This is a genomic window from Streptomyces sp. URMC 127 (genome assembly GCF_051386535.1).
In the GTDB taxonomy this organism is placed as follows: domain Bacteria; phylum Actinomycetota; class Actinomycetes; order Streptomycetales; family Streptomycetaceae; genus Streptomyces.
In genome coordinates, this window is the sequence record NZ_JBPQTW010000020.1 from 1 (window position 1) to 57,296 (window position 57,296).

The following is a 57,296-nucleotide window of genomic DNA, read 5'->3' on the forward strand; positions in this document are numbered from 1 at the left end:
CTCGTCCTCCGCCCGTCCCGCCCCGGTACGGCGAGCCGTCGGGGGCCGCGGCCGGCGTGGTGCCGTACGTCGCGGGGCTTCGGCCCGGGCGGAGGACGAGAGTGGCCACGGGCGCCGCGGCGCCGCGCTGACGCGGCGTGCGGTGCGCGAAGGCGGCGGCCCCGGCGCGTGCCCTGGCGTCGCGCAGGCCGGAGGCGGCGTACGCGGCGGAGGTGGCGAGCGGCACCGCGATGGGCGCGGTCAGCAGCAGTGCGGTGGTGGCGTGCGTCATCAGTCGCGTAGCTCCCGCAGGTCGTCGATGCCGGTGCCGCCGAACGCGGCCCGCATCCGGGTGGTGAGGATCTGCAGGACGAGAACGGCGAGGAGCAGGTCGAAGGACACGCCGAGTTCGACGATCAGGGGGACTCCGGAGGCGGCGAGGAAGGCGGTGACGGTGATGCCGTTGTCCAGCAGCAGGAAGCCGACCGTCTGGGCCGGGGCCCGGCGCCGGGTGACCAGGGTGAAGAAGCCGATGAGGACGACGGCGAGCCCGACGGGCAGGGCGTGCGTCGCCGGGGTGGGGTGCAGGTCGGCCAGCGGCCGGGAGACGGCGTAGGCGAGGAGGGTCAGCAGGGCCGCGCTCAGCAGCGACGCGGCGACGGTGACGAGGGGCCGCGTCTCGCGGGTCTCGCTGACGTCCGCCTGGTAGTGGGGGCGGTGGGGCGCGCCGGCGGTCAGGGCGCGCAGCACGAGGCGGGGCACGGCCCAGGCCCGCAGCAGGCCGACGCCGGCGGCGACGGCGAGCAGGCCGGGGCGGTCCTCGTGCAGGCCGAGGAGGGCGGCGACGGCGGCCAGGGCGACGCCCTGGAGGGCGAAGACGCGGACGATCGAGGACAGTTGCCGCAGCCACAGGACGCCGACGGCGGCGAGCAGGAAGGCGCCGCACGCCAGGTCGAGCAGCTGGGTGTAGACGCTGTCGGTCATGTGTCCCTCACTCACTCTCCCGTGAGGAAGTACGAGGCGGTCACCGCGAGGAGTGCCAGCAGGAAGGAGCCGGCCAGCAGCTCGGGCACGCGGAAGAGCCGCAGCTTGGCCCAGAACACCTCGGCCGCGGCGAGGGCCGCGCCGAGCAGGGCGACCTTCAGGGCGAGCAGGACGAGGGCGAGGACGAGGGCCGCCGGGGAGGCGGTCGTGGCGATGCCCCAGGGGGCGGACAGCGAGGCGAGCAGGCCCAGCAGCACGGCCAGCCGCATCTGGGAGCCGAGTTCGACCAGGGCGAGGTCGGGTCCGGCGTACTCCAGCACCATCGCCTCGTGGACCATCGTCAGCTCCAGGTGGGTGGCCGGGTTGTCCACCGGCAGCCGGCCCGTCTCGGCCAGGACCGCGACGGACAGGGCGGCGGTGGACAGCAGCCCCGCCGGCGAGACGAGCCGGACGGGGTCGTGGATGCCGCCGGAGACGATGGCCGGCAGGTTCGTCGAGCCCGCCGGTATCGACAGGGCGAACACCGCGAGCAGGATCGTCGGTTCGACGAGAGCGGCCACCGTCATCTCGCGGGAGGCGCCCATGCCGCCGAAGGCCGTGCCGGTGTCCAGGCCGGCCAGGGCGAGGGCGGCGGTGCCGAGCCCGAGGAGGGCCACGACGAGGATGAGGTCCGCGCCGCCGCTGACGGGGGTGGCGGTCGAGGCCAGCGGGACGAGCGCCGCGACGACGGCCGTGGTGGCGACCAGCACCAGGGGCCCGAGCCGGAAGGCCGGGCCGGTGCCGGCCGGGGTGACGGCCTCCTTGCGCAGCAGCTTGCGCAGGTCGCGCCAGGGCTGGGTGACGCCCGGCCCGGCCCGCCCCTCCATCAGCGCCCGTACCTGCCGCATCAGTCCGGCGAGCAGGGGTGCGCCGGCGGCGACCAGGGCGACCTGGGCGGTCACCGCGGCCGTGCCGGTGGCGGTCATGGTGCCGTTCACGGCGTCTCCTCGTGCGAGGTGGCGCTCACCAGCCGACCGCCAGGGCCAGCAGGAGAGCGACGAGACCGAAGAACCCGTAGCCGAGGTAGCGGTGCACGCTGCCGGGGGCCAGCCGGCGCGCGGCCCGGCCGATGGACCCGACGGCGGCCAGGACGGGCCGGTAGAGGCGGTGTTCGATCCGGTCGGGGACGCTGCGCCGGAAGCGCACGCGCTCCACGAGGTAGGCGGAATCGCGCACCGGGGTGACGTCGACGTCCTGTTCGGGCTCCAGGACGTCGTCGAAGACGCGCTGCAGGGGCTCGGCGAAGGAGGTCGCGGTGTACGCCATGCGGGGCGTGGGGGCGCCTCCCCCGCAGTCCCACAGCCGGGCGTTCGTGCGGCGCCCGCGGCGGGTGGTCAGACGGATCAGGCCCGAGGCGGCGACGACGCCCGCGACCAGGGCCGCCGTCACCCACAGCGGGGACAGCGAGGCCGCGACCCGGTCCAGGCGCAGTTCCAGGCCGCCGCCCGCCAGGGGGCGGCCGCCGTGGAGCCCGGCCGCGGCGACGGCCCGGGACAGGCTGCTGCCCAGGGTGCCGGGGACGAGGGCGAGGGCCGTGCAGCCGATGGCCAGCAGGCCCATGCCGAGGTGCATCAGGGGCGGGCTCTCCTCCGCGGACGCGGCCCGTCCGCTGCGGGGCCGGGCGAAGAAGCCGACGCCGAGGGCCTTGACGAACACGGCCGCCGCGAGCCCCGCCGACAGGGCGATGACGGCGACCGCGAGCGGCAGCACGATCGCCGTGAACACCCCGGGGACGGCCATGCCGTGGATCAGGGACTGCAGCAGCAGCCACTCGCTCAGGAAGCCGTTGCCCGGCGGGAGGGCGACCGCGGCCAGCGACGACACCGCGAAGAAGCTGGCGGTGGCCGGCATCCGTGCGCGCAGCCCGCCCAGGCGGTCGAGGTCGCGCACGCCCGTGGCGCGCACCACGGAGCCGGCCGCGCAGAACAGCAGGGCCTTGAAGATCGCGTGGTTGGTGACGTGCAGCAGGGCCGCGGCCAGGGCGAGGGCGGCGGGCACGGGGTAGCCGGAGGAGGCGAACAGGCCGGCCGCGCCGACGCCGATGAGGACCAGGCCGAGGTTCTCCGACGTCGAGTACGCGAGGAGGCGCTTGAGGTCGGACGCCATCGCCGCCTGCAGGATGCCGTAGACCGCGGACAGGGCGCCCGTCGCCAGGACGAGCAGCCACCCCCAGCGGGGGCCGCCGCCGAGCAGTTCGAAGTTCACGCGGATGATCCCGTACGCCCCCAGGTTCACCATCGCGGCGCTCATCAGCGCCGAGACGTTGCTGGGCGCCTCCGGGTGGGCCCGTGGCAGCCACGGGTGCAGCGGCACCATGCCGGCCTTCGACGCGAACGCGGCCGCGACCAGGACGAAGACCGCGCCGCGGGCACCCGGGGACATGCCGCCCGCCCCGGCGCGCAGCTGCGCGAACGTCTCGCCGCCCGCGCCGGCCGCGAACAGCGCGAGGCCCGCCAGCAGCAGGACCAGCCCGAAGTGGGTCATCACCGCGTACCAGACGCCCGCCTCGCGGACGCTCGCACGCTCCCGCTGGTCGGCCAGGACCAGGACGAGCGACGTGACCGCCATCGCCTCCCACAGCAGCAGGAACGACGACACGGAGGCCGCCGCCGGGACCAGGACCAGCGTCAGGGCGAAGACCGGCAGGGACGACTGGACGGCCCGCGAGGCGAGGCCGCGCGGGCCGCGGCCCGACGCGTAGCCGATGCCGTAGACGGCGACCGCGAGGACCACGGCCCCGGCGACGGCCATGAACAGCCCCGACAGGGCGTCGACGGCCAGGCGCAGGCCCGCCAGCGGCAGCAGGCCGGGCAGGTACGCGGACCAGCGGGCGCCGCCCAGGGCCGCGACGCCGCCGGCGAGGCCCGCCCCGCCCAGACCCGCCGTGCACAGGCCCACCACGACGATCCTTGTCCGGCCCGGCAGGAGCATGCCCGCCAGCACTCCGGCGCCGGCGAGGCCCGTGGCCACGACGGTCGCCGACTCGGCCGAGCTCATGCGGCCTGCCCCGCGGTGCGGACGGCTATCGGCCCGCTCCCGGGCACGCGTCCTGCGGCCCCTGCCGGCGGCTCCAGGAGGGGCGGTCCGTGCGGCCTCACCGGCCGGTCACGACGCGCAGCGCCGCCACGATCCGCTCCGGCTCCGGCGGGCAGCCCGGCACCTGCAGGTCGACGGGGACGACGTCGCCCACCGCGCCCTCCACGCCGTGGCCCCCGGCGAACTCACCGCAGCCGATCGCGCAGTCGCCGACCGCGACCACCAGGCGGGGGCGGGGCATGGCGGCGACGGTACGGCGCAGCGGCCCGGCCATGTTGCGGGTGACGGGGCCGGTCACGAGGGCCACGTCGGCGTGGCGGGGCGAGGCCACCAGGCGGGCGCCGTAGCGCTCGGCGTCGTACACCGGGCCGAAGGCCGCCGTGATCTCGATCTCGCAGCCGTTGCAGGAGCCGGCGTCGATGCAGCGCACGTGGGCCGAGCCCGCCAGTTCCGCGGCCCCGGGCGGCGGGTCTCCGACCGGGCGGGGCGGGGCGTCCTCGGCCACCCGGCCGGTCTCACGGATCTTGCGGAGCAGGCTCATGCGGGTTCCCTCAGCTCGGCGTCGGCGTCCCTCACGAAGGTGTGGCGGCCGTCTCCCGCCGTCACAGCGCGGATTCGCGCCGAGAGACGGCCGCCGGTCGGAAGGGCCGCGACGGCCCGCGCGGACGGCGGTCGGTAGCCCGGCCCGGCGCCGCGCGGGATTCCGCGGGCGCGGGGTCCGGGCCCGCCGGCGCTCCGGGTGGGATCGTCGTACGGCCTTCGGCAGCCCCGTTTGCATGAGGACTGATCTGGCCGGGTCAACGCCCGCGGGCCCCGGGGGTCACGGGGTGGGCGGCGGCCCTTCGCAGTCTGTGACGTGACGGACAACTGGGACGGATGAGTCGAATCCCCTTGTCCCGCACGGGCGAAGGTTCGCGGTGAGGGCGCGCCGACGCTGGCGCTGGTGCACACCCCAGGCCGTCCGGCACCGCGGGACGCCTCGGGGGTGGTTGCGCGCGGCGGCGGCGGAAGAAGGGGCAGCCGACCGCCCCTTGGAAACCGCCGCCGCGGCGCCAAGCCCCCACGGACGTGACCGGCGGTGCCGCGCACACCTCAAGCCGTACGGCACCGCCGGACACCTTGACAGTGGTTGCGCACCGCCGCGGCGGAAGAAGGGGCAGCCGGCCGCCCCTTCGAAACCGCCGCAGCGGCGCCCAGCCCCCACGGACGTGACCGGCGGTGCCGCGCACACCTCAAGCCGTACGGCACCGCCGGACACCTTGACAGGGGTCGCGCACCGCCGCGGCGGCGGAACAGGGCGCCGTACGGCACCGCCACAACGAGTCGCGCCGTCAGGCCACCCGTTCCGCCGGGGCGAGGGCGCGGGGGCGGTGCGTGCCCCGGGCTGTGCTGAGGGTCAGGGACGCCAGCGCCTCCGGCGCGCCGGACTGGCCGCGGATGCCCGGGAAGGCGTTGACGTCCACGATGAGGGGCGTTCCGCCCACGTCGAGGAGGTCGACGCCGTACACGTCCAGCGCGAAGACCTCGCCGACGCGCCGGACGACGTCGAGCCAGCCGGCCGGCAGCGAGTCGGTGGGCAGGGATTCGGTGCCCGTCCCGGCGGGGGGCGCGAGTTCGGAGCGGCGGAGGCCGGCGAAGACGTGCTCGCCGACGACCCACAGCTTGTGGTCCCAGCCGTCGTTGGGGGTGAAGCGCTGCACCACGACGGGTTCGTCGCCCCACTCGGCCGCGAGCACGGCGAGCCGTAGGGGGTCGTCGACGCGGGCGACGAGGTCGTCGCGGCGGCTGTGCCGGCTCTTGACCACCACCGGGTACGACAGGTCGCCGCGGGCGGCCAGCCGCGCGAGGGAGGGCTCGGTGGCGGTGGCGACGAAGGGCAGGCCGGCCTCCAGGGCGACCGCGGCCATGGCGGTGCGGTCCTGGCACTGCCCGGTTGAGCCCGCCGAGTTCAGCACGGGCGCGCCGCGCTCTTCGAGGCGGCGGGCGAAGGCGAGGGCGCGCGGGGTGCGGGTCTTGAGCAGGTAGACGTCGGCGAGCTCGCCCGCGGCGGGATCGGGCGCGGTCGCGGGGTCCAGGGCGAACACCTGGTGGCGGGGCGTCAGCAGCGCGGTGGCGGCGGCGAGCAGCGGGTGGCCGGGCGACGGGGTGAGCAGGCCGATCCTCATGCGTCGCCGCCGGAGGCAACGGCGCCGCCGAGGGGCAGCGCGGCGGAGGCGCCCGCCGCGGGCAGGGGGCGCCCGCCGCCCGCGTCGGCGAGCCGCAGGATCGCCCAGGCCACGCGGGCGACCGCGTCGGGGACCTGACGGAAGCTGGGGAAGTCGTTGACGTCGACGACGACGGGCCCGTCGGGGCCGAGGACGATGTCGACGCCGTACAGGTCGAGGCCGAAGACCTCGCCGACGCGCGCGGCGATGGCGGCCACCTCCGCGCCGAGCGGCACCTGCCGTTCGACGGCGGGCTGGTCGGGGTGGAGCGGGGAGCAGCGCTCGGTGGCGTAGAGCCGGCCGTCGACGCAGTACACCTTGAGGTCGGTGCCGGAGTTGGGGACGTAGGGCTGGGCGATGAGCATGCCGCCGTGGGGCGTCTCGTCGCGGGACGCGGGGTCCGCGAGCCGGTCGGGGGAGGGCACGAGGCGCACGGCGCGGCCGGAGCTGCCGTCGGCGGGCTTGACGACGAGGGGGTAGGCGGCCGCGGGGACCTCCGCGAACTCCTCGATGCGCAGGGCGGCGTAGGTGACGGGGACGGGCAGGCCGTGGCGCTCGGCGGTGACGGCGGCCAGCACCTTGTCCCGCACGCCGCGGATGGCGCGGGCGTCGTTGACGGTGGTGAGGCCGGCGCCGGCGGCGGCCTCCAGGAGGGTGAGACCGGGGCCGCCGGAGACGGTCTTGAGGACCCAGGCGTCGTGGCGGCCCGCGGCCACCGTCTCGGAGAGCCTGAGGAGCGAGCCGCCGGGCCGCAGGACGTCCACGTGGTGGCCCCAGGTCCGCAGTTGGCGGATGACGTCCACCGGCATGCCGTCGTGCCGGTACTGCTCCTCCACCAGGAAGCAGAGTCTCATTGGTGCATCCTCGTAATCCCCGGACATCCGCCGATCCCGTCCGGCAGAACTCATGACGGCCCAGGATGTCATGCGCGCGGGGCGGGGCATGACCGGGCCTGTCTCAATTCGGTAGTTGCCCAGCCGTTCCGCCACCGGTTTTTTCCGGATACGACCGACTGATGCCCCATCGGATACGGGACGGCCCCCCGCAGAACGGTGGACCGCGGAGGCTGCAGCAGAGCTACGCCGCCCGATACTTCATTGGCCGATACACCGGCTTCGCCGCGGCCGGGAGCGGCCCGCGAGCAAGTGGCAGTTCGGGCAGAGATGGATGCTTCAGTGCCGGTTCGGGCGGGAAAGATAGCTACAGCCTGAATTATGCGAGCGGCGGGCGGACCGGCCGCGCGCCGCCCGCCGAACGGGATGACCGCCGATGCACGCGTACGCCGACCCCCACTCCCCCACCGAGACGGTCCCGATGGCCGCCGTGGACGCGGCAGGGACCGTCACCCTGTGGAGCCCCGCGGCCCGGCACCTGCTCGGCCACGCGCCCGGCGAGGTCATCGGCCGCCCCGCCGCCGCCCTCCTCGCCGCGCCCCTGCCCGCCCCGGCCCTGCGGGCGCTCCTGCGCTCGCTGCCCTGGAGCGGCGTGCTCACCGCCCGCCACCGCGACGGCGGGGCCGTGCGCGTGACCGTACGGGCACATCCCTGCCCGGAGGGCGACGGCCGCGTGCAGTGGGTGCTCCTCGGGGCGGCGCCGCAGGAGGCCGGCGCCGCCGGGCCGGAGGCCGCCCCCGACGCCGTGCTCGCGGACGCGGCCCGCAAGGACGCGGCCCTCAAGGAGTGGGCGTACGTCCAGTCCCCCGTCGCCACCGCCGTCTACGACCGCGACCTGCGGCTGACCGGCGCCAACGGCGAGATGCTGCGCCTGTCCGGCCGGCCCGAGGAGGCCATGCTGGGCCTGCAGCTGACCGAGATCTTCCCGGGCGCGCCCTTCGACGAGTTCGGGCGGCTCATGGCCGAGGTGCTGCGCACCGGGAAGGCACTGCGCACGGAAACGTTCTTCCGGGCGCCGGGGCAGCCGCGGGAGCGGGCCTGGGCGACGTTCTTCACCCCGCTCAAGGACGGCGACGGCCGCGTGCAGGGCGTGTCGATAGCGGCCATCGACCGCACCGAGCCGCACCGCGCCCGCGAGCGGCTGGCCATGGTCAACGACGCGGGCGCCCGCATCGGGACCACTCTGGACGCCGGGCGCACCGCGCAGGAGCTCGCCGGCGTCACCGCGGGCGGCTTCGCCGACCTCGTCACCGTCGACCTGCTCGGCACCGTCCTGCACAGCGGCGACCCGGGCGGCGCGGCCCCCGGCGCCGGGCAGGAGGACGGGGGCGTCCTGCGCCGTGCGGCCGCCCGCTCCGGCCGCGGGGGCGTGCCCGCGGGCCCGGAGGGCGCCTTCTCCTACGCGCCGCACTCCCCGCCCGCCGAGGCCCTCGCCACCGGCCGCGCCTCGCTGCACCGGGCAGACGCGGCGGCGCTCGCGGCGTGGGCGGACGGCGCCGGCGGAACCGTTTCGCCCGGCAGCCCGGAGCTCCCCGCGGCCCCCGCCCGCGACGCCCCGCACTCGGTGCTCGTCGTCCCGCTCTGCGCGCGCGGCACGACGCTCGGCGTCGCCCAGTTCGTCCGGCACCCGGGCACGGAGCCGTTCGACGCCGACGACCTGCTGCTCGCCGAGGAGATCGCGGCGCGGGCGGGCGTGTGCGTCGACAACGCCCGCCGGTACGCCGCGGAGCGCTCCGTCGCCCTGACGCTGCAGCGCAGCCTGCTGCCGGGGCGGCTGCCCGAGCAGACGGCGGTCGAGGTCACCTCCCGCTACCTGCCCGCCGGGGCCCAGGCCGGCGTCGGCGGGGACTGGTTCGACGTCATCCCGCTGTCCGGCGCGCGGGTGGCGCTCGTCGTCGGCGACGTCGTCGGGCACGGGCTGCAGGCGTCGGCGGTGATGGGCCGGCTGCGCGCGGCGGTCCGCACCCTCGCCGACCTCGACCTGCCGCCCGACGAGCTGCTCACCCACCTCGACGACCTGGTGGTCCAGCTGGCCCAGGACGAGGCGGCCGACCGGGTGCCGGGCACCGTCCGGGAGACGGGCGCGACCTGCCTGTACGTGGTCTACGACCCGGTGTCGCGCTCCTGCGTCCTGGCCCGGGCGGGCCACCCGGCGCCGGTGCTCGTGACGCCGGGCGGCACGGCCCGCTTCCTCGACATCCCGGGCGGGCCGCCGCTGGGCCTGGGCGGGCTGCCCTTCGAGTCCGCCGAGCTGCGGCTGCCGGAGGGCAGCCTCCTCGCGCTGTACACCGACGGGCTGGTCGAGGGGCACGACCACGACATCGGCGCGGGCCTGGACGGGCTGCGCGCGGCGCTGTCGGGGCCTGCCGCGCCCCTGGAGGAGACCTGCGACGCCGTCCTCGACGCGCTCCTGCCGCGCAGGCCCGAACGGCCCGCGGACGACATCGCGCTGCTCCTGGCCCGCACGCGGGCGCTGGACGCCTCCCGGGTGCGCAGCTGGGACCTGCCGGCCGAGCGGTCGGTGGTCGCCGACGCGCGGAAGTTCGCGTCGGAGCAGCTGACGGCCTGGGGGCTGGAGGAGCTGGGGTTCACCACCGAACTGGTCGTCAGCGAGCTCGTCACCAACGCCGTCCGGCACGCCCGCGCGCCCATCCGGCTGCGGCTCATCCGCGAGCGGTCCTCGCTGATCTGCGAGGTGTCGGACGCGAGCAGCACCTCGCCGCGGATGCGCCGGGCCCGGGTGACGGACGAGGGCGGCCGGGGCCTGCTGCTGGTGGCGCAGCTGACGGAGCGGTGGGGGACGCGGTTCACCGCGGACGGCAAGACGATCTGGGCCGAGCAGCCGCTGGCCGCGGCCGGCTGAGCGCCGGCGCGGCCCGCGGCCTGTGGTGCGCGGCGCGCGTCAGCGTTCCTTCTGGCAGGCCTGCACCTTCGCGAGGTGGCCGGCGATGACGGGCCTCGCCATCCGGGCCGCCTCGCGCACCTCGCCGTTCTTGCCGTTGGCGATCTCGTCGTCGAGGAGTTCGAGGGCCTGGATGTGCCCGGCTTCCGCCATCTTGAGCCAGAGCGTGTCGTACTCCCGTTTGTGCGCCTTCTTCCGCAGGTCCCGCAGCGTCTTGCGCTGCTCGGACGTCTCCTTGCCCGGCAGGGTGACCTTCAGGCGGCGGGCCATGTCCCGGATCTCCTTGTCCATCCGGGTGTGGTCCTTCACGAGGGTGTCGGCGGTCTTCTTGACGCAGGGCATGACGGCGTTCTTCCCGGCGTCCTTGCTCATGGCGATCTCCGCGAGGCCGGCCCGGTGGGCCGCCTTGAGGAAGGCGCCGTCGTTCTCCGCCTTCTGGTCGGTCTTCTTCCCGTGCTGCTTCTCGGTCTTCTTCCCGGCGCCGTGCCCCGTGGTCTTCTCCGCTTCCTGTCTCTTGTCCCCCCTGTCCCCCCTTTCTTCCTTGTCGCAGGCGAAGGCGGCGCCTGCCGGTGCCGCCGCCAGGACGAGGGCTGCCGCTGCGGCCGTGATCCGGTGTCCCATACGCATCCTGCACACTCCGTTCGTTCGGTGACGCCCCCACGGGCTGATGCAGATGCCTGCCCGGGGGCCGGGCACGGCGCATCAGCCCGGCCGTCACTCCCCTCCAATGGAGCACCGGGGACGCACCGGGGTGCTGCCGGTGCGTCAGGTGCAGCGGGTCCGGTCGGCCGGCAGCTTCCCGTCCAGGAGGAACGCGTCGACCTTCTCGTTCACGCAGTCGGCGTCCGAGGAGCCGTAGACGCTGTGCCCGCCGCCCGCGTCCGTCATGGTCACCGCCGACGGGCCGAGCGCCCGCGCCATGCGGCGCAGCCATGCCACGGGTGTCGCGGGGTCGAACTCGGGCGTGTGCAGGAGGATCTTCGGGGCGCTCGGGGCGGCGACGTCGTGGGCGCCGTCGTCGCCTGCGTGCGGCCATCCGGTGCACGCGGCCATCCCGGCGGCCAGGGCGGGGCCGAAGACCGGGGAGGCCTCGACGAAGTCGTCGTAGGCGGCCGCGACCTGGTCGGCGGTGTAACGGCTCCTGGTGTCGGCACAGTTGACGGCCGGGGCGGCGTCGGTGCCGGAGCGGCCCGCGGCGTCCTTGCCGCCGGCGCGGGCGACGGCTTCCTGGGCCATGTGGGCGGCCTCGCCGGGCCGCAGGCGGTGGACGACGGCCGCGAGGAGGTTGGGGGCCTCGGGGAGTCCCACGCGGGAGCGGAGCAGGCCCATGGTCTGGGCGACGGCGGCCTCGCGGTCGAGGGTGCCGCCGTTCACCCAGGGCAGCGGGTGCTCGTCGAGGCGGTCGAAGGCCGCGGTGACCGCCTCCATGGCCCGGTCGGTGTCGGAGCCGAGGATGCAGTCCTCCGCCCCGCGCCGGGTGCAGATCTCCACCGCGTGGCGCAGGGCCTTGTGGTAGGCGGCGGTCCGGGCGAGGGCGTTCCTGCGCAGGTCGGGCGCCGGGTCGTCGACGCTGTCCATGACCATGCGGCCGACCTTGTGCGGGTAGCGGTGGGCGTAGGCGGCGCCGAGCCGGGTGCCCTGCGCGTAGCCGAGGTAGTTCAGCCTGTCCTCGCCGAGGGCCGCGCGCAGCACGTCCAGGTCGCGGGCGGCGTGGGCGGAGCCGAGGTACGGCAGGACGGGCCCGGTGCGCCCGGCGCAGTCGCGCAGGGCTTTTGCCCGGTCGTCGACGCGGTCGGCGAGCGCGTCCGCGGCGTCCGTGTCGTCGTCCCGGTCGCGCCCGGCGTCCGGTCCGCCGGGGGCGCCGCAGCGCACCGGCGAGCTGGCGCCGGCACCGCGCTGGTCGAAGGCGACGAGGTCGTAGCGGTCCGCCGCCTTGCCGAAGCCGTCCGCGCCGCGGGCGCCGAGCTGTTCGAGCCCGGAGGCGCCCGGGCCGCCGAAGCCGACGACGAGGGAGCCGAGGCGGCGGTCCCGGTCCTGGGCGCGGTAGCGCATGAGGGCGAGCCTCAGCTCGCCCTTGGCGGGGTCGTCGTAGGTGTAGGGGACGGTGAGGCGGGCGCACTCGGCCGTGCGGCCGGCGTGGCGCGTCTCGTCCCTGATCGTCCTGTCCTGTTCCCGGGAGCAGGGCTCCCAGGAGATCTCCTGGTCGTAATAGGGGGTCAGATCCGGCCGTCCTGCCGCCTCGTCACGGCTCGCGCAGCCGGTGAGACTGCAGGCCAGCAGGGTGGCGGCGAGGGGGAGGGAGAGGGAGGGTGCGAGTACGGACCTCATGCCGCGGACGGTACTTGTCCCGCTAGCGTGCGGCGCCTCGTGCGGGTCGTCCGGGTGATTCCGGGCGCCCCGCCCGGCGTGTCGGCGGGCCGAGGGCGGCCGCGGCGCCCACGAGGAGCGCGACGCCCAGCAGGACGGCGACGGCGCGGTGGGGACCGGCCGCGCCGGAGAGGTGCAGGGCGAGGGTGACCAGGGCGATGCCGAGGGCGGTCCCGAGGCCGCGGACCATGTTGACGAGCCCGCCGCCGGTGCCGGAGGCGGAGGGCGGCACCGCGCCCATGACCAGGGCGTTGTTGGCGGGCGTGAAGGTGCCGAGGCCCAGGCCGAGGAGCGCGAGGAGCGGCACCAGCGGCAGCGCGGTCAGCGGCAGGGCGAGCATCGCGGCCAGGGCGGCCGCCGCGCCGGCCGCGCCCAGCAGGCACCGGGAGCGGTCGCCCAGGCCTGCGGGCAGGACGCGGTCGGCGCAGGTCGCCGCCAGGGCGAAGCCCGCCGGAAGGGCCGTCAGGACCAGTCCGGCGTGCAGCTCCGAGGAACCGGCGCCGGTCAGCACGACGGGCACGAGGACGAGCGGGCCGAAGAGGACCAGGTAGGCGCCGAGCGCCCCGGCGAGCCCCGTGGCCACGGCCCGTTGCCGCAGCAGGGCCGGGTCGACCAGCGGGACGGCGGCGCGCCGCTCGCGCAGCACGAAGCCCCACGCGGCCGCCGCGGCGGCGGCGAACAGCAGGGCGACGGCCCACAGGGGCACCGACAGGCCGGACAGCATGGACAGGCCCAGGAGCAGTGCGGTGGTCGCGACCGCCAGCAGCACCGGGCCGAGCCGGTCGGCGCCGGCGGCGGGGCTGCGCGTACGGGTGCGGGGCAGCAGGTACTGGCCGGCGACGAGGGCGGCCGCGCCGACGGGCACGTTGACCGCGAAGACCCAGCGCCAGCCGAGCCCGGCCACCAGCGCGCCGCCGACGGTCGGCCCGAGCGCGAGCCCCAGGGCCTGCGCCGCGGCCTGCACGCCCAGGGCGGCGCGCATCTTCCCGCGCGGGGCGCTGGTGGTCACCAGGGCCACGCTGTTGGCCTGCATCATCGCGGCCCCGGCCGCCTGCAGGACGCGGAAGCCGACGAGGACCACGAGGGACGGGGCGAGGGCGCACGCGGCGGAGGCGAGCGTGAAGACCAGGAACCCGTAGAGGTAGAACAGCTTGCGGCCGTGGGCGTCCGCGAGCCGGCCCACCGGCACCAGCAGGGCGACGAGGGTGAGGAGGTAGGCCAGCGAGACCCACTCGACGGCCGCCAGCGAGGCGTGGAACTCGCTGCGCAGCCCGGCGTAGGCGAGGGTGACGATGCTCGCGTCGAGCTGGCCCATGAAGGCCCCGAAGCACACCGTGACCACGGCGAGCCGCCAGCCCCCTTCGCGGGTCCGTATGCGTTCGGGGCGGGGCCGCTCCTCGACGAGGGCCGCGGTCCACGGCCGGCGGCGGGCAGGCGGACGCATGCGGCAGAGGCTACACCGGCGCCCTGAGGACCGCCCGGGCGCGCGGGCCTGGTCCGGCGGCCGGGCCGCGGTCACCGCCGGGCCGCGGGCGGCTTGGGCCCGCGCCGCTACTCCGGCTCGTCCTCCCGCGCCGCGTAGCCGTCGTACTCGTCGTACTCCGGCAGCGTCAGGGTCGTCAGCGCGCCGCCGCCGGGGGCGTTGGCGAACGTGAGCTCCGCGTGGATGGTGCGCGCCTGGCCGACGGCGATGGTCAGGCCCAGGCCGTGGCCCTTGGCGCCGGAGCTCCCCGGCTCGGTGCGGAAGCGCTGCGGGCCGTGTTCCAGGAGGTAGTCCGGGTAGCCCTCGCCGTGGTCGCGGATGGAGATAACGGGGCCGTCCACGGTGACGACGACGGGCGGGCGGCCGTGCCGGTGTGCGTTGGCGAGCAGGTTGCTCAGCACCCGCTCCAGGCGGCGCCGGTCGGTCTCCACGCACACGTCCCGCACGACGTGCACCTCGGCCTCCAGCCCGGAGGCGCGGACGGCCCGCTCGGCGAGCTGCCCCAGCAGGTGCGCGTCCAGGTCGGCCTTCTCCGTCAGCGAGTCGAGCCGGGAGATCTCCAGCAGGTCCTCGGTGAGGCGGCGCAGGGTCTGCACCCGGTCGCGCACGAGCTCGGTGGGGCGGCCCGGCGGCAGCAGGTCCGCGGCGGCCTGCAGGCCGGCGAGCGGGGTGCGCAGCTCGTGGGCGACATCGGCGGTGAAGCGCTGCTCGCTCTGCAGCCGGGCCTGCAGGGTGCCCGCCATGGCGTCGAGCGCCGCGGCGACGGCGGCGACCTCGTCCTGCTCGCGGGCGGGCCGGGTGGTGCGCGGGTCGGCGACGCGGGCGTCGAGGTCGCCCGCGCTGATGCGGCGGGCGACGTCGGCCGTGCGGTGCAGCCGGCGGGTGACCCGCGAGACGGCGAAGACGCCGATGAGCAGGGTGCCGCCGATGGCCAGCGTGGCGGAGCCGGCGATGGCCCGGTCGAGGCCGTCGATGGTGTCCTTGCTGTGCCGGTAGTCGAAGCGGGCGGTGATGACGCCGGCGTCGGCGGGCCCCGCGGCCCACATGGTGGGCGTGCCGTCGTGGTCGCCGAGGGCCGTGCCGCGCTCGCCGCGCAGCGCCATCTCCCGCAGCCGCCGCGGGAGGTCGGGCGGGTTCAGGGCCGCGGGGTGGTGCATCGGGTCGCCGGAGGCGTAGGCCCTGGTGGCGGAGTCGAGCCGGGCGAGGGCTTCGGACCGGGCCTGGTGGACGGTCTGCCGGGTGACGATGACGTGCACGAGGACGCCGAGCACGGTGGCGACGACGCAGCACACCACGGCGAGGAAGAGGGTGAACTTCCCGTAGAGCGAGCCGAGGCGGGAGAGTCTGCGGAGCCGGACCCGCAGGCCCCGCGGCCGGGCGGCGGTCACGAGCGCCCCTTGCCGTCGCGCTGCGTGCCGGAGGAGGCGGGGTTCTCGGCGCGGCGGATCTCGTAGCGCCGGAAGTCCATGTAGCGGGTCTGGGCGTTCCAGGTGTAGACCGAGCGCAGGGCGTAGTGCGGGGTCGTCCAGGGCTCCCAGACGATGAGGTCGCGCCCGGCCACCTCGATGGACGAGGGCTGGGCGACGGTCGACAGGACGCGGGTGGGCTCGCCGTTGACGAGGGTGTAGGCCCGCAGCGACAGGAAGTGGTCCTCCATCTCGATGCCGACGATCAGGTCGTCGCGGCCGTCGCCGGTGAGGTCGCTGTAGACGGGCTTGCGCATGGGGCAGCTCTTCGGCTGCCGCGCGGCGGAGCACGACGAGGCGAGCTTGGCCGCGGTGGCGTCGTCGAGGGCGTCCGCGCCGGTGGCTCTGCGGTTGGCCGCGACCTCGGCCTTGACCAGGGCGTACGCGTCGAGCTTGTGGATGTCCCCGGAGGGGACGGGGGCGACGCCGGGGACCTTCTCGGCCGTCTCGCCGTCGTGCTGCGGCCCGCTGGGCGAGGGCGCGGGCGTCGCCTGCGGCCAGAGCCTGGAGGGCGCGGAGGCCGGAGCCGTGCGCCCGGCGCCGACCGGCTCGCCCGCGCTCGCGCACCCCGTCACCGCGGCCGCCGCCGCGGCGAGCGCGGCCAGCGCCCCGAGCGCCCGCAAGGGGCGCCTGCGGGGCGCGGTGCGCGGGAGCGGCTCGGCTCTCCCGGCGGGGTGGCGGGCGGATCGGGGCACTCGGGGGTTTCCATCGTCGGCTGGCGGCGGCCCCTGTCCGGGGCCGGGATACAGCACGATGTTATGCGAGCCTTCCGGTGCGCCCGCCGGGCCGCGGCCGGGCGGCTGCCGGCGCCGTCGGGCGGGGAGGCCACGGAGGCGCGGCGGCCGCCCCGCGGGCCGGGCTGCCTAGCGCTTCCTCCCCCGGCGCTTGGCGATGGCGGTCATGACGACGGGCAGGAGCAGTTCGAGCGCCCGGGCGACCTGGGCGGCCGGCAGGCCCGTGCGCCGGGCGACGGTCTCGGCGACGGGTTTGGTGATCCTGCCGAGGACGCCGGACATCAGCCCGCCGCCCGGGCCGCCGCCGAGCCCCTGCCCGAGGCCGCCGAACCCGCCGAAGCCGGCTGCTCCGGCCGGGGCCGCTCCGTTCTCACGGGTGAGGTCCTCGGGGAGGGCCGCGACGGTCTCCCGGACCATCCGCCGCGCCCCGTCGGCGTCCGTGCCCAGCTCCCCCGCGAGCTCCTGGACGCGGTCCTCGCCCAGCTCGTCCAGTACGTCCTTCTGCAGCGCTTCATCGCCCATGGATCCGACATTACGCGGGCCGAACAGATCTCGGTACGCAAGGTAGTGCGGCGGTCACTGTGCGGGACGGCGCGCGCCCGCGCGCCCGGGGCAGGCGGAAGCGGCCGCACCGGTTTGAAGATCCTTAAGCGGGGTGACTCCGGGTTTCACCTCATTGAGGGGAAATATGACCTTCCGATCTACCGGCCCGCGCGTGCGAACTAGCGTGGGCGGCCATGTCACACCCTTTCTCACTCCCCTCCTTCTACATGCCGTATCCCGCGCGCCTGAACCCCCATCTGGAAGGCGCCCGGCGGCACTCGAAGGCCTGGGCCCGGGAGATGAACATGCTGGAGGGCTCCGGCATCTGGGACGAGGCCGACCTGGACGCGCACGACTACGCCCTCCTGTGCGCGTACACCCATCCCGAGGCCTCCGGCCCGGTCCTCGACCTCGTCACCGACTGGTACGTCTGGGTGTTCTTCTTCGACGACCACTTCCTCGACGTCTTCAAGCGCACCGGCGACATGGCCGGCGCGAAGGCCTACCTGGACCGGCTGCCGGCCTTCATGCCCCTGGACTGCGGCGCCACCCCCGAGCCCACGAACCAGGTGGAGGCGGGCCTGGCGGACCTGTGGGCCCGCACGGCCCCGGCGATGTCGGCCGACTGGCGCCTGCGCTTCACCGAGAGCACCCGGCACCTGCTCAACGAGTCGGTCTGGGAGTTGTCCAACATCAACGAGGGCCGGGTCGCCAATCCGGTCGAGTACATCGAGATGCGCCGCAAGGTGGGCGGCGCTCCCTGGTCGGCGGGGCTCGTCGAGTTCGCCGCGGGGGCCGAGGTGCCGCCGGCCATCGCCGCCACCCGGCCGATGCGGGTCATCAAGGACACGTTCGCCGACAGCGTGCACCTGCGCAACGACCTCTTCTCGTACGAGCGGGAGACACAGAACGAGGGCGAGCTCGCCAATGCGGTCCTCGTCCTGGAGCGGTTCCTGGGCTGCGGCACCCAGCAGGCGGCCGACACCGTGGGCGACTGGCTCACCTCCCGCCTCCAGCAGTTCGAGCACACCGCCCTCACCGAGCTGCCGCCGCTCTTCGAGCTGCACGGCCTGGACCCGCAGGCCCGCCGCGACGTCTTCGCGTACGTCAAGGGGCTCCAGGACTGGCAGTCCGGCGGCCACGAGTGGCACATGCGCTCCAGCCGCTATATGAACGACGCCCCGCAGGACGCGGTCAACGCCCCCGGGGCGCTGCTCGGCGGCCCGCTCGGGCTGGGCACGTCCGCGGCGCGGCAGTTCGCCTCGGTCGTGGCGTCGGTGCCGGCGCGGATGCGCAGCCACCTGCACGTGCCGTTCCAGCCCGTGGGCCACCTGCCGCTGCCGGACTTCCCCATGCCGTACCCGCTGCGGCTCAACCCCCACCTGGACGGCTCCCGGCGGCACAACATCGCGTGGGGACACCGCATGGGGATGCTCGCCCCCGACCCGGCCGTCCCCGGCTCCGGGCTGTGGACCGAGGAGAAGCTCGCCGACTACGACTTCGCGCTCTGCTCCGCGGGTCTCCACCCCGAAGGGACCGCCGAGGAGCTCGACGTGGCGACCGACTGGCTGACCTGGGGCACGTACGGCGACGACTACTACCCCGCCGTCTTCGGCGGGCAGACGGGCGCGGCCGGCCTGGCCGCGGCACAGGCCTGCACGGAGCGGCTCCTGCAGTTCATGCCGGTGGACTCCGCCGTCACCCCGCCCCCGGAGCACGTCCTCGAGTACGGGCTGGCCGACCTGTGGGCGCGCACCACCGGGGCCATGACCGCGCAGGAGCGCGCCGGGCTGCGCACGGCCGTCAGGACGATGCTCGACGCGTGGGTGTGGGAGCTGTGGAACCAGAAGCAGCACCGCATCCCCGAGCCCGTCGACTACATCGAGATGCGCCGCCACACCTTCGGCTCCGAGATGACCCTGACGCTCTGCCGCAACGGCCTCGGCGCGGCCGTGCCGCCGGAGATCTACGGCACCCAGCCGGTCCAGGCCATGGAGAACGCGGCCATGGACTACGCCATCCTGATGAACGACATCTTCTCGTACCAGAAGGAGGTGCAGTTCGAGGGCGAGATCCACAACTGCGTGCTGGTCGTCGAGAACTTCTTCGACTGCGGGCGCGAGGAGGCGCTGGGCATCGTGAGCGACCTCCTGGCCTCGCGGATGCGGGAGTTCCAGCACGTGGTCGACCACCAGCTGCCGGTCCTCTTCGAGGACTTCGAGCTGGACGAGGAGGCCCGCGCGGGTCTCCGGCAGTACGCGCAGGAACTGCAGGACTGGATGGCCGGGATCCTCAACTGGCACCACGGCTGCCGCCGCTACCGCGAGGAGGACCTCCTCCGCCACAAGGCCGCGCCTCCCGCGGTCTCCGCCCCACCGGTGGGCACCCCGACCGGCCTGGGCACGTCGGGCACGCGGCTGGCGACGCTGCTGCGCACGCCGGTGCAGGCCGCCGGCGGGCGGCCGGTGGCCTGACGGGACACCGGGGTCGCGGGCTCGTCCCCTCCCTCGTCGCACGAACGTCCCATCCGGCCGGTGCCGGATGGGACGTTCACCGGGCAAGGGAGGTCACAGCGCGGCGGTCATTCCCCCGTCGCAGCGGAAGGCGGAACCCGTGAGGTAACGGGCCCGGTCCGAGCACAAGAAGGCGGCCAGCTCCCCTATTTCCTCCGGCGTGCCGTACCTGCCGACCGGGATGAGGCTCTCCGCTCCCTCCCGGATCCGCTCGGCGGTCACGCCCCGGGCCCGTGCCCGCACCGCGTCGACCGCCTGCACCCGCGGGGTGTCGATACGGCCGGGAATGACCGAGTTCACCGTGATCCCGTCCGGGGCGAGTGCGTTCGCGAGCAGCTTCATGTACGAATTCACCGCTGCGCGCACCACGGAGGACACGGCAAGCTCGTGGATGGGCACGATCACCGAGCTGGAAGAGACGTAGAGCAGCCTGCCCCACTGCTTCTTCTTCATGCTGCCGACAACCGAGTCGACCACCTGCTGCAGCGACAGGAACATCGAGTTGTACGCCTGCGAAAAGTCGTCCGCCGTCACGGCGTCGACCTTCCCGGGCCGGTATCCCGGGCCGTTGAGCACGACGACGTCGAAATCCTTCCCGTGCCGCCGCAGGGTGTCCGCTATGCCTTCCGGGCGGGAAAGGTCGAGACCGATCCCGGACACGCTCGCCGTGCCGGCCGGCACCGCGATGGTCTCCGCCGTCCGGTCGGCCTTCCCCTGGTCGTGGCTCGCGATGGTCACGGCCGCGCCGTGCGCGGCGAGACTCCGCGCGATGCCCAGGCCGATGCCTGATGTCCCGCCCAGCACCAGGGCCTTCGTGTTACGCACTGACTTTTTCCTTTCGGTTGGCGGCGGCTGTGAAGAGGTGCAGCGCCAGGAGCGCCACCGCGAACCCGATGAAAATGAGATCGATGGCGGTGAAACCGGTGATGACCACACTGTCGAACACCAGCAGCAGCACACCGGTGAAGAACATCTTGATGGCGCCCTGTACCGCGCTGGCCGCGCCGCGTGACGTTTCGACCGTGGTCATGCTGAGGGTCAGGGTGAGCGGGGCGATGAGGCCGGAGATGAAGCCCAGCGCCACCGAGAACACACCGATCTTCACCAGGCTGCTGTCCAGGTCCGAGAACGCCGAGACCACGAATATCACCAGGTATGCCGCAAGTCCCCTGATGTAGGTGTCCGTCGGCGACCAGCTGATCCAGCTGTTGCAGAACGAGCCGCAGATGATGGACGCGGCGTAGAGGATGTAGAACAGGCTGTTGCCCACCGGGCTGACACCCAGGGCGTCGAACGCGAAGGGCGCCGTCGCGTAGAACGCGATGGTGAAGGAGAAGATCAGCGCCGAGGCGATGCTGTACGACGTGAAGTTGACGTTCTTGAGGACGGTTGTATAGGCCTGCACCCGGCCCGTCGGGCCCTGGCCGCGCGCCGCCGCCGGATGGGTCTCCGGCATGAGCACGGCGATCATGACCAGCCCGGCGACGACCGCCGCGGCGAAGAGCAGGAACTGCACGTGCCAGCCGAAGTGGACACCGATGAAGCTGCCGATCAGGGGAGCCAGGGCCGGCGACAGCTGACTTGCCATCGAGAAGTAGGAGAACGCCTTACGCAGCTTTCCGGGCTCTTGCAGGGTGTCGACGATCAGCGCCCGGGAGATCACGGTGCACGAGGCGGTGCCCAGCGCGGTGAGCACGCGGGAGATGTCCAGCGCGACGATGCTGTGGGCGGTGTATCCCACGAACAGACCCACCGCCGCGACCCCGAGTCCCGTCGCCAGGGCCGTCTTGCGGCCCTTGGCGTCGGAGAAACTGCCGTAGAAGAACTGCGCCAGTCCGAGGACCATCATGTAGAACACGATGAGGTTCTTCATGGTGCCCTGACCGACCGCCAGGTCCTTCTGGATGGCCGGGAGAGACGGGTTGAAAAAATCGACTGCCATCAAGCCGATGACAACACTGAAAAAAGCGAAGAAGAGTACGCGCACTTCGTTGCTCGTAAACTTCGCCTTCGCACCAGACATCTCCGCCGCCTACCTCGTTGTGTGTGCCGTGCGCATCTCAGATCCGTGCCGGACGGGCCGTACTATGCATTGCTCGCCTTTCTCGACCGGGCGAAGGACTTCAGGTTCTCCCGGTACGACTGCGCCGGGGTGCCGGAGTCGCGGTCGACGATGATGTGCAGGACGTGGACACCGTCGCTGTCCTTGATCTTCTCGGCGACGGCGTCCAGCTCGTCGGCCGATGTCACCCGGAAGCCCTCCGCCCCGACGGACTCGGCGAACTTCACCCAGTCGTGATCCGGCAGCAGGCTCAGCTCCGGGAGGTTCTGCCTGTTGTTCATGTGCGTCGCGCCGTAACCGGCGTTGTCGAAGATCGCGAAGATGATGTTCCGGCGGTACCGGACGGCGGTCTGGATCTCGATGCCGTTCATCAGCGCGCAGCCGTCGCCCGACATGACGAGACCGGGCTCTTCGCGGGCGAACGACACCCCGATGCCGGCGCCGAAGGCCCAGCCCATCACCCCCATGTTGGTGCTGGAGTAGAAGCCGGCGTCGATGTGCGTCGTCCAGTAGTGCGTGGCGAAGGACCGGTGGTTGCCCATGTCCGCGACGCACCAGCGGTCCTTCAGCCACGTGTTCAAGGACAGCACCGCACGCGCGGGGTGCATCGCCTCGGTGTCCTCGGGGATGGGCTCCCACAGCGGCGTGCGCTCGGCGCGCTCGCGCAGCGCCGCGTTCCCGGGGAACGCCTCGCCGGCCGGATTGCCGGCCAAGGAGGCCTCCCACCGCTCCAGGAACAGCGCTTCGTCGCACAGCAGCGTCCGGGAGCCCGGGGCGAAGTTGCCGATGTCCTCGACCGAGGACGTCACTTCGATGACGTTGCGCGCGCTGGACAGCCGGGCGTCGTAGGCGCTGGTGTTGAACTGCGTGGGGCGGCAGCCCAGGAACAGCACTGTTTCGGGGGTCTGCCGGGTGAAGAGTTCGGTCGCCCGCAGGTTGGCCGAGTACCCGAACACGCCGACACTGTTCGGGTGGCTCTCGGTGAAGGCTCCCTTGGCGTCCACGGTGGAGCCGACGAGGATGTCGTGGGTCCCCGACAGCCGAGTCAGCATGTTCCGGACGTCCCGCTTGTTGGCGTGCGAACCGATCAGCACGGAGACGCTCTCCGACGCGTTGATCGTGGCGAGCACGCCGTCGAGCTCTTGCTGGTCGCACGTCGTGCGCGAAGCCGACAACGCGCTGGTGCTGATGGCGGATTCGGTGCTGTCCGCTGCCAGCACGTCCGCGGCGTAGGACAGGTACACCGGGCGCGTCGGGTGCTCGACGAGCTTCTTCAGCGTGCGGTTCCAGTACCGGATGGGGTGCTCGTCGCTGCGCACCTGCAGTGACGAGCTGGTGACCGGCTCCAGCACTGCCGCCATGTCGATGCCCGTCGGCGTCACGTCCTGCAGCGCGTCGTGGGCGTCGAAGCCCCGGGGAATGTGTCCCGACAGCAGGATGACGGGCGAGCGGTCCGCACTCGCATTGATCAATATGCCGACGCTGTTGGCCACGCCCGGGCCGTCCAGCGCCATCACCACGCCGGGCCGCTCCGCGGCTCTCGCGTATCCGTCGGCCATCGCCGTCGCACCGCCTTCGTTGGCGGCGATCACGGGGGCGATCCGGGGATTTCCCTCGCGGTCGGCGTCGCGGTAGTTCGACATGAACGCATTGATCATCTTCCCCGGGACCATAAAGAATGCCGAAACACCCTCGTCCCACAGGGAATCCAGGATCACCCGCGCTACGTTCGGCATCAGCGAGGGTCCCCTTCCACGATGTCGGACAGGCCGCGGTATCCGAGACCTTCGGAGAAGACGGGCCTGCCGCAGGACTTCTCGATCAGTTCCCGGGTGATGTTGGGCAGGTCGGCGAAGAAGTTGCTCGCCTTGTGGTTGGTGTAGTCGGAGATGTGCAGCTTCTTCGTCAGCCGGGCGCGCAGGTACTTGAGGTAGTCCTGGGTGACCGCGTCACCGACCGACAGCGTCCACTGCAGAGCGAGGCGGGCCACGTCGGACTCGGTCTGCGGGTGGGTTCCGCGGTGCACGGCGCGGTAGTCGAAGATGACCAGGTCGCCCGCCTTGCTCACGACCGTGTTCTCCTGCGTGTACTCGTGAGTGCTCACGATTTCCTCGCGCTCTTCCCGGGTGCGCAGGGGGCTCCCCTGGACGATGTCCATGCCGCCGCCGTGGACGGCGTCGTTGTCCTGCAGGAAGATGTTGAACATCAGGATCGCGGGGAAGTCACCGGGCTTGTTGACCGGCTTCGACAGCATGCGGTCATCGATGTGCCAGCCGATGAGCAGCGCCTTCCGGACGGTGAAGTTCGGGTAGAGCAGCAGCGAACCGGCCTTGTTGTTGAGATCGGCCACCATCTCGTCGAACTTCGCGGAGAAGAGAGCGTTCTTCAGCTCGTCGCTCTCCAGGAAGAGGCTCGGCGGCATGGTGCCGTCACCGCGCGAGAGGATGTCCTCCGAGACGGTGCGCAGCCGCTGCACGGTCTCCTGGTCGAGGTAGTTCTCGATCACGCAGTAGCCCTGTTCGGCAAGGCTGTCGAAGTGCTCGGCCGTGAATACCATTCTCAGTCCTTAACTCGTGGTTCTGTGCTCAGGCCGCTTCGACGGGGTGCTCCAGTACGCCGATGCCGGAGACCTCCGCGCGAACGGTGTCGCCCGGGTTGATCACCGCGGCGCCGGGAGTTCCGGTCGAGATCACGGTGCCGGCCGGGAGCGTGCGGCCGGCCGAGAAGTACTCGATGAGCTGACCGATGCTGTACTTCATGTTGCTGACGGTGTTGCTCGCGACGACCTCGTCGTTCCGGTAGGTGGTGATGCGGATGTCCTTGAGGTCCTCGAACTGCTCCCGGTCCCGCAGGACCAGGGACGGTCCGATGCTCGCGAAGGTGTCGAAGCCCTTGCTCCACGCGATGTACCGGAGGTTCTGCCGGAGGGCGCCCTCGTCCGTCATGTCGAGGCTGGTGGTGAACCCGAGGACGTAGTCGAACGCGTCCTCGGCGGAGACGTTCTTGCAGGTCCTGCCCAGCACGACGCCCAGCTCCGCCTCGGCGGTGACGCGGGAGGACTGCCGCGGGATCCTGATGGCGTCGCCGTTGGCGATCACACAGGTGTAGGGGCGGTTGTACGAGCCCGGGAAGTCGTCCTGGGTCGCTTCCAGGTCCTTGGCATGAGCGAGGAAGTTGAGCCCCGCGCCCCAGATCTGGGGGATGGACGAGAGCATCAGGGAGTTCTTGAGGGAGACCTGTCCGAGGTCGATGCCGTCATGGCCCGCGGCGCGGTGCGCGCGGAACGCCTCGACCAGGAGGGGGAGCTTCTCCGTCGCGATGAGCTGGGCGAGGTCGGTCGGCAACGGCTCGTTCAGCGTGCTCGCCAGCCGGCGGGCGGAGGCCTTGTAGCCGTCGTGATCCTCGAGGATGACGTCCTGCTGCTGATCGACCGGGTACGGGTAGACCTTCACGTTCACTTTCTCACTCCGTCTCGGAGAAGGACTGCGCAATGGCTTCGATGTCGCTGCTCGACAGGTCCCTCTGATAGGCCGTCGGCTTCACCGCTTCCATCAGCTGCTTGGGGCTGAGCGAGTACTTTTCGGCCGCTGCCGTGATGGCGGGGAAGTTCTTGGAGTGCAGCCCGTACATGGCGCCGAGGACCTGCAGCTCGCGGTCGGCCTTGAGCGTCTCCAGCCGGGAGACGCAGTGCTCGCTGGTGTGGGCGAGCGCATCGGTGTTGTAGATGCGCTTGCCTTCCTGCAGCTCCAGCGCCCCGGCCATGTGCTCCAGGACGGCGTTGCCGGCGTCCCGGCCGAGCCCCGCCAGCGTGCAGTCCACGATCGCGGCGCCGTTGTTGGTCGCGGCCAGGGAGTTGGCGTTGGCCAGGCCCAGGTTGTTGTGCCCGTGGAAGCCCAGCGGCGTCTTCAGCCGGCGCGATGCCTCGCTGAAGAGCTGCGCCGTGCGCTCGGGGAGGAACTGTCCCACGGAATCGACGAAGTACAGACCGTCGGGTTCGCAGGAGTCCTCGATCCGGGCGGCGATCTCCACGGCCTTTTCGGTGTCGTAGACATGGGACTTCATCAGGTTGACGAAGACCGTCAGACCGAGCTCTTTGGCGCGGGCGACGTGCTTGTAGACGTTCTCGTACGACGTCATGTCGGACCCGATGCGGGTGTACTTCATTCCGGCGTCGGCCAGCGGTTCCAGATCCGCGGGATAGGTGTAGTCCGCCACCGCGAACATGCCCCAGTTGCAGTCCTCGGGCAGCAGCCGGGAAGCGATCCCGCACCATTCCAGGTCGGTGATGTTGGATTCGGCGATCGTGTTGCCCCTGATGCCCAGGCCGTGGCCGACTTCGATCCATTCCACGCCCGCCGCGCTGATCTCGGTGAGCAGGGTTTCAATGGTCTTCATGTCGAACTGGAAATTAACGGAGTAAGCCCCGTCACGTACCGTGCAGTCCATGATCGTGTGCTGGCCGGACTGCGGGAGGGGTGTGCGCCTCTGGTTCATTGCATGACTCTCTGCTTGTTGGTCACCTGAGGACGGCGCGATGCGCGCCTCAAGTGGGTCCGGAACATGGGAGAGGCCGTTATGGCGGATCTTCGGAATCAGCCTCGGCGGCTATGAGGATGCCCGGAGGACGGGCAGCCCGAATGAGACCGTGCCGATGAAGGACGGTCCTCGGTGAGGGAGATCAAAGGGCGGCGGCATACGACATCGTTGCGCCGCACTATTCAGTTCGGTGTCGAAGCCGGGAAGAAGACAGGCGGGCGCAGTGGCCGCGTCGACGTGGGCCGGGACGGATACCGGTTCAGCGAGGACAGAGCCCTGCCGGAACTCCGATCTGAAACTTCGGACATGCTCACGGCAGTCTTCCCCCGACCGTCACGGCTGTTGACGTACGCGGATCGCATGGGGCCCGCCCGTGCGGCCCGCCTCGTGATCACTAAACCAAGATGCCCGTGTAGCCCGCAACTACCTTTGGTCTTCTTGAAACGTTCTTTACGCGCTTTACGATCCGGGGCCGTTGGCGCCCACCGGGCTCGATGCGCCGTCTGTCCGCCGCCGTCTGATTTCGTCGAGAGCATCCCGGTGGCGGGGGTTTCAGCCCGGCAGTACCGACAAAAATGCACTCCGGGCGCCACGGGCGATTTACTCGCCGCGGCCTTTACGCGCCTTCGCCGGCCGTGCGGCGGCGTTCACGGTGGGCCCGGACGCGGCCCCGGGTCGCGCAGGACGGGGAAGGGCACCAGCGGCGGCGGCCGGTGGGGTTGGCGAAGACGCCGCGGCAGTCGGATTCGGGGCAGACGGCCAGGGTGTGCCGCTCCGGGCCGGTGAGGTGGTCGGCGGCCTGCCGGGCGATGCGGGCGAGGGCCGCCCCGGCGGTGGCCGGCGGTTCGCGCAGCAGCCGCTCGGCCGCGACGAGCCGTACGGGATCGGCCGACTCGCCGAGGAAGCGGGTGAGTTCGGCCACGGCCCCGGCGGGCGGGGGCTGCTGCTCCGCGACGGCCAGGGCGAGGGGCCGCAAGGTCTCCCGCAGGGCGTGGGCCTGTGCGAGGTCCGCGGCGCCCGGCGGCCGGGCGGGCTGCAGTTCGCTGCGGCCGAGCCACTCCGCCAGCCGCCCGGGGGTGGCCAGGCGCTCGACCGGGTGCGCGCTGAAGTGCCGGCCGCGGGTGGCGAGCAGGTTGAGCCAGGTGGCACCGCAGTCGAAGCGGAAGGCCAGGCGATCTTCGTCGGTCATACGGACATCGTAACGGTTCACCCGTTACAGTGATCGCGTTGATCATGTAACGGGTGAGGCGTTACGCGCCTGGGTGAGGAGACATCATGGGGCCTGTCGTACGGACCGTTCTGGGGGACGTCCCCGCGTCGGAGCTGGGCGTCTGCGACGCGCACGACCACCTCTTCCTGCGCAGCCCCCGGCTGCCCGGCCAGGAACTGGACGACGCGGACGCGGCGGGCGAGGAGCTGCGGGCCTTCCGCCGGCTCGGCGGGCGGGCGGTGGTGCAGTGGACGCCCCGCGGGATGGGGCGGCGCCGGGCGGACCTCGCGGCGCTGGCCTCGGCGACGGGGGTGCACGTGGTCGCCGCGACGGGGCTGCACCAGGCGGTGCACTACGCACCGGAGTACCTGGAGCGCGACCGGGACCGGCTCGCTGAGCTGTTCGTCCGGGATCTGACGGAGGGGCCGGTCCGGGCCGGGCTGGTGAAGGTCGCCGGGGGATTCCACGGCCTCGACGCGCACGCGCGGCACGTCATGGCCGCGGCCGCGCAGGCGCACCACGCGACGGGTGCGGCCGTCGCCGTGCACCTCGAACTCGGCACGGGGGCGGCGGAGGTGCTGGACCTGCTGTGCGGGGAGCTGGGCGTCCCGCCGGGCCGGGTCGTGCTCGGCCACCTCGGCCGGTTCCCGGACGTGCGGGTTCACCTCCGGGCCGCCCGGGAAGGGGCCTTCCTCGCCTTCGACGGGCCTTCGCGTGCCCATCACGCCACGGACTGGCGCCTGTTCGATGCGCTGACCGCCCTCGCCGAGGCGGGGCACGCCGACCGGGTGCTGCTGGGCGGTGACACCACGACGGCGGCCGCCCGTGCGGCGGCGGGCGGCCCCGGTATGTCGTATCTGCTGCGCGGGATTTGGCCGGCGCTGGCGGAGGAACTCGGCGAGGATTTCGCCCGGCGGGTGTTCGTTGCGAACCCCGCGCGGGCGTTTGCGGCCGACTGGCCGGTGCGGAATTCTGCCGGAGGCGCGGTTGGATAACTGCGGGTCGTCCGTGGCTGGTCGCGCAGTTCCCCGCGCCCCTAAAGGGGCGCGGGGCACCCCGCTACCTGTTGTCCACCACCGTGCGCAGCTTGCCGCTGGCCGGGGTGCGGTCCAGGGACGCTCCGTCGACGGTTTCGACGGTGAGGTCGAGGAGCTTCTCCTCGACGGCCGTGCGCAGTTCGGGGTAGCCGGCGAGGAAGGCCTCGCGGGCCGCGTGCGCGTCCGTCGACGGCGTGCGCTCCATGCGGACGGTGAGGCTCTCCCGCGGGCCGTCGTTGCCCAGGACGATCTGCAGTTCGCCCACGAAGCGCAGGTTCTCCTCGGCGATCGTCACGAAACGGCGGTAGTTGAGGAAGTACGTCGCGACGCGCATCACGTCCCCGAGCCGGCCGAGGAGTTCGAACCGGGGGGCGTGGCTGCCGCAGGGGCAGCGGCCGGGGAGTTCGCGGCCGATGTCGCCGATGACGTAGCGGTCGAGGTGCTGGCCGCGCCGGGCACGGGTGGTGAAGACGAGCCGCCCGGTCTCCCCCGGCTCCACCGGCCGGTCCTCGGCGGCGTCCAGGATCTCCAGCGTGTGCAGGTCGGCGTGGAGGTGGTGGACGCTGCCGGTGCTCTCGGTGCACTGGTAGCCGAGGGGGCCGAGGTCGGTGCTGCCGTAGGTGATGGAGCGGATGACCTCGATGCCGAAGGTCTCGGCGAGAGTGCGGCGCTGTTCCTCGGTGAAGTGCTCGCCGCCGTAGAAGATCTTGCGGATGCCGCCGTAGGCGCGCAGCGCGTCCTGCTCCTCGTGGAGGAGCTGCCAGAGGTAGGAGGGCATGCCGAAGAGGGTGTCGACGTCGTGGGCGACGATCGCCTCGGCGGTGGCCCGGTGGTCGGGCCCGGCGGCCATGGGTATCTGGACGCCGCCCAGCCGCTCCAGGATGGAGAAGAAGCTGATGAAGCTGCCGTACATGCCGCCGCAGTAGAAGAGGTTGGCGGTGCGGTCGCGGGCGGGGTCGTAGCCGGCGGCGAGCAGGCCGCGGGCGGCGGCGTGCATCTGGGTGTCGTAGTCGTCCCAGCTGAAGAGGGACAGGGCGGGGGCGCCGGTGCTGCCGCCGCTGCGGAAGTACAGCTCGGCGTCGCCGCGGGCGACGCCGCGGTTGAGGTCCTGGACGGCGGCCTTGTCCAGCAGCGGACCGGTGGGCGCCGGGAAGACGGCGGCGCGGGCCAGGTCGTCGAGGCAGGCGGTGGTGGCGAAGCGCTCGTCGGCCTGGACGGCGACGCGGCGGCTGTAGCGCTGGAGGGCGTAGACGCCGTCGTGGGGTTCGCCGGAGTAGCCGGCGGTCATGGCGCCGACGGGGGTGACGCGGGTGGCGCCCGCCGCCAGGACGGTCGCGGACAGCTCGGCGACGTCGGTGCGGCTGCCGGCGATGCCGGCGGTCTGCAGGTAGCGGCGCATGGGGCGCAGGGCGCCGATCAGGCCCTTGCGGGGCAGGGGCTTGACCCACACGCTGCGGTGCAGCGGGGAGGCGGTCAGGGCCGGGCGGGTGTCGGCCATGACGCGCCAGGAGCCGTCGGGGGCCGCGATGACCCGGGTCAGGCCGAGGTGCTCCTCCAGGCGGGCGATGAGCTCGGTGGTGGTGAGCTCGGCCTCCTCGGCCGGGTCGAGGGGCTCTCCCTCGGCCGGGGGCATGCCGGCGAGCACGGCGGCGAAGCGCTCCGCGAAGGCGAAGACCTCGTCGGTGTCCTCGGTGTCGAGGTAGACGACCTGGGGGCTGGAGCAGGCCTGCTGCTCGAATAGGCAGACGTCGGCGGCGAGGGCGGCCAGGGTCGCCTCGTCGGCCCACGCGTCGCGCGTGAGGTAGGCGAAGGAGATCTTGTGGCCCCACTCGACGAGGCGGGCGCCCGGCGGGACGTGGGCGGCGACTCCTTCGACGGCCGCTTCGCCGCCCCAGACGGCGACGGCGTCGGCCGGGGCGCACATGAGCTTCAGCCAGTCCTGACGGCTGGAGGAGAAGCGCAGCACGATGACGCGTTCGGCGACGGCGCCGGTCGGGTCCAGGGCGGCGAGCTCGGCGAGGAGGTGCTGGGCGAGGAGGGTGTCGGCGCTGCTCGTCTTGAGGACGTTGACGTTGCCGGCGAGGAGGCCCTCGATCAGGCTGAGCGGGGCGACGGTGGCGGCGTTGCCGGGGGCGATGTGGGCGACGAGGCCGACGGGGGCCCACGCCTCGTAGACGGTCTCCTTGGCGTCGGGGCGGGTCAGGCGCTGCGGGGCGGTGCCGCCCAGCTCGCGGCGGAGCTTGCGGCTGAGCGCGCCGCGGTCGAGGAAGGCGGCGAGCTCGCCGAGCAGCAGACCGGCGTCCTCGCCGGCGGGCACGTGGGGGGCCAGGCGGGCGCGGACCGGGTGGGCCGGGTCGCGCAGGGCCTTCGCCAGGGTGTCGCAGGCGGCGAGGAGGGTTTCGGTGTCGAGCGGTGCGGCGAGCGCCTGCTCGACGGCGGCGGGCAGGGTTTCGAGGCGGCGTGCGGCCTCGTCGTCGCCGATGAAGGCGCCCTGCCAGTAGTGGTGGTGCGTTTGGGACTGGTTCACGACATGCCCTTCATCAGTTCGGCGGCGGCCACCGCGCAGCTCTTGTTGCGGCTCACTCCGGCGCGGCCGTGGATGGTGAACCACGGCGTCCCCAGCTCGCAGCCGCACTCCTCGCCGGGGTGGAGGGAGGCGAGGTCGCCCATGACGACGCTCTGGGCGGGCACGGAGGTGATGTACGGGGAGACGAGGTGCAGGTAGCCCTTCTCGCCGTACGGCAGCGGTTCGAGGGTGCGGGTGGAGCGGATGAACACCCGGGACCACACCGGCGCGTGCAGGTTGTGGTGGGAGCACTCGATGTAGGGGATGCAGTGCTCGACGGAGCCGAAGGTGTCGCGGATCCGCTCGGAGGGGACGCCGAGCTGTTCGGTGACGCGGGCGTAGAGCTCGTGCTTGCCGATCTGCTGGTCGGTGTGGCCCTTCCAGCCGCCGCCGAGGATGATCAGCGAGTCCTCGGGCAGCTGCAGGGGCGGCAGGCCCATGGCGCGCATGCGCTCCAGGGTGAACCAGAGGAAGGCGGGGAAGCCGAGGATGCGCACGGGGGCGTCGTCCTCGGCGAAGCGGCGCAGCGCGGCGATGCAGCCGAAGGGGTCGAACTCGTGGCCGCCGCCGGTGTTGCGCAGGGCGTACTCGACCTGGCGCGCGGGGGCGAAGTCGCACAGGTAGTTGTCCGTGAAGGACGTGCCGAGCTTGAGGTCGCGGGCGGGCTCGTAGCTGTAGAGCAGGTAGTTGACCGGCTGGTCAGGGGTGATCCAGCCGTTGCGCTCGAAGATGCGGGCGACCATGCGCTGGGCGGAGCGGATGGTCCACTCGTCGAAGAACATCTGCGACTTCTGCCCGGTGGTGCCGGAGGACGTCAGGTGCAGGTGGACGTCCTCGCGGGGGATGGACAGCACTTCGTGGCGCTTGAAGAAGTTCGCGTGGACGAGGGGCGCGCGGTAGGGCGCATCCTCGGCAGTGGCCGCGTGGAGGTCGCGGAAGAACGGCGAGCGCTCGCGGTGCCAGGCGTGGCTCTCGGCCATGGCGGCGGCGAACAGCTCCTCCTCGGCGGGGCCGCAGGCGTACGGGTCGGTCAGGTCGCACAGGCGCTGGACGTGTGCGAGCGCGTCCGGGTCGGGGACGGTGACCGGGGCGAGATGGGGGTTGAGGGGTGCGGTGAGTGTCATGAGGCAACCTCGCGTGAGGGCAGATACGTCGACGCCCAGGCCGACACGTAGGAATCCAGGAAGGGCTGCAGGGCCGCGTCGGCGACCAGGCCGCGGAAGTCGATCTGCTCGGTGGTCCGGGACATCACGACGTAGTCGTGGAAGCCGTCGCCCTCGCGGCGCATGGCCGGGTAGAGGGCGCTGGGGATGAAGCCCTGGGCGAGGCCGGCGGAGAGCAGGTCGTGCCGGTCCAGCGGGAGCAGCGCTTCGACGTAGCCGGCGCCGGCGCGGGTCAGGGCGCGGGTGACCGGTTCGAGGTGGGCGGCCGCGGCGGACGGGCCGGGGTGGGCGGCGACGAGGGCGCAGTAGCCGCCGGCCCGGTTGAGGCAGGCGTAGACCTCGAAGCTGCCGTCGCCGGGCACGAGCAGCACGTTGGGGGTGTGCAGGGGGTAGAACCAGCGGCCGGCGTCGGGGAAGCGGTCGCGGAAGCGGCGGCGGACGAACGCCGGGGCCTCGATCATCTCCAGCTCGGCGGCCTCCGGCGCGGCCGGGGCCGGTGCGGTCGCGGTGGCGCGGGTGCCCTCGTAGCTGATGCCCAGGGTCCGCTCCGCGGTGCGCAGCAGCGGCAGGAGCGCTTCGGGCACTTCGGCGACGGGGGCGCGGCGCTCCAGCACGCCGGGTGAGTAACGCGCGTAGAGCGCGAGGCTCTCGCGGCTGTGGACGTCGACGGCGTTGGGCAGGACGCCCATGGGGCGGAAGCCGTTGCGGCTGACGACGCGCTGGGGGCCGGCGCTGACGGTGCGGACCGTGGCGTAGACCGAGTCCAGGCGGCCGGCGTCCAGCGTGCGCCGGCACAGGGCGTCGGTGAGGAGGCCGGCGAGGCCCGAGCCGCGCTCGGCGGGGTGGACGGCGAGCCCTTCGAGGCGGCCGAGGCGGCTGCCGGGCTCGCCGTGGACCGCGGCGGAGCCGGTGAGGGCGCCGGTGCGCGGGCAGCGGGTGACGAGCCAGAGGGTGTGCGGGTCCTCGATGAGGCGGGCCATCACGGCGGGGTCGGTGCCGAGCGCCGTGGGGTAGTGCGGCCCGTAGACCGCGTAGTAGAGCTGGCGGAGCTCGGCGATGTCGCCGGGCGCGGCCTGCTCGACGGCTGGGACGGCGGGGGCGCTCATCTCGCGCCTCCTGCGGCGGCGCCGGCCGGCACGGGTGCCTGTGCGCCGGGCCCGGGGGTCTCCACGGCCGGGGCGGGCTCACGCAGCAGCGCCAGCGCGAGCGCCGCGGGGACGAGGCCGGCCGCCTGGATCAGGCACAGGGTCCGGGCCGACAGGTGGTCGCCCAGGAGGCCGAACAGCAGGGAGGCCACGGGGAAGGTCGCGCCGAGCACGGCCTGCATGACGGCGAAGAACGCGGGCTTGTCGGCGGCGGGCACCAGGCGCTGGAAGAGGGCCACGAAGCGCACGCCGATGACGCCGACGCACCAGCCGGTGACGGCGAGGGCGCCCGCGATGACGGGCCGCGAGCCGAACAGGCCGGGGACGGCGAGGGCGAGGGCCATCGCGCCGAGGCAGGCGGAGCCGACGGCGGTGGGCCGGCCGGGGACGCGGGCGCCGGTGAAGGAGCCGATGAGCGTGCCGGTGCCGAGCGAGGCCTCCAGCAGGGCGACCGTGGCGCCGTCGCCGTGCAGCACCGACTTGGTGTAGAGGGGCATGATGACGAACACGGCGGTGGTGAAGAGGTTGGCCGCGGTGAAGCAGATCAGGATGGCGCGGACGAAGGGGAGCCCGGCCAGGACCTGGCGGAGCGTACGCGGCCCGGCCGCTTCGCCCGCTTCCGCGTCGTCGCCGGCTCCGGCGGGGGTGCGGAACCGGACGGTCGCGATGAGCAGGGCGGCGGCCGCGTAGGCCGCGGCGCATCCGGCGGCGAGGCCGGGGATGCCGGCGCCGTCGACGATGAGCGCGCCGAGGAGGGCGCCGCCGAGGCTCGCGAGGGACTGCGTGGACAGCTCGAAGCCGGTCGCGGCCTCGATGTCCTCGTCGTCGACGAGTTCGGGGACGGAGGTGGTCAGGCAGGGGTCGAAGAAGGCCTGGCAGGTGGCGAGCGCGAGGGTCGCGGCGTAGGCCGCGGCGATCGGCAGGTCGCTCGCGTACGCCCAGGCGGCGAGGGCCGTGGCGGCCACGGCGGCGGCGCCGGCCGCGGTGCGCAGCACCGAGCGGTGGGCGAAGCGGCCGATCGCGCGGGCGACGACGGGGGCGAGGGCCACGGCGGGCACGGTGCTGACGGCCATGAAGAGGCCGGAGGCGAGGCCGTTGCCGCCGGAGACGGCGTAGGCGACGAGCCACCAGGAGACGCCGACCTGGAACATGCGGACCGCGGCCTGGGTGAGCACCTGGCCGAGCCAGACGGCGCCGAAGGCGCGGTTGCGCAGGACGAGCGGCAGCTTGCGGCCGGCCGCGGGGGCGGCGGTCATGCCGTGGGCCTTTCGTCGATGACGCGGACGAGCTTGCCGGAGCGCGGGTTGACGGCGAGGTCGCGGTGGCGCACCCACTCGACGGAGAGGGGGTGGACGAAGCCGGTGGCGACGGCGTCGGGGTAGAAGGGGCGGGCCTCTTCGAGCGCCGCCACGGCGGACTTGGCGAGGACGTCCAGGCCTGCGGGGTCCTCGTCGCCCGGAGCGGTGGCCAGGCGCAGGATCAGGCCGTCGCGGCCGTCCCAGCGGCGGACGACGAGCTGCATGCCGACGACGCGGCCTCCGGTGTCGGCGGCGGTGACGGCGGCCTGGGCGTCCTGCGAGTAGAGGGAGACGGGGCCGACGCGCACGCCCTCCTCGGCGCGGCCGAGGATGCGGAAGACGCCCGCCTCGGGGTCGGTCCACTCGGCGCGGTCGCCCGCGGGGTAGCGGATGACGGGCATGAGGCGGCGGAAGAGCTGGGTGACGACGACGCGGCCGGGGCGGCCGGCCTCGCGGATGGGCTCGTCCGTGGCGTCGTCGAGGATCTCGACGACGGTGTGCGGGGTGAAGGCGCGGTGCGTGCGGGCGTCGGGGCCGGGCACGGGGCGGCCGAGGAGGCCGGCGTCGACGCTGGCGTAGCCGAGCGAGCGGGCCTCGGCGTTGGGGAAGGCGCCGGCCAGCAGGCGGCGCTGGTCGTCGAAGAGGGCCTCGCCGCCGAAGAACAGCAGCTCGACGGAGGGCAGTTGCTCGCCGCCGGCGATCAGGTGCTCGGCGAGGCGGCACAGCGTGGTCGGGGTGCCGGCGACGATCTGGGCGGCGAAGTCGCGCAGGGTGGGGACGGTCGACTCCAGCGGGGCGCCGCCGCCGATGGGCAGGCGGACGCTGCTCACGGGCGCGTGGGAGAGGGAGTCGAGGATGAACAGGAAGCTGGCGTAGAGCTCACCGGCGTAGAAGAGGTCGGCGACGCGGTGGCCGGGGCGCAGCCCGGCGTCGACGAGGCCGTGGCCGAACGCGGTGACGAACTCCCGCCATTCCTCCCGGGTGTAGCAGGAGAACTTCGGCGCGCCGGTGGTGCCGCCGGTCTTGAAGACCGAGGCCTCGTCCAGGGGTGCGGTCAGGACGCGGTTGCCGTGCAGGGTGTTGGCCGCCCAGAAGTCGCTCTGGCGGACCACCGGCAGATCGGTGAGGCAGTCGACGTCCGGCGGGAGGTCCGCGTAGAGGTCCGCGTAGAACGGGGAGTTGTGACGGACATAACGTATGAGGTCCGATAGCTGATGGACGGGCATGCTGCCTTTGCCTAGCTCAGGGAATGGGAAAGGGATGGACTGGGGAGGGGTTTTCCGGTCGCACGGAGCCGGTGCTCACGTCGCCGGTTGACCTTTCAACGAGAACGCGTGCACCACGCACTCGTGAAGCGCCGGCCTCCGCCTGACGCGCGCTCACAATCATGGGACACGGTCGAACGTCCTGCAAAATCGGCCGCACACCGGCCGCTATTCCTGGCCTGAAACAGCGGGTGACCGCGGGTAACCCGCCTCCCCGGGCCGCGCCGTGACGCTCCGGCAGCACCCGTGCACTTCCGAGTTGACAACGTCCGCCGTCCTGTATGGACCTGCCATACAGAGCGTGTGAACGTTGTACGAGGACCGCATAACGCGCCAAGAAGCCATCAGGAATTCACTGGTGCGTAAGCCCTGTCATGCATCCGCGCCCACCGCGACGAACGGAATTGACACGCATGCCCATTCAAGAATCAGTGGCGCTCGTCGGCATCGGCTGCCGCTTTCCCGGCGGCATCGACTCACCCGAATCCTTCTGGGACTTCCTGGCCGGCGGCAAGGTTTCGGTGGAATCCACTCCGGAGGACCGCTGGCGCGCCTACACCAGGATCGGCCCGGAGTTCACCGAGGCCCTGCGCAGGGCGGAGCGGCCCGGGAACTTCATCGGCGCCGTCGACGGGTTCGACGCCGAGTTCTTCGGCATCGCCCCGCGCGAGGCGGAGCTGATGGACCCCCAGCAGCGGCTGGTCCTGGAGGTGGCGTGGGAGGCGCTGGAGAACGCCGGGATGGCGCCCCGGTCGGTGGCCGGGTCCGACGCCGGGGTCTACATCGGCACCTGCTCGGACGACTACGGGCGCCGGCTGCTGGAGGACCTGCCCCGGATCGAGCCCTGGACGGGCATCGGCGCCCAGCTGACCGGCATCGCCAACCGCGTCTCGCACGTGCTGGACCTGCACGGGCCGAGCTTCGTGCTGGACTCGGCCTGCTCCGCCTCCCTGGTGGCCGTCCACCTGGCCTGCCAGTCCCTGCTGGCGGGCGAGACCTCGCTCGCGCTCGCGGGCGGCGTGAACATCATCCTCTCCCCCGCCTACACCCTCACCCTGGAGGCGGCCGGCGCGCTCTCCCCCGACGGGCGCAGCAAGCCGTTCGACGCCGAGGGCGACGGCTACGGCCGTGCCGAGGGGTGCGGCGTGCTCGTCCTCAAGCGGTTGTCGGACGCGACGCGCGACGGCGACCGGGTCCTCGCCGTGATCAAGGGGACGGCCGTCGCGCAGGACGGCCGGACCAGCGGCATCATGGCGCCCAACCCCGACGCGCAGCGCGACCTGCTCCGGCTGGCCTGGCAGCGGGCGGGCCTGGACCCGGCGACGGCGGGCTACATCGAGGCGCACGGCACGGGCACCCGGCTCGGCGACCCGGTCGAGGCGTCCGGGCTGCACGCGGTCTTCGGCGCGGGCCGGCCGGCCGGCGATCCCTGCTGGATCGGCTCGGTGAAGTCGAACATCGGGCACGCCGAGCCGGCCTCGGGCGTGGCGGGCATCATCAAGGCCACGCTGATGCTGCGGCACGCCGAGATGGCGGCGACGGTCCTCACCAGCGAGCCCAGCCCGGACATCCCGTGGGAGGAGTGGGGGCTGCAACTGGTCACCGAGCACCGGGCGTGGCCCGAGGGCGATGCGCCGCGGCGCGCGGGCGTCTCCGGGTACGGCTACGGCGGCACGATCGGCCACGTCGTCCTGGAGGAGGCGCCCGAGCCGGGCAGCGGCGCCGGGGAGGAGCCGCTGCCGGGCGGGCCGCGGCTGTTCCCGCTGTCCTACCGCAACCGGGCGGGCGTGGCGGAGTACGCGTGCCGGCTCGCCGACTGGCTGGAGCGGCACCCCGACGTCCCGCTGTCCTCGGTCGGCCACACGCTGGCCGTCCGGCGCTCGCACCTGGACCACCGGGTCACCGTCGTGGCGGACGGCCGGGCGGAGCTCGTGGCCGCGCTGCGGGCCGTGGCCGCCGAAGAGGCCGGGGAGGAGGACCTGGAGAACGTCGCCGAGGGCACCGTCCGGCCGGGCTCCGGCGACGGGGCGGTGTGGGTCTTCTCCGGGCACGGCTCGCACTGGCCCGGAATGGCCCGCGAACTCCTCACGGGCAGCGCCGTGTTCGCCGACGTGATCGACCGCCTGGAGCCGGTGTTCCGCACGGAGCTGGGCTTCTCGGTACGGCAGGCCATCGTCTCGGGGGACTTCGAGGCCGTCGACCGCGCCCAGTCGATGATCTTCGCGGTGCAGGTCGCGCTCGCCGAGGTGTGGCGCTCGTACGGGCACCGGCCCGCCGCCGTCATCGGCCACTCCGTGGGCGAGATCGCCGCGGCCGTCGCCGCCGGGGCGCTGTCCCCGGAGGACGGTGCGCGGCTCAGCGGGCGCCGGTCCGCGCTCCTGCGCCGGGTCGCGGGCAGAGGGGCGATGGCCATGGCCGCGCTGCCCTTCGAGGACGCGGCCGCCCGGCTGGCCGGGAACCCCGCGGTCTGCGCCGCGATCGCCTCCTCCCCCGGCTCCACCGTGGTCTCCGGCGACGCGGAGGCGGTCGCCGCGCTCGTCCGCGACTGGGGCGCGGAGGGCATACCCGTACGGCCCGTCAACTCCGACGTCGCCTTCCACAGCGCCCACATGGACCCGCTGACCGAAGCGCTGCGCGAGGCCCTCGCCGGTCTTGCGCCCCGTACGCCCGAGGTGCCCCTCTACACCACCGCGCTCGGCGACCCCCGGGCGCGGGCCCGCCACGACGCCCGCTACTGGGTGGCCAACCTGCGCAACCCCGTGCGCCTCGTCCAGGCCGTCACCGCCGCCGTCGAAGACGGGCACCGGCGCTTCCTGGAGGTCTCGCCCCACCCGGTCGTCGCCCACTCCGTCGAGGAGACCCTGGCCCACCTGGGGGTGACGGGCGGCCACGTCGCCCACAGCCTCCGCCGCAACCAGCCGGAGCTGCACACCCTGCTGCTGAACCTGGCCGCCCTGCACAGCCACGGCGCCGCCGTCGACTGGACCGCGCAGTACCCGGCCGGGGGGATCGCGGAGCTGCCTCCGATCGCCTGGCAGCACCGCCGCCACTGGACCGACGCGGTGCTGCCCGCGGGTGCCGTCACCGCCCACGGGCACGACGTCACCGGGCACACCCTGCTCGGCCCGCCGGTGGACGTGGCGGGCACGACGCCGCTGCGCATCTGGAACACCTATCTGGACGACTCGGTACGGCCCTTCCCCGGCGGTCACGCGCTGCACGGCACGTCGATCGTCCCCGCCTCCTCGATCATCCACACGTTCCTGGAAGCCGCGCCGGGGCAGGGCGGCAGCAAGGCGCTGTTCGACGTCTCGCTGAAGTTCCCGGTGGCCCTCGCGACGCCGCGCGAGGTGCAGGTCGTGCAGGAGGGGCTGACGCTGCGGCTGAGCACGCGGCCGACGGGACCCTCGGGGGCGGCCGGGCCGGGCAACTGGCTCACCCACACCACCTCGTCCACGATGGCCGCCGACGCCCCGCCGTTCCCGGCGGGCATGCTCCGCGTGGCGGTGCCCGAGGGCCTTGCGGCCGCCGACCCGTCGGTCGTCACCGGGCGCCTGGACGCCATCGGCGTGGAGGGCATCGCCTGGCCGTGGACGGTCGAGGAACTGCACACCGGCGAGGGCGTCATCCGCGCCCGGGTGCACGCGCCCACCGTGCCCGGCGACCAGGTCACGTGGGCGCCGCTGCTGGACGCCGCGCTCGGCATCGTCCCGGTCATCTACGGCGGCCCGCCCACCGTCCGGATGCCCGCCCACATCCGCGAGGTCCGCGTGGTGGGCGAGGCGCCGGAGACCGGCTGGGTCGACATCCGTCTCGTGGACCCGGCGACGGACACCGTCGACATCGTCATCAGCGACGAGCAGGGGCAGTTGCGGGCCTGGCTGCCCGGGACGCGCTTCGGGGCGCTCCACGAGCACCGCGGAGCGGCGGACGAGGGGATCGCGGAGGACGAGGCCGCGGCGTCCGGCACGCGGGCACCGGCCGCGGACGGCCCGGCGCGGTGGCGCGAGCTGCCGCCGGACGAGCTCGCCGCCCGCGTCCACGACGAGGTCACCGGGCGGCTGGCGCGCGAGATGAAGATGCCGGCCGGCGAGCTGGACCCGGAGCGCCCGCTGACCGACCTCGGGCTCGACTCGGTGATGTCGATGCGGGTGTGCGCCCAGCTGGAGAAGCTGCTCGGCGTGCGGCTGCCGGTGACGGTCCTGTGGAACCACCCGACGGCGAGCGGCCTGGCCGGCCACGTGGCCTCGCTCCTCGCCCCGGCGGAGGAGCCGGTGGCGGCCTCCGTCGCATAGCGGCGGGGAAGACGGGCACGGGCGGCCCGTGCACGGTGCCCCGGCGGGGCCGTGCGCGGGCCGCCGCGCGTCTCGGCAGCACTTGCGGCGGACTCCTAGACCAGCGGGGTAAGGAACCGTTCCGGCTGGCAGGCCTCGCAGGGCAGGGCGTTGCGGGCGAGGAGCTCCTCGCGGGCCTGCGCCGTGGTCATGGTCTCCTCGCCGCCCTTCGGTACCCAGCATCCGGCGTGGTGCAGTTCGTGCATGTTCCGGCCGGAGCCGCGGTGCGTGGTGACCGGCCAGACGGCGTGCTCCATGTCCGGCCGGTACGGCGGGCGGCCGTCCGCCGGGCGGTGGCCGCTGCCGGCCGGCGGTTCCTCCTCCAAGTAGGCGTCGTCGGTGAGGAGTTGCAGGACCACGGCACGGACCCAGTCGCGCGGGTCCATCCCCGACTCCTGCGCGGCCTCCGTGATGAGGGCGAGTTCGTCGTCGCTGAAGAGCTGCTCCATGCCGCGCGACGGTAGCAGCGCGGGGGCCGCCGCGGGGGGCGGTTGCGCAGGCCGCGGCACGGGCCCGAGGGGTCCCCGCGCGAGGCTCCGCGCCGGTTCCCGCCCGGCGCGGGATTAGCCCGAAAGAGTAGTGGTGGAAGGCTGCGGAAGGCATATTGAACCGAGGGGTGCCGTCCGGGCGGCCCGGGCCCCGGCGATGCTGCGGCTGAGCGGCCGCACCGAAGCGGAAGACGTACCGGGCGTCCCGTTTACCAGCGCCGTAACCCCGGCCAAAGATCCCGAAGCGTCCTGATTCCTGGACGACAACTGACGCGCTGAAAGGTTCGGTCTTCCCAATCAACAGACCGGATGGTTCGGTACCAGCGTCAAATGATCTCGGTACCCGTACCGGTACGGACCGTGCTGTCCGCGCTGCCCTCCGCATCCATGCTGGAACAGCGCCCTGGGGTTCGGGGCGTGCTCGTTCTACGGGAGGAAGCAGTGCCCAAAACACTCAATGGGGAGGACACCCCGTTGCACGGGGCGTCGGTGGAGCCGCCGGAGGGAAGCGTGGGCATCCGCGCCCGCGTCGAGATTCCCGTGCAGCGGGCCGACGGGGCCTGGACGCCCGGCCAGATGGTGACGTTCACCGGGCTCGGCGACGGGCTCGAGCACGTGGCGGTGCAGTTCGGACCGATCGCGGACGTCCCGCTGGTCCGGCTGCACTCCGAGTGCCTGACCGGCGACGTCTTCGGCTCCGCGCGGTGCGACTGCGGTCCGCAGCTGACCGAGTCGATGCAGCTGCTCGCCGCGTCCGGCGGCGTCCTGCTCTACCTGCGCCAGGAGGGCCGCGGCATCGGCCTGTACAACAAGCTCGACGCCTACCGTCTGCAGGACCAGGGCCTGGACACGTTCGCCGCCAACCGCGAGCTGAACTTCTCGGACGACCTGCGGGACTACCGTTCGGCCGCCCAGATGCTCCAGGCGCTCGGCGTGACGCGGATCAGGCTGCACACCAACAACCCCGACAAGGCGGCACAGCTCGCCTCGTACGGCATCGAGGTCGTGGAGCAGGTGCGCACCGGCATCTTCCGCAACGAGCGCAACGACCACTACCTGCGGGCCAAGGCCGAGTACGGCGGCCACTCGATCGAACTCGTGGAAGGAACAGCGTGATCCAGCACCGGGGACCCATCAGCGGCATCGCGGCCTGGCAGGGTGCCTACGTGGCCACCGCCGGCTACGACAACCAGGTCATCTGCTGGGACCAGCAGACCGGGACGGCCCTCGCCCGCTCCTTCCACGACCACCTGGCCAACCAGTGCGCGTTCTCGCCGGACGGCCGCCACCTGGTCACCTCCTCCAGCGACTACACCGCCCGCCTGTGGACGGTGCCGGACCTGCGCCTGGTCGCGGTCCTCGCCGACCAGGAGGACGACGTGGAGATGTCGGTCTTCCACCCGTCCAAGGAGCTCATAGCCACCGCCTCCCGGGACCACCGGGTGCGGGTCTACGACTTCACGGGCAAGCTCGTCGCCCGCTTCGCCGGCCACACCGCCGACGTCATCTCGGTGGAGTGGGCCCGCGACAGCGACGAGCTGATCTCCTCCAGCGACGACGGCACCATCAAGCGCTGGTCGCTCGCGACCGGCGGGCTGATCGCCGACCTCGACATGGACGGCATCGAGACCGACACGATCGCCATCTCCTCCGGCGGCACCATCTTCGCGGGCAACGACGAGGGCCAGATCATCGTCGTCGGCCCCACCGAGCGCACCGTGCTCCCGGCCCACGAGGCGGGCATCAAGCGCCTCGTGCTGGACGACGCCCGCAACCTGCTGGTCAGCCTCAGCTACGACCGCACCATGCAGCTGTGGGACGTCGCCTCCGGCATCCCCGAGCGGCGCGACACCACCGCCCTGCCCGACGACGTCTGGCCCCGCTCCTGCGCCTTCGCGGGCGGCTCCCGGCTGGTCTTCGCCACCTTCGGCGCCGGTTACCGCGGCTACGACTACGAGGGCCGCACCTGGGACACCGCCGAGGTGGCGCCCACCCAGGGCGTCAACGCCGTGCTGCCCACCCCCTCCGGCGCACTGACCATCGGCGACGCGGGCATCGTGCACCGCGAGGGCGAGGTCGTCGCCGAGACCGGCAGCCTGTGCAACTTCCTCACCCCGCTCGGCGGCCTGGTGCTCTCCGGCGGCCAGCTCGGCAAGGTCTTCGACGCCCTGACGGGCCGTGAGCTCCACCAGCACCGCTCCCCGCTCAACTGCGGTGCCGCCTTCGAGCGCGACGGCGCCTCGTACGCCGTGGTGGGCGCCTACACCGGCGAGGGCCTGCTGCTGCGCCTGACCGGCGCCGGCGAGGCCGAGCACGTGACGGACCTGCCGCTGCACACCAACGCCGTCAAGGGCGTCGCGGTCTCCGGCGACCTCATCTTCTCCGTGGCCGCCGACGCCTCCGCGACCTGGTACCGCATCTCGGACCTGACCAAGGTCACGACGATCGAGGACGCGCACGACCGGATCGCCAACGGCTGCGCCGGCCTGGGCGACGGCTGGTTCGCCAGCGTCAGCCGCGACCTGAAGCTGCGCATCTGGGACCCGGAGCAGCGCGCGGAGGTGCTCGACACCCCGCACACCCACTCGATCAAGTGCGTCGCCGCCTCCGCGGACGGCCGCGTGGTCGCCTCCGGCAGCTACAACGGCCGCATCGCGCTCTACGACCGCACCACCGGTGAGTGGACCGCCGTCGTGCGCCCGACCACCGCGGGCATCTCGTCCCTCACCTGGGACGCGGAGCGCAAGGCGTTCGCCGCGTCGTCCTACGACGGCCGGGTGTACTACACGCCCGCCGTCTAGGACCGCGGGCGAGCAAGACCGGTCGCGGGGAAGGCGAGGGCTGCGCCCGCCTTCCCCGCGGCCCTTGCCCGCGCCCGCCGGGCCCCGACCACCCCACCCGAGCTCCAGCTAAGGACCGTCCCCCCATGGCCGAAAGCCACTCCATAGCCGACCGGTACACGGTCGAGCAAACCGAAGCCACCCCGCTCGACGAGGCCCGCTACGCCGACGTCCTGCGCACCGACTTCGTCGAGCACTACGCCGGCGGGCGCGACATCTGGACCGGAGAGGAGGCGATGCGGCAGGCCCCGCGCCTGCTCATGGACGCCCTCCGCGCCCGGGCCGGAGCGGACGCCGCGCAGGCGCACGTTCTCGACATCGGCACCGGCCACGGCCGCGACGCCGGGATCCTCCTCGCCGGCGGGCACCGGGTGACCGGCATCGACCTGGTCGCCTCCCCCGAGTGGGAGACCCTCACAGCGCAGCACCCCGGCCGGGCCCGCTTCCTCGCCACCGCCGCGCTCGACCTGCCGGGCGCCGCCGAGTACGACGCGGTGCTCGACAACGGGTGCTTCCACCACCAGCACCCCGACGCGTACGGACCGTACCTGCGGCGCATCCGCGAACTGCTGCGCCCCGGCGGCCTGCTGACCCTCTCCGTCTTCAACGCGACGGGCGGCAAGGGCGGCCTCTACGCCAACGCCGGCAACCGCCTCTACCGCGAGTTCACCGAGCAGGAGCTGACCGAGCTCGTCGGCGGGTACGGCTTCGCGCTCGTCGCCTCCCAGCAGGTGCCGCGGGCCGTCGGGGACCTCACCTACCTCGTCAGCACCTTCCGCCGCACCGAGGAGGAGGGCTGATGAGCCGCGTCACCCGCCGGCGCGCCGCCGCGGCCGGGGCGACCGCCGCCCTGCTGTCCTGCACGCTGCTCGGGATGCCGGCCGCGCAGGCGGCGCCGCCCGCACCGGACGCCAAGGGCGGCTGGACCGGCACCTGGGGCACGGCCCCCGCGCCCGCCGCCCCCGACGGCATCTCGAAGGAGGGCCTGGACAACCGCACCGTGCGGATGGTCGTGCACACCTCGGCCGCCGGCGGCGAGCTGCGCCTGCGCTTCTCCAACGCCCACGGCAGCGCCCCGCTGGCCCTCGGCACCACGACCGTCGCGCTGCCCGGACCGGGACCGAACCCCGCGCCGGCGGCCGGCACGCTGCGGCCGGTCACCTTCGGCGGTGCCGCCGGGGCCACGGTGCCCGTGGGCGCCGAGATCGTCAGCGACCCCGTCGCCTTCGACGTTCCGGCCGACCGCGACCTGCTGGTCAGCGTCCACCTGCCGAAGCCGACCGGCCCCGTGACCTGGCACTGGCTGGCCCAGCAGACCAACTACGTCTCCGAGCCGGGCGACCACGCGGCCGACGCCGGCAACGGGGCGTTCACCCGCTCCGAGACCTCCTGGTTCTTCCTCACCGGCGTCGACGTCCGGGGCAAGGGCGCGCGCGGCACCGTGGTGGCGCTCGGCGACTCGCAGACCGACGGCGTGAAGTCCACCCTCGACGGCAACGCCCGCTGGACCGACGCCCTCGCCCGCCGGCTGGCCGCCGACCCCGCAGGCCGCGGCATCGGCGTGCTCAACGAGGGCCTCGGCGGCAACCGCATCCTGCGCGACGGCAGCGAGACCGACCGGCCGCAGCGCGGGACGTCCGCCACGGGACGCCTGCAGCGCGACGTCATCGACCGGCCGGGCGTGCGCACCGCCGTCCTCTACGAGGGCATCAACGACCTCCAGCTGGAGCCCAAGGCGACCTCCGCGCAGGTCCTCGACGGGCTGCGCGCGATGGCCCGGCGGCTGCACGAGAAGAACATCCGGGTCGTGGTGGGAACCCTGACGCCGTTCAAGGACTCGCCGTTCTACACCCCGGAGGCCGAGAAGGCGCGCTCCGAGGTCAACGCCGCCCTGCGCTCCCCCGCCGCCCGCGCCGACTTCGACGCCGTCGCCGACTTCGACGCGGCCGTCCGCGACCCGGCCGACCCGCAGCGGGTCCGGGCCTCGTTCGACGGCGGCGACCACATCCACCTCAACGACCCGGGCTACCGGGCCCTCGCCGGCGCCGTGCCGCTCGCCGAGCTCACCGGCAGCCCCGCTCCCGCCGTTCACGGAAGGTAATTCATGACCAGCAGTACCCCGCCGGTCGTCCTCGCCAACCCCAACACCCTGACCGACCGGGCCGCCATGGGCCTGCCCGACGCGTTCGTCGCACGGGACCCGCAGCACCTCCTGGCCGGGCACCGCGACCTCCTGGCCGCCGCGCCGGACGTCCTCGTCGGGGTGGCGGAGGACCCCGCCGAGCCGTTCGCCCGCCGCTACGCCGCCGGCACCGTCCTCGGCCTGACCGGCGACCCGCGGATCCGCCCCGAGGACCCGCCGATGGCCGACGTGCCGGCCGCCCGGGTCCGCCTGGGCCTTGCACCCGGCGAGGTGGCCGCGGTCACCGGCCGCTGGCGCCACGCGGGCGTGGAGGAGGAGTGGATCGCCAAGGAGTGCCCCGTCTACGAGGCGGACCTCGCGGCCTTCCGCATCGCCCTGCACCCCGTCACCAACGCCGAGTACCGGCTGTTCCTGGAGGACACCGGCCGCACGGAGCTGCCGACCAGCTGGCGCTTCGGCGTCTACCCCGCGCACCTCGCCAACCACCCGGTGTGGACCGTCTCCCCCGAGGCCGCCGACGCCTACGCGGCCTGGCTCTCGGCCCGGACCGGGCGCCGGTTCCGGCTGCCGACCGAGGCCGAGTGGGAGTACGCCGCCTCCGGCGGGGACGGGCGCGACTTCCCCTGGGGCGAGGACTGGGACCCCGGCGCGGCCAACACCGTCGAGGAAGGGCCGCTGACGACGACGCCGATCGGCATCTTCCCGGCCGGCCGCTCGCCGTTCGGCGTGCACGACCTCGCGGGCAACGTCGAGGAGTACGTCGCCGACGACTACGCCGCCTACCCCGGCGGCGAGGAGATCGCCGACGACCTCGCCGTCACCCAGGGCGCCTACCGCGTCGCCCGCGGCGGCAGCTTCACCCGCTTCGGCGACCTCGCGCGCTGCCGGCGCCGGCACGGCTGGTACCAGCGCGAGATCTACGCGATGGGCTTCCGGCTCGCGGAGACGCCGTGACGGCGGCGCCCACCGCCACCCCCGCCGAGCGGGCGGCCATGCGCCGGGCCCTGGAGCTCGCCGTCACCCGCCTGGGCAGCACCAGCCCCAACCCGGTCGTCGGCTGCGTGCTGCTGGATGCGGACGGCGCCACGGTGGCCGAGGGGTACCACCACGGCGCGGGCCGCCCGCACGCCGAGGTCGAGGCGCTTGCGGCCGCGGGCGACCGCGCGCGGGGCGCGACGGCCGTCGTCACCCTGGAGCCGTGCGCGCACCAGGGCCGCACCGGCCCGTGCGCGGACGCGCTCCTGGCCGCCGGGGTCAAGCGGGTGGTGTACGCGGTGCCGGACCCCGTGCCCGGGCACGCGGGCGGTGCCGAACGGCTCGCCGCCGCGGGCGTCGAGGTCGTGGGCGGCGTGCTGCGCGAGGAGGCCGAGCGGGCCAACGAGCTGTGGCTGACCGCGACCCGGCTCGGCCGGCCGTGCGTGACGTGGAAGTTCGGCGGGACGCTCGACGGGCGCTCGGCCGCGCCCGACGGCACCTCGCGCTGGATCACCGGCCCCGAGTCCCGGGCGGACGCCCACCGGCTGCGCGCCACGCACGACGCGGTCCTCGTCGGCTCGGGCACGCTCCGCGAGGACGACCCCCACCTGGGGCTGCGCCACGGCGTCTCCGGGCAGCCGCCGCTGCGGATCGTCCTGGACCGTACGGGCAGCATCCGGCCCGGCGCCCGGGTCCTGGACGACGCGGCCCCCACGCTGGTGGTGACCGGCGAGTCGGCCGCGCGGCCCGGACTGCCGAACGGGCACACGGTCCTGGCCCTCCCCGAGACCGGCGGCCGGCTCGACCTCACGGCCCTCGCGGCCGCCCTCTACGACCGGGGGCTGCGCTCCGTCCTGCTGGAGGGCGGCGCGCGGCTCGCCGCGGAGTTCGCCTCCCTGGGCATGCTCGACCGCGTCGTGGCCTACGTCGCGCCGGTGCTGCTCGGCGGCGAAGGGCGGGCGGTGCTCGACGGGTTCGGGGCCGGCACCCTGAGCGAGGCGCTGCGGCTGCGGCTGGACGAGGTCGCCCGGCTCGGCGACGACGTCCGGCTCGTGCTGCGCTCCCGCCCGCTCCCCGGCGGCCCGGAGCCGGAGGGGGCGTCATGACCCCGAAGGTGGCCGTCGTCTACCACAGCCGCCGCGGCACGATGCGGTCCCTGGCCGAGGCCGCCGCCGAAGGGGCCCGTGCCTACGGCGCGCAGGTGCGGCTGCTGCGGGTCGCCGACGACAAGGCGATCACTCAGTGGCCGGAGCCGGAGGCGACGCCGGAGGACGCCCTGTGGGCCGACGGCCTGGTGCTGGCCTCGCCCACGTACTTCGGCACCCCGTCCTCGCCGTTCAAGCGGTTCCTGGAGAGCACCTCGCCGCTGTGGTCCCAGGGGCTGCTCACCGACCGGATCGTGACCGGCATGACGGCGTCGACCTGTCTGCACGGCGGGCGCGAGACCACCCTGCTGGCGCTCTACCAGTCGGTCTACCACTGGGGGGCGTGGGCGCTGGGCGCCGACCCGTCCGGCGACGAGTTCCGGGCGACGGGCGGCAACCCGTACGGGCTGGCCGTCCCCTCGGTGCGCGACGGCGTCGTCGGGGAGGCCGACCTGGCCGCCGCCTGGTCGTCCGGCCACCGGCTGGCCGCCACCACGGCGCAGGCGCGGCGCGCCCGCCGGGCCGGCGACGCGCCGGCCCGCGCCCGGGTGACGGTCGTCCACTGCGCCGAGGACGAGACGGTCCGGATGCTGGCGCAGGAGTGCGCGGCGGGCGCCCGGGAGACGGGCGCCGAGGTGCGGCTGCGCCGGCTGGCGGGGCCCTCGTCCGCGCGGGCGGCGGGCCTGCCCGGCCCCGCGGGCGGCGCCCCGCCGGCGGCCGTCGTCACCCCGGACGACGTGGCCTGGGCGGACGCGCTGCTCTTCGGGGCGCGCGTCCGGTCGGGAGCCGTGGCCGCGTCCCTGCTGGGCTTCCTGCAGTCGCTGGAGCCCGAGGCCGGCCCGGGGCCGCTCGCGGGCAAGCCGGCCGGCGGCTTCGCCTGCACGCCCCGGCCGCACGCGGGCAGCGAGACGGCGCTGCTCGCCCTGAACAACGTGCTGCAGCACGGCGGCGCCGTGCTGGTGCCGCCCGGCTACAGCGACCCCGCGGTCTTCGCGGCGGGCGGCAATCCGTACGGCACGACCCACTCGCGGACGGCGGGAGCCCTTCCCACCGCGCAGGCGCTGGCGGCGGCCCGGCACCAGGGCCGGCGCACGGCGCTGGCCGGCGCCCTGCTGCGCCGCGAGCCCGTGGCCGCCGCCGTCTCCTCGCACACCCCCCTCGAAAAGGAAGTCATATGACCGTCCAGCAGTACGACGACATCGGCGAGGCCTACGAGGGCTTCAAGTCGCTGCCCATGGCCCGTTACCCCGAGAGCGGCAGCTTCGTGCGCATGCTCGGCGACCTCAGCGGCCGCTCGGTGCTGGACCTGGCCTGCGGCACGGGCTTCTACACCCGGCAGGCCAAGCGGCTGGGCGCCGCGGACGTCCTGGGCGTCGACGTCTCCGACGGGATGGTGGCCGCGGCCCGGGCGATCGAGGAGCGCAACCCGCTGGGCGTGCGCTACGAGGTCGCCGACGGCGCGGACCTGCCGCTCTTCGGCCGGCGCTTCGACGTGGCGACGGCGGTGTACCTGCTCAACTACGCCGACGACGCGGCCACGATGGAGTGGATGTGCCGGGGCGTGCACCGCAACCTGCGGCCGGGCGGCGAGTTCTTCGTCCTCACCCAGGCGCCGGACTTCCGCTTCGACGGCCCGTCCACGGACAAGTACGGCTTCCGCTACGAGCCGGTGGGCGAGGGCGAGGTGGGCCCGCGGGTACGGATCACGGCGCTCCTGGACTCGCCCATCGAGTTCGTGACCAACTACCCGCGGCGCGAGGTCTACGAGGGCGCGCTGCGGCAGGCCGGCTTCGCCGGCATCACCTGGGTGCCGCTGGAGGTTCCGGAGGAGGGCGTCGCCGCGTTCGGCGCGGACTTCTGGGCTGACTTCCTGGCCAACCCGCCGCTGGTGATGCTGCGCTGCACCGCGGCCTGAGCGGACCGGCCGGCCTGTGTCCGGTCTGTGGCCGGTACACCGTGGCCCCGGCGGTTCTCACCGCCGGGGCCTTTCGGCATTCACCCGTCCGCCGTCACAGCAGCCACGGCCGGAAGTCCTCCGCGGGCGGCAGGCCGGCGTTCTCCCGGGCGGCCGCGGCCGTGCGGTGGATGTGGAACAGCAGGCGCACGGCCGCGCCGGGGTCGCCGAAGGAGACCTGTCCTTCCGGCTCTTCGCGCAGGGCCCGGGCCACGCGCGGCACGATGGTGCGCGGGCCGATGATGGTGGCCCCGGCGGTGAAGAGCATCCGCTCGACCTCGGAGTACGGCTTCTGCTCGGCGACGGCGTCCTCGGTGGTGGTGAGGACGGCCACGGGCTTGCCCGCGAGCGGGGATCCCTCGACCGGCCAGGTCAGCCAGTTCAGGAGGGTGCGCAGCGAATGCGGCGGCGCGCCGTCCGTCTCGGGCGTGGTGAGGACGATGCCGTCGGCGAGCGACGCCATCTGGCGCAGCGCGTCGGCCACGGGGTGCGACGGTGCGATGATCTCGCTGCCGGCCCGGGCCAGCACGGACGGGGCCGTGCTGACGACGAGCCGGGTGCCGGAGGCTCCGGGGGCCGAGAGGGCGCGAAGCAGCCGGTCCCCGTAAGGATCGTCTTCGGTCGGGGCGCTCAGCCCCAGCAGGAGGACGTTCTCCACGGTCGGTCTCCTTCCTTGGGGTGCGGTTCCCGGATCAGGCGGTCCGGGCGGGGCGCAGGCGCCGGGAGACGAGGACGCCGGCGAGGGCGAGGACCCCGGTGATGACGAAGGTGAACAGCAGCCCGGCCCGGGTGGTCGAGTCGTGCTGGTGGGCCATGGCGATGGCGGCGCCGCCGATGCCGGAGATCAGGCCGGTCGCGAGGGTCTGGGCGAGCTGCAGGGAGCCGCTGACGAGGCCCTGCTGCTCGGCGGGGGCCTGTTCGAGGGTGTCGGTGGTGGCGGCGTTGAAGCCGATGCCCATGCCGATGCCGCCGAGGGCCCAGCCGGCGATGGAGACGAGCGGGGGGATCGCCTCGACCAGGATGGCCGCGGCCATGACGACGAGTCCGGCGAAGAGGATGGTGAAGCCGAGGGTGACGCTGCCGGTGCGGCCGTTGCCCTTGCCGTCGCGCTTGGCCTGCCAGGCGGAGCCGACGACCCAGGTGATGGCGCCGGCGGACAGGCCGAGGCCGGCCAGGGAGGCGTTGACGCCGCGCAGCTCCTGCAGGCCGAGCGGGAGGAAGGCCTCGCTGCCGAAGTAGACGCCGCAGAGCAGGAAGCGGATGCCGATGCCGGCGCCGATGCCGGCGCGCAGGCTCAGGGTGCCGGCGGGGGTGACCTGGCGCAGGGTCGGCACGGCGACGGCGATGCCGACGAGGGCGAGGACGACGAGCAGCACGAGGTTCTTCAGCAGCAGGGCCTGGAGCAGCAGGGCGGTGCCGGCGGTGAGCAGGATGCTGGCGGCGAGCGGGCTCTTCCACCAGGGGCCGGCGGGGGCGCTGCTGCCGGCGTCACCGGCGGGGCGCTCGATGCGGCGCAGGCCCGGCAGGGTGAGCAGGGCGGCGATGGCGATCAGGGGGAGCATCAGCAGGAAGACGCCGCGCCAGCTGGTGAAGTCGGCGAGGGTGCCGGCGATCACGGGGCCGATCAGCGAGGGGATGGTCCAGGCGGAGGAGAGCAGGGCGAACATGCGGGCCCGGAGGTTCTCGGGGTAGGCGAGACCGATCACCGTGTAGGCCATGCTCATGACAGCGCCGACGCCGAGGCCCTGGAGCGCCCGGCCCAGCAGGAAGAGCGGCCACGTGGGCGCCGCGCCCGCCACGGCGCAGCCGATGGCGAAGACCAGCATGCCGATGCCCATCGACCGGACGGGACCGGACCGGTCGGCGGCGCGGCCGGCGACCACCGTGCCGATGATGTTGGCGAGCATCAGGGCGGACAGGCCCCAGCCGTAGGCGCCCAGGCCGTCGAGGTCCTTGGCGATGTCCGGCAGCACCGTGGCCACGCCCAGGGACTCGAAGGCGACCATGCTCACCGAGAGGATGACGCCGAGCGTCAGGGCGCGGTAGGCGCCGCTGAACACGCTCTCCGAGCCCCCGGCCGGCGCGTCGGCCGCGGCTGGCGTGCCCCCCTCCGCGACAGGTGACACGAGCGGGTCACCGGCCCCTTCCGTCATCTGGTTCACGTCTTGCGACACAACGGCCTCCAAAGTTTCGTTCCGTTCCGGGACGTAATTAATAGCAGACTACCTATACTGTCCGCATGGTGAACACCCCCAACGGCGCGGTGGCCGAAGAGCGCGAAGCAGGCCAGCAGCGCACAGGCAGGCCGCGGGACGGCCGCATCGACGCAGCCGTGCCCGCCGCGGTGATGGAGCTCCTCAACGAGTCGGGTTACGGGAACCTGACGCTGGAGGCGGTGGCCGCCCGCGCGGGCACCAGCAAGCCCGCCCTGCGCCGGCGCTGGCAGTCCCGCCAGCACCTCGTCGTCGACGCGCTGGTCACCACGATGGGCACCACCCCGACCCCCGACACCGGCTGCACCCACTGCGATCTCATCGCCGGGATCGGCACGCTCAGCCAGGCCTTCGGCACCGCGGTCGGGCGCCGCGTGCTGCCCGCCCTGGTGGCCGACCTCGCCGACCAGCCGGAGCTGGACGCCCTCTTCCTGGAGCGCTTCTTCCACCCGCGCCGGGCCTCGACGGCCGAGGCGCTGCGGCGCGGCATCCGGCGGGGGGACATCCGCCCCGACGCCGACATCGACCTGCTGCTGGACATGCTGGCGGCAAGCACGTACTACCGGGTGCTCTTCGGCCACCTGCCGGTGACCGCGACGCTCGCGGAGAACGTGGTCGACGTCGTGCTCAAGGGCGTGGCGACCGACGCCTGGCGCGGGCGCCACCGGCACGGGGTGTTCGACGGGTTCTGACCCGCGGGGGCGGCGGGGGCCGGGCGCCGTGACGGCCCGGCAGGTACGAGGGGAGGGAGAGACTGTTGCTGAGCCGCGACAGCGAAATGACGGCCCTGGACGGGGCCTTGGCCGCAGCGGAGGCCGGCATGGGGGCCAGCCTGCTGCTGGAGGGGGGCATCGGCACCGGCAAGTCGCACCTGGTGCGGGCCGCGCTGAGGACCGCCCGGAGCAGGGGCTTCGGGACGGTCTCCGCGCGCGCCAGGCCCGGCGAGCGGAGCCGTGACCACGGCGTCCTGCACCAGATACGCGACCAGTTGCTGTGCCTGCCCGGCACGGCCGCGGCACAGCAGGAGCCGGGCGGACCGGGCGGACCGGGCAGAGGGGACGCACAGGCCGCCGCGGTGCACCGGCTGATCACAGCCGCCACGGCTGCTGCCCCCCTGCTCGTCGCGATCGACGATCTGCAGTGGACGGACGGCCCCTCGCTGCGCTGGCTCGGCTATCTGACGGCCCGTCTGGAAGGCCTGCCGGTCTTCCTGCTGGCCACCCTCGGCACGGACCGCCCCGGACCGGCGAGCGAAGGGGCCGGGGCGCAGGGCGCCGAGTCGCCCGCCGGGGTCGCCTCGTTCTTCCACCGCCGCGCGGTGCTGCAGGGCCTCAACGCCGACAGCGTCGCCTATCTGCTGTCCTCCTTCACCGGCGAACTCGCGGACCCGGCCCTCGTCGAAGCGTGCCGGACGGCCACCCGCGGCAACCCGCTGCTGCTCCAGGCCCTCCTGCGCGAGCTGCGCCGCACGGGCCTCGTGCCGGGCGCCGTCTCTGCCCACCGCGTGGCCGGCCTGGGACCGGTGGAGGTCGCCGAGACCCTCCTGACCCGGCTCGGCGACGGCTGCTCCGAGGTCGGCGCGGTCCTCGACGCCGTGTCGATCACCGCGCCCGGGGCCAGCGGCCCGCTCGTCTCCCGGCTCGTGGGCATCGGCGCCGGCGAGGCCGCCGACCTGCTCCACCGGCTCGTGCAGCAGGGCGTCCTGACGGAGGGCGAGGAGGGCATCGGCTTCGCCCAGCCCCTGGTCATGGCCTCCTTCCGGGCCCGGATGCCGCCCAGCGAGCGGGCCCGGCTGCACGCGGAGGCCGCCCGGGCGCTCTACGCGAGCAGCGCCCCCCGCGAGCGCATCACCGCGCACCTGCTGTCCGCCGCTCCCCTGGGCGAGCGCTGGGCCCTGCGGCTGCTGGTGGACGCGGCCGACGCGGCGCTCGCCGGCGGCGCCCTGACGGAGGCCCGCGTCTGCCTGGAGCGCGGCCTCGCCGAGTGCGGCCCGGAGGAGGAGCCGGAGCTGCTGCGCCGGCTCGGCCACATCGAGCTGGCCGACGGCCCCGAGCCCGCGGTCGCCCGGCTGCGCCGCACCGTCGGCCTCATCCAGGGCGGCACCGAGCACCGCGCCATGGCCCTGCTGGACCTGGCGCAGGCCGCCGCCATGACCGGCGACGTGCCGGAGGCCCTGCGGATCGTCGAGCAGGAGTCCGCCGAGCTGGAACGTTCCGGCGCCCCGAAGGAGCTGCGGGCGGGCTTCCGCGCCGTGCGCGGCCTGCTGCAGATGCTCGACGGCCGCGGCGCACGGCCGAAGCCGGCCTGCCCGCCGTCCCCGTCCTTCCCCGCGCAGCTGAGCGAGGTCGCCCGCTGCCCGTGGGTGCGGCGCGCCGAGGCCGCGGCGCAGGCGATGGGCGCGCAGTGGAGCGGCACGCAGCGGGCCGAGGCGGTCCAGCAGGCCCGCCTCGCGCTCGGTGAGCCGGCCGCCACGGTCAACGACCACGCCCTGATGCGCCTCGGGCTCGTCCTCGTCCTGGCCCGCTCGGGCGCCGTGGAGGAGGCCCTGGAGCACGGCGCGGCCCTGCTCGCGGCCGCGACCGAGGAGGGCTCGCGCACGGTCGCGGCGCTCGCCCGGGCCGTCCTCGCCGAGTGCGCCTTCCGCACGGGCCGTCTGACGGCGTGCCTGGAGGCGGCGCAGGGCGTGCTGGAGGAGGGCCCCGAGCCGGCCGAGCGCGAGTGGCTGGGTTCGGCCATGGCCCGCGGCTGGCTGGGCAGCGCCCTGTACGAGTCGGGAGACCTCGACCAGGCGCAGCGGGTCCTCCTGGAGGCCGGGCCCGAGAGCGCGGTGCCGGGCGTCACGCTGCCGGGGCTGCTGTTCCACCGCGGGCGGCTGCAGGTCGCGCTCGGCCGTGTCGGGCCGGGGCTGGCCGACCTGGAGGAGTGCGGGCGGCTGCTGCTGCACCGCGGCTGGACCAATCCGGCGCTGTGGCCGTGGCGTTCGGAAGCGGCTCTGGCGCACGCCCGGCTGGGTGACGAGGAGGCGGCCCGGCGGCTGGTCCGGGAGGAGCTGGCGCTCGCCCGGGGCTTCGGCGCGCCCCACGCCGTCGGCATCGCGCTGCGCGCCGCGGCCCTGCTCGGGCCCGGCGAGGAGCGGGCGGCGGTCCTCGCGGAGTCCGCGCAGCTGCTGCGGGAGGCGGGCGCCGCGCTCGACGAGGCGCGGGTGCTGCGCGACCTGGGCCGCGAGCTGATGCGCACCCGCAAGGCGCGGCAGGCGCGGGAGCACCTGCGGGCGGCGGCCGCGCTGGCCGAGAAGTGCGAGGCGCACGTCCTCGTCCAGGAGCTCCGCCAGGACATGATCGAGGCCGGTGCGCGCCCGCGCCGCGACACCGAGATCGGCCCGGCCTCCCTCACGCCCGCCGAGCGCCGCACCGCGCTGCTCGCCGCGGAGGGCCTCACCAACCGGGAGATCGCAGGCCGCCTTTACGTGACGCGGCGCACCGTGGAGATGCACCTGAGCCGGGTGTACCGCAAGCTGTCGATCTCCGACCGCCGCGCGCTGAGCCTGGTCACGGACGACGAGGAGCGCCCGGCCGCGGCGTGCCCGCCCCTGCCGGAGCACGAGGCCGCCGAGTCCTGCGCCTGACGCGCACCGCCCGGCGCTCCCCCGCGGGCGCGCCGGGCCCCGCCGGGGGCTGGCTGGGGCCAGCGGCTGTCGTCTCGGTACCGGCACCCAATTGCTCCGGGGAAGGCTACGGCCCGCACCGTGATCTGCGGCCCCGGCCCCCGGCGGAATCTGGAGTCCTCAACTCCGGAAGGTGGGGAGCCTCATGACCGACACAGCGGACGGCGCAGCGCGCCCGTCGCACGACGACTTGCAGTACGACCGGATCGGCGAGGACTACGAGCTGTCCAAGGAGCTGCCGCTCACCCGGTTCGTGGAGCGCCCCAGCGTGCTGGGCCTCCTGGCGGACGTCCGGGGCAAGAGGGTGCTCGACCTCGCCTGCGGCACCGGGGTCTACAGCCGCCACGCCCGCCGGCTCGGCGCGGAGCGCGTCCTCGGCGTGGACATCTCCCCGAAGATGATCGAGGCCTGCCGGGCGGCGGAGGAGCGTGCGCCGCTCGGCGTCGAGTACGCGGTGCACGACGCCTCCGAGTTACCCCGCCTCGGCACGTTCGACGTGCTGCTCGCCGCATACCTGTTCAACTACGCCGATTCGCCGGGGGCGCTGGAGCGGATGGCCCGCGCCTGCGCGCGCAACCTGCGCGCCGGAGGGTCCCTGCGGGCCTTCGTCGCCCACCCCGGCTTCGACTTCGGCCGCCCGCTGCCCGAGCGGTACGGCTTCTCCTTCGAGCGGGAGCCGGATCCCGCGCACGAGGGCCGGATCCGCGTCACGGCGCACACCGATCCCCGGGTCAGTTTCTCCGCCTACCTGCCGCCGGCCGGGGTCTTCGAGGAGGCGTTCACGGCCGCCGGCTTCCGCGACTGCGCGTGGCGCGCCGTGCAGCCGTCCGTCGAGGGGGAGCTGGAGCACGGGCCCGCGTACTGGGACGACTTCCGGGCCAACCCGCCGTGGACGGTCTTCCACTGCCTCAAGTGCGCCGAGGCGGGGGCGGGATGAGCACGCCCGCAGCCATGGACTTCCTCCTCCCCGACCGCCTGGACGACGCCCTGGCCGCGGTGGCCGCGCGCCCGGGCACGCTGCCCGTGGCCGGCGGCACCGACGTCATGGTGCGGCTCGCCCGGGGCCGGGAGCGCCCGCCCGCCGCCGTCGACCTCACCCGGATCCCCGCCCTGGCCCGCTGGGAGCGCTCGGCGGGCCGGGTCCGGCTGGGCGCGACCGTGCCCTACACGCGCCTCGCCGACGAGGCGGCCGGCCCGCTGCCCGGCCTCGCGGCCGCGGCCCGCACGGTGGGCTCCCGCCAGATCCGCAACCGCGGCACCGTGGGCGGCGCCCTCGGCACCGCCTCGGCCGGCGGCGACGTCCACCCCGTGCTGCTGGCGTGCGACGCGGAGGTGGAGCTGGTCTCCGCCGCGCGCGGCACCCGGCGGGTGCCGGTGCGGGAGTTCTTCACCGGGCCGGGCCGGACGGTCCGCGCGCCGGACGAGCTGATCCGCGCGGTGCGGGTGCCCGCGGCCGAGGGGCCGCAGCACTACGCCAAGGCGGGCCGGCGCGGCGCCCTGGTGGTGGCGACCTGCTCCTTCGCGGTGGCGCTGTGGCCCTCCCGGGGCCGGGTGGGCACCGGCATCGGCGCGGCGGCGGACACGCCCCGGCCCGCGTGCGAGGCCGAGCATTTCGTGGCCGCCGAGCTCGCCGAGCGGCGCCTGTGGCAGTCCCGCGAGCCGCTCCCGGAGAGCGTCCTGACCCGCTTCGGCGAACTGGCCGCCGCCGCGGCCTCACCCGTCGGCGACGTGCGCGGCTCGGCCGCCTACCGCCGGCACGCGGTGGCCGTGCTGGCCCGCAGGTCCCTGGCCCGGGCCTGGCACGACCACTGCGCGCACCTGCACGCCAAGAGCAAGGAGGAGGAGCCGTGCGCCTGACAGTGACGGTCAACGGCGAGCGGCACGACCTCGGCGGCCTCGCCGGGACGGAGAGCCTGCTGTCCGTCCTGCGGGAGCGCCTCGGCCTGTCCGGCACGAAGAACGCCTGCGAGCAGGGCCAGTGCGGCTCCTGCTCGGTCCACCTGGACGGAGTGCTGGTGTGCGCGTGCCTGGTGCCCGCGCCCCAGGCCCACGGCCGGAGCGTGGAGACGGTCGAGGGCATGGCCGGCGCGGACGGCCCGCACCCGGTGCAGGAGG

44 protein-coding genes and 1 pseudogene (1 of these 45 running past the window's edge) are annotated in these 57,296 nt (G+C 74.0%); 17 read left to right on the forward strand and 28 right to left on the reverse strand.

The genetic code is table 11. The annotated features are described in order from the left end of the window. The 7 genes and pseudogenes from ACSNOH_RS07445 to ACSNOH_RS07475 form a co-directional block, all read right to left on the reverse strand. Positions 1-271: pseudogene (locus ACSNOH_RS07445) on the reverse strand (hypothetical protein); the annotation flags it as partial. Further along, the gene (locus ACSNOH_RS07450; RefSeq protein WP_436720402.1) at positions 271-963 is read right to left on the reverse strand and encodes a hypothetical protein; all 693 of its coding nucleotides are present in this window, start codon (positions 961-963) and stop codon (positions 271-273) included. The pseudogene ACSNOH_RS07445 and the gene ACSNOH_RS07450, both read right to left, overlap by 1 nt. Before the next feature lie 11 nt (positions 964-974). Continuing rightward, a complete protein-coding gene (locus tag ACSNOH_RS07455) occupies positions 975-1,940 on the reverse strand; it encodes a respiratory chain complex I subunit 1 family protein (RefSeq protein ID WP_436720403.1) in 966 nt (321 codons plus the stop codon). Between the two features lie 25 nt (positions 1,941-1,965). Further along, complete coding sequence (locus tag ACSNOH_RS07460) at positions 1,966-3,999, reverse strand: proton-conducting transporter transmembrane domain-containing protein (protein WP_436720404.1); 2,034 nt, start codon at positions 3,997-3,999, stop codon at positions 1,966-1,968. A gap of 97 nt (positions 4,000-4,096) precedes the next feature. Next, a complete protein-coding gene (locus tag ACSNOH_RS07465) occupies positions 4,097-4,579 on the reverse strand; it encodes an NADH-quinone oxidoreductase subunit B family protein (protein WP_436720405.1) in 483 nt (160 codons plus the stop codon). Positions 4,580-5,369: 790 nt separating this feature from the next. After that, positions 5,370-6,203 carry an ATP-grasp domain-containing protein gene (locus ACSNOH_RS07470; protein WP_436720406.1) on the reverse strand — a complete coding sequence of 278 codons (834 nt, stop codon included), beginning with the start codon at positions 6,201-6,203 and terminating at the stop codon, positions 5,370-5,372. Then, positions 6,200-7,096, reverse strand: a complete 897-nt coding sequence (locus ACSNOH_RS07475) for an ATP-grasp domain-containing protein (protein ID WP_436720407.1) — start codon at positions 7,094-7,096, stop codon at positions 6,200-6,202. Before ACSNOH_RS07475 ends, ACSNOH_RS07470 begins: the two co-directional genes overlap by 4 nt. A 415-nt stretch (positions 7,097-7,511) precedes the next feature. Between ACSNOH_RS07475 and ACSNOH_RS07480 the strand changes: the two genes are divergently transcribed. Next, on the forward strand, positions 7,512-9,998 hold the full coding sequence (locus ACSNOH_RS07480; protein ID WP_436720408.1) for a SpoIIE family protein phosphatase: 2,487 nt from the start codon (positions 7,512-7,514) through the stop codon (positions 9,996-9,998). 39 nt (positions 9,999-10,037) lie between these two features. Here the strand turns inward: ACSNOH_RS07480 and ACSNOH_RS07485 are convergent, their stop codons facing one another. From ACSNOH_RS07485 to ACSNOH_RS07510, 6 genes are all read right to left on the reverse strand, one after another. Next, positions 10,038-10,664, reverse strand: a complete 627-nt coding sequence (locus ACSNOH_RS07485) for a DUF4142 domain-containing protein (RefSeq protein WP_436720409.1) — start codon at positions 10,662-10,664, stop codon at positions 10,038-10,040. 138 nt (positions 10,665-10,802) lie between these two features. Beyond that, positions 10,803-12,365: an alpha/beta hydrolase gene (locus ACSNOH_RS07490; protein ID WP_436720410.1), complete on the reverse strand. Its 1,563-nt coding sequence runs from the start codon at positions 12,363-12,365 to the stop codon at positions 10,803-10,805. Positions 12,366-12,387: 22 nt separating this feature from the next. Next, positions 12,388-13,848: an MFS transporter gene (locus ACSNOH_RS07495; RefSeq protein WP_436720411.1), complete on the reverse strand. Its 1,461-nt coding sequence runs from the start codon at positions 13,846-13,848 to the stop codon at positions 12,388-12,390. Positions 13,849-13,955: 107 nt separating this feature from the next. After that, positions 13,956-15,275 (reverse strand): sensor histidine kinase, encoded by a 1,320-nt coding sequence (locus ACSNOH_RS07500; protein ID WP_436720412.1) that lies wholly within the window; start codon positions 15,273-15,275, stop codon positions 13,956-13,958. Further along, entirely contained in the window at positions 15,272-16,048 is a 777-nt protein-coding gene (locus ACSNOH_RS07505; protein WP_436720413.1) for a hypothetical protein, read from the reverse strand. Before ACSNOH_RS07505 ends, ACSNOH_RS07500 begins: the two co-directional genes overlap by 4 nt. A 168-nt stretch (positions 16,049-16,216) precedes the next feature. Continuing rightward, positions 16,217-16,609 carry a DUF937 domain-containing protein gene (locus tag ACSNOH_RS07510; protein ID WP_436720414.1) on the reverse strand — a complete coding sequence of 131 codons (393 nt, stop codon included), beginning with the start codon at positions 16,607-16,609 and terminating at the stop codon, positions 16,217-16,219. Positions 16,610-16,824: 215 nt separating this feature from the next. On the opposite strand from ACSNOH_RS07510, the gene ACSNOH_RS07515 reads away from it, so the two are divergent. Beyond that, the gene (locus tag ACSNOH_RS07515) at positions 16,825-19,104 is read left to right on the forward strand and encodes a terpene synthase family protein (RefSeq protein ID WP_436720415.1); all 2,280 of its coding nucleotides are present in this window, start codon (positions 16,825-16,827) and stop codon (positions 19,102-19,104) included. A gap of 93 nt (positions 19,105-19,197) precedes the next feature. Here the strand turns inward: ACSNOH_RS07515 and ACSNOH_RS07520 are convergent, their stop codons facing one another. From ACSNOH_RS07520 to ACSNOH_RS07550, 7 genes are all read right to left on the reverse strand, one after another. Then, positions 19,198-19,968, reverse strand: coding sequence for an SDR family oxidoreductase (locus ACSNOH_RS07520; RefSeq protein ID WP_436720416.1), 771 nt, complete (start codon positions 19,966-19,968; stop codon positions 19,198-19,200). Beyond that, complete coding sequence (locus ACSNOH_RS07525) at positions 19,961-21,166, reverse strand: MFS transporter (protein WP_436720417.1); 1,206 nt, start codon at positions 21,164-21,166, stop codon at positions 19,961-19,963. The genes ACSNOH_RS07520 and ACSNOH_RS07525 overlap by 8 nt, the downstream gene beginning before the upstream one ends. 62 nt (positions 21,167-21,228) lie before the next feature. Next, positions 21,229-22,941, reverse strand: coding sequence for a thiamine pyrophosphate-binding protein (locus ACSNOH_RS07530; protein ID WP_436720418.1), 1,713 nt, complete (start codon positions 22,939-22,941; stop codon positions 21,229-21,231). Next, complete coding sequence (locus ACSNOH_RS07535) at positions 22,941-23,762, reverse strand: phytanoyl-CoA dioxygenase family protein (protein WP_436720419.1); 822 nt, start codon at positions 23,760-23,762, stop codon at positions 22,941-22,943. The genes ACSNOH_RS07530 and ACSNOH_RS07535 overlap by 1 nt, the downstream gene beginning before the upstream one ends. A 28-nt stretch (positions 23,763-23,790) precedes the next feature. Then, complete coding sequence (locus tag ACSNOH_RS07540; protein ID WP_436720420.1) at positions 23,791-24,663, reverse strand: fumarylacetoacetate hydrolase family protein; 873 nt, start codon at positions 24,661-24,663, stop codon at positions 23,791-23,793. Between the two features lie 4 nt (positions 24,664-24,667). After that, positions 24,668-25,699 (reverse strand): hypothetical protein, encoded by a 1,032-nt coding sequence (locus tag ACSNOH_RS07545; RefSeq protein ID WP_436720421.1) that lies wholly within the window; start codon positions 25,697-25,699, stop codon positions 24,668-24,670. 658 nt (positions 25,700-26,357) lie between these two features. Beyond that, complete coding sequence (locus ACSNOH_RS07550; protein ID WP_436720422.1) at positions 26,358-26,930, reverse strand: CGNR zinc finger domain-containing protein; 573 nt, start codon at positions 26,928-26,930, stop codon at positions 26,358-26,360. Positions 26,931-27,016: 86 nt separating this feature from the next. Here ACSNOH_RS07550 and ACSNOH_RS07555 point away from each other — a divergent pair, with 86 nt between their 5' ends. Next, positions 27,017-27,946: a phosphotriesterase family protein gene (locus ACSNOH_RS07555; RefSeq protein ID WP_436720423.1), complete on the forward strand. Its 930-nt coding sequence runs from the start codon at positions 27,017-27,019 to the stop codon at positions 27,944-27,946. A 64-nt stretch (positions 27,947-28,010) separates the two neighbouring features. Here the strand turns inward: ACSNOH_RS07555 and ACSNOH_RS07560 are convergent, their stop codons facing one another. The 5 genes from ACSNOH_RS07560 to ACSNOH_RS07580 are packed head-to-tail and all read right to left on the reverse strand — an operon-like array spanning position 28,011 to position 35,386. Further along, positions 28,011-30,515, reverse strand: coding sequence for an aldehyde dehydrogenase family protein (locus ACSNOH_RS07560; RefSeq protein WP_436720424.1), 2,505 nt, complete (start codon positions 30,513-30,515; stop codon positions 28,011-28,013). Continuing rightward, positions 30,512-31,678 carry an acyl-protein synthase gene (locus ACSNOH_RS07565; protein WP_436720425.1) on the reverse strand — a complete coding sequence of 389 codons (1,167 nt, stop codon included), beginning with the start codon at positions 31,676-31,678 and terminating at the stop codon, positions 30,512-30,514. The genes ACSNOH_RS07560 and ACSNOH_RS07565 overlap by 4 nt, the downstream gene beginning before the upstream one ends. Next, the gene (locus ACSNOH_RS07570) at positions 31,675-32,823 is read right to left on the reverse strand and encodes a GNAT family N-acetyltransferase (RefSeq protein ID WP_436720426.1); all 1,149 of its coding nucleotides are present in this window, start codon (positions 32,821-32,823) and stop codon (positions 31,675-31,677) included. Before ACSNOH_RS07570 ends, ACSNOH_RS07565 begins: the two co-directional genes overlap by 4 nt. Further along, the gene (locus tag ACSNOH_RS07575) at positions 32,820-34,118 is read right to left on the reverse strand and encodes an MFS transporter (protein WP_436720427.1); all 1,299 of its coding nucleotides are present in this window, start codon (positions 34,116-34,118) and stop codon (positions 32,820-32,822) included. Before ACSNOH_RS07575 ends, ACSNOH_RS07570 begins: the two co-directional genes overlap by 4 nt. Beyond that, positions 34,115-35,386, reverse strand: coding sequence for a phenylacetate--CoA ligase family protein (locus tag ACSNOH_RS07580; protein ID WP_436720428.1), 1,272 nt, complete (start codon positions 35,384-35,386; stop codon positions 34,115-34,117). The genes ACSNOH_RS07575 and ACSNOH_RS07580 overlap by 4 nt, the downstream gene beginning before the upstream one ends. A 452-nt stretch (positions 35,387-35,838) precedes the next feature. Between ACSNOH_RS07580 and ACSNOH_RS07585 the strand changes: the two genes are divergently transcribed. Further along, on the forward strand, positions 35,839-39,720 hold the full coding sequence (locus tag ACSNOH_RS07585; RefSeq protein WP_436720429.1) for a type I polyketide synthase: 3,882 nt from the start codon (positions 35,839-35,841) through the stop codon (positions 39,718-39,720). 95 nt (positions 39,721-39,815) lie between these two features. Here the strand turns inward: ACSNOH_RS07585 and ACSNOH_RS07590 are convergent, their stop codons facing one another. Continuing rightward, positions 39,816-40,208, reverse strand: coding sequence for a DUF6233 domain-containing protein (locus ACSNOH_RS07590; RefSeq protein WP_436720430.1), 393 nt, complete (start codon positions 40,206-40,208; stop codon positions 39,816-39,818). A 480-nt stretch (positions 40,209-40,688) separates the two neighbouring features. Between ACSNOH_RS07590 and ACSNOH_RS07595 the strand changes: the two genes are divergently transcribed. The 8 genes from ACSNOH_RS07595 (at position 40,689) to ACSNOH_RS07630 (ending at position 49,265) form a co-directional block, all read left to right on the forward strand. Then, entirely contained in the window at positions 40,689-41,363 is a 675-nt protein-coding gene (locus tag ACSNOH_RS07595) for a GTP cyclohydrolase II (protein WP_436720431.1), read from the forward strand. After that, entirely contained in the window at positions 41,360-43,048 is a 1,689-nt protein-coding gene (locus ACSNOH_RS07600) for a WD40 repeat domain-containing protein (protein ID WP_436720432.1), read from the forward strand. Before ACSNOH_RS07595 ends, ACSNOH_RS07600 begins: the two co-directional genes overlap by 4 nt. Before the next feature lie 125 nt (positions 43,049-43,173). Beyond that, positions 43,174-43,887, forward strand: coding sequence for a class I SAM-dependent methyltransferase (locus ACSNOH_RS07605; protein WP_436720433.1), 714 nt, complete (start codon positions 43,174-43,176; stop codon positions 43,885-43,887). Further along, positions 43,887-45,188 (forward strand): SGNH/GDSL hydrolase family protein, encoded by a 1,302-nt coding sequence (locus ACSNOH_RS07610; protein ID WP_436720434.1) that lies wholly within the window; start codon positions 43,887-43,889, stop codon positions 45,186-45,188. Before ACSNOH_RS07605 ends, ACSNOH_RS07610 begins: the two co-directional genes overlap by 1 nt. 3 nt (positions 45,189-45,191) lie before the next feature. Continuing rightward, positions 45,192-46,184 (forward strand): formylglycine-generating enzyme family protein, encoded by a 993-nt coding sequence (locus tag ACSNOH_RS07615; protein WP_436720435.1) that lies wholly within the window; start codon positions 45,192-45,194, stop codon positions 46,182-46,184. 38 nt (positions 46,185-46,222) lie between these two features. Beyond that, complete coding sequence (ribD, locus tag ACSNOH_RS07620) at positions 46,223-47,311, forward strand: bifunctional diaminohydroxyphosphoribosylaminopyrimidine deaminase/5-amino-6-(5-phosphoribosylamino)uracil reductase RibD (RefSeq protein ID WP_436720446.1); 1,089 nt, start codon at positions 46,223-46,225, stop codon at positions 47,309-47,311. Then, positions 47,308-48,528: a flavodoxin family protein gene (locus ACSNOH_RS07625; RefSeq protein WP_436720436.1), complete on the forward strand. Its 1,221-nt coding sequence runs from the start codon at positions 47,308-47,310 to the stop codon at positions 48,526-48,528. The genes ribD and ACSNOH_RS07625 overlap by 4 nt, the downstream gene beginning before the upstream one ends. Then, a complete protein-coding gene (locus ACSNOH_RS07630; protein WP_436720437.1) occupies positions 48,525-49,265 on the forward strand; it encodes a class I SAM-dependent methyltransferase in 741 nt (246 codons plus the stop codon). The genes ACSNOH_RS07625 and ACSNOH_RS07630 overlap by 4 nt, the downstream gene beginning before the upstream one ends. Positions 49,266-49,359: 94 nt before the next feature. Here the strand turns inward: ACSNOH_RS07630 and ACSNOH_RS07635 are convergent, their stop codons facing one another. Together ACSNOH_RS07635 and ACSNOH_RS07640 are read right to left on the reverse strand one after the other, a co-directional pair. Beyond that, positions 49,360-49,962, reverse strand: a complete 603-nt coding sequence (locus ACSNOH_RS07635) for an NAD(P)H-dependent oxidoreductase (RefSeq protein WP_436720438.1) — start codon at positions 49,960-49,962, stop codon at positions 49,360-49,362. 34 nt (positions 49,963-49,996) lie between these two features. Beyond that, the gene (locus ACSNOH_RS07640; RefSeq protein WP_436720439.1) at positions 49,997-51,478 is read right to left on the reverse strand and encodes an MFS transporter; all 1,482 of its coding nucleotides are present in this window, start codon (positions 51,476-51,478) and stop codon (positions 49,997-49,999) included. 65 nt (positions 51,479-51,543) lie between these two features. Here ACSNOH_RS07640 and ACSNOH_RS07645 point away from each other — a divergent pair, with 65 nt between their 5' ends. From ACSNOH_RS07645 to ACSNOH_RS07665, 5 genes are all read left to right on the forward strand, one after another. Further along, the gene (locus ACSNOH_RS07645; protein WP_436720440.1) at positions 51,544-52,209 is read left to right on the forward strand and encodes a TetR/AcrR family transcriptional regulator; all 666 of its coding nucleotides are present in this window, start codon (positions 51,544-51,546) and stop codon (positions 52,207-52,209) included. A 65-nt stretch (positions 52,210-52,274) separates the two neighbouring features. Beyond that, positions 52,275-55,142 carry an AAA family ATPase gene (locus ACSNOH_RS07650; protein WP_436720441.1) on the forward strand — a complete coding sequence of 956 codons (2,868 nt, stop codon included), beginning with the start codon at positions 52,275-52,277 and terminating at the stop codon, positions 55,140-55,142. A gap of 184 nt (positions 55,143-55,326) precedes the next feature. Beyond that, entirely contained in the window at positions 55,327-56,118 is a 792-nt protein-coding gene (locus tag ACSNOH_RS07655) for a class I SAM-dependent methyltransferase (protein WP_436720442.1), read from the forward strand. 14 nt (positions 56,119-56,132) lie between these two features. Beyond that, complete coding sequence (locus ACSNOH_RS07660) at positions 56,133-57,038, forward strand: FAD binding domain-containing protein (protein ID WP_436720447.1); 906 nt, start codon at positions 56,133-56,135, stop codon at positions 57,036-57,038. Beyond that, positions 57,029-57,296: the 5' portion of a (2Fe-2S)-binding protein gene (locus ACSNOH_RS07665; protein ID WP_436720443.1), read on the forward strand. 215 nt of this gene lie beyond the right edge of the window; the window shows 268 of its 483 coding nt (coding positions 1-268); it begins with the start codon at positions 57,029-57,031; its stop codon lies beyond the right edge, outside the window. The genes ACSNOH_RS07660 and ACSNOH_RS07665 overlap by 10 nt, the downstream gene beginning before the upstream one ends.

What these genes read in the sequence shown, in the direction of transcription:
- ACSNOH_RS07545 (WP_436720421.1), bottom strand. Translation starts at nt 25,699, where the DNA reads ATGAACCAGAGGCGCACACCCCTCCCGCAGTCCGGCCAGCACACGATC.
- ACSNOH_RS07515 (WP_436720415.1), top strand. Translation starts at nt 16,825, where the DNA reads ATGTCACACCCTTTCTCACTCCCCTCCTTCTACATGCCGTATCCCGCG.
- ACSNOH_RS07480 (WP_436720408.1), top strand. Translation starts at nt 7,512, where the DNA reads ATGCACGCGTACGCCGACCCCCACTCCCCCACCGAGACGGTCCCGATG.
- ACSNOH_RS07555 (WP_436720423.1), top strand. Translation starts at nt 27,017, where the DNA reads ATGGGGCCTGTCGTACGGACCGTTCTGGGGGACGTCCCCGCGTCGGAG.
- ACSNOH_RS07585 (WP_436720429.1), top strand. Translation starts at nt 35,839, where the DNA reads ATGCCCATTCAAGAATCAGTGGCGCTCGTCGGCATCGGCTGCCGCTTT.
- ACSNOH_RS07460 (WP_436720404.1), bottom strand. Translation starts at nt 3,999, where the DNA reads ATGAGCTCGGCCGAGTCGGCGACCGTCGTGGCCACGGGCCTCGCCGGC.
- ACSNOH_RS07590 (WP_436720430.1), bottom strand. Translation starts at nt 40,208, where the DNA reads ATGGAGCAGCTCTTCAGCGACGACGAACTCGCCCTCATCACGGAGGCC.
- ACSNOH_RS07615 (WP_436720435.1), top strand. Translation starts at nt 45,192, where the DNA reads ATGACCAGCAGTACCCCGCCGGTCGTCCTCGCCAACCCCAACACCCTG.
- ACSNOH_RS07630 (WP_436720437.1), top strand. Translation starts at nt 48,525, where the DNA reads ATGACCGTCCAGCAGTACGACGACATCGGCGAGGCCTACGAGGGCTTC.
- ACSNOH_RS07565 (WP_436720425.1), bottom strand. Translation starts at nt 31,678, where the DNA reads ATGACACTCACCGCACCCCTCAACCCCCATCTCGCCCCGGTCACCGTC.
- ACSNOH_RS07525 (WP_436720417.1), bottom strand. Translation starts at nt 21,166, where the DNA reads ATGTCTGGTGCGAAGGCGAAGTTTACGAGCAACGAAGTGCGCGTACTC.
- ACSNOH_RS07450 (WP_436720402.1), bottom strand. Translation starts at nt 963, where the DNA reads ATGACCGACAGCGTCTACACCCAGCTGCTCGACCTGGCGTGCGGCGCC.
- ACSNOH_RS07465 (WP_436720405.1), bottom strand. Translation starts at nt 4,579, where the DNA reads ATGAGCCTGCTCCGCAAGATCCGTGAGACCGGCCGGGTGGCCGAGGAC.
- ACSNOH_RS07625 (WP_436720436.1), top strand. Translation starts at nt 47,308, where the DNA reads ATGACCCCGAAGGTGGCCGTCGTCTACCACAGCCGCCGCGGCACGATG.
- ACSNOH_RS07490 (WP_436720410.1), bottom strand. Translation starts at nt 12,365, where the DNA reads ATGAGGTCCGTACTCGCACCCTCCCTCTCCCTCCCCCTCGCCGCCACC.
- ACSNOH_RS07645 (WP_436720440.1), top strand. Translation starts at nt 51,544, where the DNA reads ATGGTGAACACCCCCAACGGCGCGGTGGCCGAAGAGCGCGAAGCAGGC.
- ACSNOH_RS07655 (WP_436720442.1), top strand. Translation starts at nt 55,327, where the DNA reads ATGACCGACACAGCGGACGGCGCAGCGCGCCCGTCGCACGACGACTTG.
- ACSNOH_RS07470 (WP_436720406.1), bottom strand. Translation starts at nt 6,203, where the DNA reads ATGAGGATCGGCCTGCTCACCCCGTCGCCCGGCCACCCGCTGCTCGCC.
- ACSNOH_RS07495 (WP_436720411.1), bottom strand. Translation starts at nt 13,848, where the DNA reads ATGCGTCCGCCTGCCCGCCGCCGGCCGTGGACCGCGGCCCTCGTCGAG.
- ACSNOH_RS07660 (WP_436720447.1), top strand. Translation starts at nt 56,133, where the DNA reads ATGGACTTCCTCCTCCCCGACCGCCTGGACGACGCCCTGGCCGCGGTG.
- ACSNOH_RS07610 (WP_436720434.1), top strand. Translation starts at nt 43,887, where the DNA reads ATGAGCCGCGTCACCCGCCGGCGCGCCGCCGCGGCCGGGGCGACCGCC.
- ACSNOH_RS07485 (WP_436720409.1), bottom strand. Translation starts at nt 10,664, where the DNA reads ATGCGTATGGGACACCGGATCACGGCCGCAGCGGCAGCCCTCGTCCTG.
- ACSNOH_RS07605 (WP_436720433.1), top strand. Translation starts at nt 43,174, where the DNA reads ATGGCCGAAAGCCACTCCATAGCCGACCGGTACACGGTCGAGCAAACC.
- ACSNOH_RS07550 (WP_436720422.1), bottom strand. Translation starts at nt 26,930, where the DNA reads ATGACCGACGAAGATCGCCTGGCCTTCCGCTTCGACTGCGGTGCCACC.
- ACSNOH_RS07530 (WP_436720418.1), bottom strand. Translation starts at nt 22,941, where the DNA reads ATGCCGAACGTAGCGCGGGTGATCCTGGATTCCCTGTGGGACGAGGGT.
- ACSNOH_RS07570 (WP_436720426.1), bottom strand. Translation starts at nt 32,823, where the DNA reads ATGAGCGCCCCCGCCGTCCCAGCCGTCGAGCAGGCCGCGCCCGGCGAC.
- ACSNOH_RS07510 (WP_436720414.1), bottom strand. Translation starts at nt 16,609, where the DNA reads ATGGGCGATGAAGCGCTGCAGAAGGACGTACTGGACGAGCTGGGCGAG.
- ACSNOH_RS07475 (WP_436720407.1), bottom strand. Translation starts at nt 7,096, where the DNA reads ATGAGACTCTGCTTCCTGGTGGAGGAGCAGTACCGGCACGACGGCATG.
- ACSNOH_RS07535 (WP_436720419.1), bottom strand. Translation starts at nt 23,762, where the DNA reads ATGGTATTCACGGCCGAGCACTTCGACAGCCTTGCCGAACAGGGCTAC.
- ribD (WP_436720446.1), top strand. Translation starts at nt 46,223, where the DNA reads ATGCGCCGGGCCCTGGAGCTCGCCGTCACCCGCCTGGGCAGCACCAGC.
- ACSNOH_RS07580 (WP_436720428.1), bottom strand. Translation starts at nt 35,386, where the DNA reads ATGCCCGTCCATCAGCTATCGGACCTCATACGTTATGTCCGTCACAAC.
- ACSNOH_RS07575 (WP_436720427.1), bottom strand. Translation starts at nt 34,118, where the DNA reads ATGACCGCCGCCCCCGCGGCCGGCCGCAAGCTGCCGCTCGTCCTGCGC.